This is a genomic window from uncultured Kushneria sp., assembly GCF_947497025.1.
GTDB lineage: Bacteria > Pseudomonadota > Gammaproteobacteria > Pseudomonadales > Halomonadaceae > Kushneria.
Map to the genome: position 1 here is coordinate 1 of NZ_CANMFC010000005.1, position 54,043 is coordinate 54,043.

Annotated in this window: 62 protein-coding genes, 1 pseudogene and 1 CRISPR repeat array (1 of these 64 cut by a window edge); of the genes and pseudogenes, 40 read left to right on the forward strand and 23 right to left on the reverse strand. The window is 61.6% G+C overall.

What is annotated here, in order from left to right; translation table 11 throughout:
- Window positions 1-218: 218 nt before the first annotated feature.
- Window positions 219-989 carry a Crp/Fnr family transcriptional regulator gene (locus tag Q0931_RS10325; RefSeq protein WP_299259948.1) on the forward strand — a complete coding sequence of 257 codons (771 nt, stop codon included), beginning with the start codon at window positions 219-221 and terminating at the stop codon, window positions 987-989.
- A gap of 289 nt (window positions 990-1,278) precedes the next feature.
- On the opposite strand, the gene Q0931_RS10330 is transcribed toward Q0931_RS10325, so the two are convergent.
- The 4 genes from Q0931_RS10330 to Q0931_RS10345 form a co-directional block, all read right to left on the reverse strand.
- Entirely contained in the window at window positions 1,279-2,370 is a 1,092-nt protein-coding gene (locus tag Q0931_RS10330) for a calcium/sodium antiporter (RefSeq protein WP_299259950.1), read from the reverse strand.
- A gap of 239 nt (window positions 2,371-2,609) precedes the next feature.
- Window positions 2,610-3,122 carry a ferritin-like domain-containing protein gene (locus Q0931_RS10335; protein ID WP_299259952.1) on the reverse strand — a complete coding sequence of 171 codons (513 nt, stop codon included), beginning with the start codon at window positions 3,120-3,122 and terminating at the stop codon, window positions 2,610-2,612.
- 95 nt (window positions 3,123-3,217) lie between these two features.
- The gene (locus tag Q0931_RS10340; protein WP_299259954.1) at window positions 3,218-4,042 is read right to left on the reverse strand and encodes a manganese catalase family protein; all 825 of its coding nucleotides are present in this window, start codon (window positions 4,040-4,042) and stop codon (window positions 3,218-3,220) included.
- Between the two features lie 390 nt (window positions 4,043-4,432).
- A complete protein-coding gene (locus Q0931_RS10345; protein WP_299259956.1) occupies window positions 4,433-5,164 on the reverse strand; it encodes a hypothetical protein in 732 nt (243 codons plus the stop codon).
- Window positions 5,165-5,318: 154 nt separating this feature from the next.
- Between Q0931_RS10345 and Q0931_RS10350 the strand changes: the two genes are divergently transcribed.
- The gene (locus Q0931_RS10350; protein WP_299259958.1) at window positions 5,319-7,163 is read left to right on the forward strand and encodes a DUF3413 domain-containing protein; all 1,845 of its coding nucleotides are present in this window, start codon (window positions 5,319-5,321) and stop codon (window positions 7,161-7,163) included.
- A gap of 87 nt (window positions 7,164-7,250) precedes the next feature.
- Here the strand turns inward: Q0931_RS10350 and Q0931_RS10355 are convergent, their stop codons facing one another.
- A complete protein-coding gene (locus tag Q0931_RS10355; protein ID WP_299259960.1) occupies window positions 7,251-7,739 on the reverse strand; it encodes a phosphate-starvation-inducible PsiE family protein in 489 nt (162 codons plus the stop codon).
- A 178-nt stretch (window positions 7,740-7,917) separates the two neighbouring features.
- Here Q0931_RS10355 and Q0931_RS10360 point away from each other — a divergent pair, with 178 nt between their 5' ends.
- The 4 genes from Q0931_RS10360 to Q0931_RS10375 all read left to right on the forward strand — a co-directional run bounded on the left by Q0931_RS10360 (window position 7,918) and on the right by Q0931_RS10375 (window position 10,141).
- Entirely contained in the window at window positions 7,918-8,889 is a 972-nt protein-coding gene (locus Q0931_RS10360; RefSeq protein WP_299259962.1) for a cation diffusion facilitator family transporter, read from the forward strand.
- 182 nt (window positions 8,890-9,071) lie between these two features.
- The gene (locus Q0931_RS10365) at window positions 9,072-9,269 is read left to right on the forward strand and encodes a hypothetical protein (protein WP_299259964.1); all 198 of its coding nucleotides are present in this window, start codon (window positions 9,072-9,074) and stop codon (window positions 9,267-9,269) included.
- 136 nt (window positions 9,270-9,405) lie between these two features.
- Window positions 9,406-9,858, forward strand: coding sequence for a hypothetical protein (locus Q0931_RS10370; RefSeq protein WP_299259966.1), 453 nt, complete (start codon window positions 9,406-9,408; stop codon window positions 9,856-9,858).
- Window positions 9,842-10,141: a hypothetical protein gene (locus tag Q0931_RS10375; protein ID WP_299259968.1), complete on the forward strand. Its 300-nt coding sequence runs from the start codon at window positions 9,842-9,844 to the stop codon at window positions 10,139-10,141. The genes Q0931_RS10370 and Q0931_RS10375 overlap by 17 nt, the downstream gene beginning before the upstream one ends.
- Window positions 10,142-10,225: 84 nt before the next feature.
- On the opposite strand, the gene Q0931_RS10380 is transcribed toward Q0931_RS10375, so the two are convergent.
- Complete coding sequence (locus tag Q0931_RS10380) at window positions 10,226-11,080, reverse strand: oxidoreductase (RefSeq protein ID WP_299259971.1); 855 nt, start codon at window positions 11,078-11,080, stop codon at window positions 10,226-10,228.
- Window positions 11,081-11,426: 346 nt separating this feature from the next.
- Between Q0931_RS10380 and Q0931_RS10385 the strand changes: the two genes are divergently transcribed.
- The 3 genes from Q0931_RS10385 to Q0931_RS10395 all read left to right on the forward strand — a co-directional run bounded on the left by Q0931_RS10385 (window position 11,427) and on the right by Q0931_RS10395 (window position 13,774).
- The gene (locus tag Q0931_RS10385) at window positions 11,427-12,590 is read left to right on the forward strand and encodes a DegT/DnrJ/EryC1/StrS aminotransferase family protein (RefSeq protein ID WP_299259973.1); all 1,164 of its coding nucleotides are present in this window, start codon (window positions 11,427-11,429) and stop codon (window positions 12,588-12,590) included.
- On the forward strand, window positions 12,580-13,539 hold the full coding sequence (locus Q0931_RS10390) for a Gfo/Idh/MocA family oxidoreductase (RefSeq protein WP_299259975.1): 960 nt from the start codon (window positions 12,580-12,582) through the stop codon (window positions 13,537-13,539). The genes Q0931_RS10385 and Q0931_RS10390 overlap by 11 nt, the downstream gene beginning before the upstream one ends.
- Before the next feature lie 103 nt (window positions 13,540-13,642).
- Window positions 13,643-13,774, forward strand: coding sequence for an entericidin A/B family lipoprotein (locus Q0931_RS10395; protein WP_299259977.1), 132 nt, complete (start codon window positions 13,643-13,645; stop codon window positions 13,772-13,774).
- 76 nt (window positions 13,775-13,850) lie between these two features.
- On the opposite strand, the gene Q0931_RS10400 is transcribed toward Q0931_RS10395, so the two are convergent.
- From Q0931_RS10400 to Q0931_RS10410, 3 genes are all read right to left on the reverse strand, one after another.
- On the reverse strand, window positions 13,851-14,579 hold the full coding sequence (locus Q0931_RS10400; RefSeq protein ID WP_299259979.1) for a DUF4396 domain-containing protein: 729 nt from the start codon (window positions 14,577-14,579) through the stop codon (window positions 13,851-13,853).
- Between the two features lie 143 nt (window positions 14,580-14,722).
- Window positions 14,723-15,220, reverse strand: a complete 498-nt coding sequence (locus Q0931_RS10405) for a hypothetical protein (protein WP_299259981.1) — start codon at window positions 15,218-15,220, stop codon at window positions 14,723-14,725.
- Window positions 15,196-15,621, reverse strand: coding sequence for an EamA family transporter (locus Q0931_RS10410; RefSeq protein WP_299259983.1), 426 nt, complete (start codon window positions 15,619-15,621; stop codon window positions 15,196-15,198). The genes Q0931_RS10405 and Q0931_RS10410 overlap by 25 nt, the downstream gene beginning before the upstream one ends.
- A gap of 102 nt (window positions 15,622-15,723) precedes the next feature.
- Between Q0931_RS10410 and Q0931_RS10415 the strand changes: the two genes are divergently transcribed.
- The 8 genes and pseudogenes from Q0931_RS10415 to Q0931_RS10440 all read left to right on the forward strand — a co-directional run bounded on the left by Q0931_RS10415 (window position 15,724) and on the right by Q0931_RS10440 (window position 20,369).
- Window positions 15,724-16,080 carry a metalloregulator ArsR/SmtB family transcription factor gene (locus Q0931_RS10415; protein ID WP_299259985.1) on the forward strand — a complete coding sequence of 119 codons (357 nt, stop codon included), beginning with the start codon at window positions 15,724-15,726 and terminating at the stop codon, window positions 16,078-16,080.
- Window positions 16,077-16,490 (forward strand): arsenate reductase (glutaredoxin), encoded by a 414-nt coding sequence (arsC, locus tag Q0931_RS10420; RefSeq protein ID WP_299259987.1) that lies wholly within the window; start codon window positions 16,077-16,079, stop codon window positions 16,488-16,490. Before Q0931_RS10415 ends, arsC begins: the two co-directional genes overlap by 4 nt.
- Entirely contained in the window at window positions 16,487-17,200 is a 714-nt protein-coding gene (arsH, locus tag Q0931_RS10425; RefSeq protein WP_299259989.1) for an arsenical resistance protein ArsH, read from the forward strand. The genes arsC and arsH overlap by 4 nt, the downstream gene beginning before the upstream one ends.
- Before the next feature lie 26 nt (window positions 17,201-17,226).
- Window positions 17,227-18,540 carry an arsenic transporter gene (locus Q0931_RS10430; protein ID WP_299259991.1) on the forward strand — a complete coding sequence of 438 codons (1,314 nt, stop codon included), beginning with the start codon at window positions 17,227-17,229 and terminating at the stop codon, window positions 18,538-18,540.
- A gap of 247 nt (window positions 18,541-18,787) precedes the next feature.
- Window positions 18,788-18,964: pseudogene (locus tag Q0931_RS16750) on the forward strand (hypothetical protein); the annotation flags it as partial.
- Between the two features lie 56 nt (window positions 18,965-19,020).
- Window positions 19,021-19,415: a CRISPR direct-repeat array (repeat unit 29 nt; unit sequence CCGTTCCCCGCAGGCGCGGGGATGAACCG).
- A complete protein-coding gene (locus Q0931_RS16755; RefSeq protein ID WP_366941608.1) occupies window positions 19,416-19,592 on the forward strand; it encodes a DNA methyltransferase in 177 nt (58 codons plus the stop codon).
- Window positions 19,593-19,699: 107 nt separating this feature from the next.
- On the forward strand, window positions 19,700-19,978 hold the full coding sequence (locus tag Q0931_RS10435; protein WP_299259993.1) for a type II toxin-antitoxin system RelE/ParE family toxin: 279 nt from the start codon (window positions 19,700-19,702) through the stop codon (window positions 19,976-19,978).
- Window positions 19,979-20,081: 103 nt separating this feature from the next.
- On the forward strand, window positions 20,082-20,369 hold the full coding sequence (locus Q0931_RS10440) for a HigA family addiction module antitoxin (RefSeq protein WP_299259995.1): 288 nt from the start codon (window positions 20,082-20,084) through the stop codon (window positions 20,367-20,369).
- Between the two features lie 353 nt (window positions 20,370-20,722).
- On the opposite strand, the gene Q0931_RS10445 is transcribed toward Q0931_RS10440, so the two are convergent.
- Both Q0931_RS10445 and Q0931_RS10450 read right to left on the reverse strand, forming a co-directional pair.
- Window positions 20,723-20,938, reverse strand: a complete 216-nt coding sequence (locus Q0931_RS10445; RefSeq protein ID WP_299259997.1) for a hypothetical protein — start codon at window positions 20,936-20,938, stop codon at window positions 20,723-20,725.
- Between the two features lie 117 nt (window positions 20,939-21,055).
- Window positions 21,056-21,697, reverse strand: coding sequence for a YoaK family protein (locus Q0931_RS10450; protein ID WP_299259998.1), 642 nt, complete (start codon window positions 21,695-21,697; stop codon window positions 21,056-21,058).
- Window positions 21,698-21,883: 186 nt separating this feature from the next.
- Here Q0931_RS10450 and Q0931_RS10455 point away from each other — a divergent pair, with 186 nt between their 5' ends.
- The 8 genes from Q0931_RS10455 (at window position 21,884) to Q0931_RS10490 (ending at window position 28,777) form a co-directional block, all read left to right on the forward strand.
- Window positions 21,884-22,801 carry a CHAD domain-containing protein gene (locus tag Q0931_RS10455; RefSeq protein WP_299260000.1) on the forward strand — a complete coding sequence of 306 codons (918 nt, stop codon included), beginning with the start codon at window positions 21,884-21,886 and terminating at the stop codon, window positions 22,799-22,801.
- A gap of 61 nt (window positions 22,802-22,862) precedes the next feature.
- The gene (locus tag Q0931_RS10460) at window positions 22,863-23,342 is read left to right on the forward strand and encodes an OsmC family protein (protein ID WP_299260002.1); all 480 of its coding nucleotides are present in this window, start codon (window positions 22,863-22,865) and stop codon (window positions 23,340-23,342) included.
- Window positions 23,335-23,832, forward strand: a complete 498-nt coding sequence (locus Q0931_RS10465; protein ID WP_299260004.1) for a GNAT family N-acetyltransferase — start codon at window positions 23,335-23,337, stop codon at window positions 23,830-23,832. The genes Q0931_RS10460 and Q0931_RS10465 overlap by 8 nt, the downstream gene beginning before the upstream one ends.
- A 209-nt stretch (window positions 23,833-24,041) precedes the next feature.
- A complete protein-coding gene (rhtA, locus tag Q0931_RS10470) occupies window positions 24,042-24,923 on the forward strand; it encodes a threonine/homoserine exporter RhtA (protein WP_299260006.1) in 882 nt (293 codons plus the stop codon).
- 38 nt (window positions 24,924-24,961) lie between these two features.
- Entirely contained in the window at window positions 24,962-26,023 is a 1,062-nt protein-coding gene (locus Q0931_RS10475; protein ID WP_299260008.1) for a nitronate monooxygenase, read from the forward strand.
- 115 nt (window positions 26,024-26,138) lie between these two features.
- Window positions 26,139-27,380 (forward strand): FAD/NAD(P)-binding oxidoreductase, encoded by a 1,242-nt coding sequence (locus Q0931_RS10480; RefSeq protein ID WP_299260010.1) that lies wholly within the window; start codon window positions 26,139-26,141, stop codon window positions 27,378-27,380.
- Window positions 27,381-27,460: 80 nt separating this feature from the next.
- Window positions 27,461-28,384, forward strand: a complete 924-nt coding sequence (locus Q0931_RS10485; RefSeq protein WP_299260012.1) for a DUF808 domain-containing protein — start codon at window positions 27,461-27,463, stop codon at window positions 28,382-28,384.
- A gap of 78 nt (window positions 28,385-28,462) precedes the next feature.
- On the forward strand, window positions 28,463-28,777 hold the full coding sequence (locus Q0931_RS10490) for a thioredoxin family protein (RefSeq protein WP_299260014.1): 315 nt from the start codon (window positions 28,463-28,465) through the stop codon (window positions 28,775-28,777).
- A 364-nt stretch (window positions 28,778-29,141) separates the two neighbouring features.
- Here the strand turns inward: Q0931_RS10490 and Q0931_RS10495 are convergent, their stop codons facing one another.
- Entirely contained in the window at window positions 29,142-30,629 is a 1,488-nt protein-coding gene (locus Q0931_RS10495; RefSeq protein ID WP_299260016.1) for a PAS domain S-box protein, read from the reverse strand.
- A 161-nt stretch (window positions 30,630-30,790) separates the two neighbouring features.
- On the opposite strand from Q0931_RS10495, the gene Q0931_RS10500 reads away from it, so the two are divergent.
- Window positions 30,791-31,396, forward strand: coding sequence for a cyclodeaminase/cyclohydrolase family protein (locus Q0931_RS10500; protein ID WP_299260018.1), 606 nt, complete (start codon window positions 30,791-30,793; stop codon window positions 31,394-31,396).
- 20 nt (window positions 31,397-31,416) lie between these two features.
- Here the strand turns inward: Q0931_RS10500 and Q0931_RS10505 are convergent, their stop codons facing one another.
- The 4 genes from Q0931_RS10505 to Q0931_RS10520 all read right to left on the reverse strand — a co-directional run bounded on the left by Q0931_RS10505 (window position 31,417) and on the right by Q0931_RS10520 (window position 35,067).
- Window positions 31,417-32,808, reverse strand: coding sequence for a PepSY domain-containing protein (locus Q0931_RS10505; RefSeq protein WP_299260020.1), 1,392 nt, complete (start codon window positions 32,806-32,808; stop codon window positions 31,417-31,419).
- Window positions 32,809-32,912: 104 nt separating this feature from the next.
- Window positions 32,913-33,353 carry a DUF2946 domain-containing protein gene (locus tag Q0931_RS10510; RefSeq protein ID WP_299260022.1) on the reverse strand — a complete coding sequence of 147 codons (441 nt, stop codon included), beginning with the start codon at window positions 33,351-33,353 and terminating at the stop codon, window positions 32,913-32,915.
- Between the two features lie 186 nt (window positions 33,354-33,539).
- Entirely contained in the window at window positions 33,540-33,848 is a 309-nt protein-coding gene (locus Q0931_RS10515) for a hypothetical protein (RefSeq protein ID WP_299260024.1), read from the reverse strand.
- 130 nt (window positions 33,849-33,978) lie between these two features.
- Window positions 33,979-35,067 (reverse strand): DUF4105 domain-containing protein, encoded by a 1,089-nt coding sequence (locus Q0931_RS10520; RefSeq protein ID WP_299260026.1) that lies wholly within the window; start codon window positions 35,065-35,067, stop codon window positions 33,979-33,981.
- A 127-nt stretch (window positions 35,068-35,194) separates the two neighbouring features.
- Between Q0931_RS10520 and Q0931_RS10525 the strand changes: the two genes are divergently transcribed.
- From Q0931_RS10525 to ccmI, 11 genes are all read left to right on the forward strand, one after another.
- Window positions 35,195-35,665: a DUF2243 domain-containing protein gene (locus Q0931_RS10525; RefSeq protein ID WP_299260028.1), complete on the forward strand. Its 471-nt coding sequence runs from the start codon at window positions 35,195-35,197 to the stop codon at window positions 35,663-35,665.
- Between the two features lie 16 nt (window positions 35,666-35,681).
- Window positions 35,682-36,503 carry a cytochrome c oxidase assembly protein gene (locus Q0931_RS10530; protein ID WP_299260030.1) on the forward strand — a complete coding sequence of 274 codons (822 nt, stop codon included), beginning with the start codon at window positions 35,682-35,684 and terminating at the stop codon, window positions 36,501-36,503.
- Window positions 36,504-36,634: 131 nt separating this feature from the next.
- Entirely contained in the window at window positions 36,635-37,303 is a 669-nt protein-coding gene (gene ccmA, locus Q0931_RS10535) for a cytochrome c biogenesis heme-transporting ATPase CcmA (RefSeq protein WP_299260032.1), read from the forward strand.
- A gap of 19 nt (window positions 37,304-37,322) precedes the next feature.
- Window positions 37,323-38,015 (forward strand): heme exporter protein CcmB, encoded by a 693-nt coding sequence (gene ccmB, locus Q0931_RS10540; RefSeq protein WP_299260501.1) that lies wholly within the window; start codon window positions 37,323-37,325, stop codon window positions 38,013-38,015.
- 41 nt (window positions 38,016-38,056) lie between these two features.
- Window positions 38,057-38,806 carry a heme ABC transporter permease gene (locus Q0931_RS10545; protein ID WP_299260035.1) on the forward strand — a complete coding sequence of 250 codons (750 nt, stop codon included), beginning with the start codon at window positions 38,057-38,059 and terminating at the stop codon, window positions 38,804-38,806.
- Window positions 38,796-39,011 (forward strand): heme exporter protein CcmD, encoded by a 216-nt coding sequence (gene ccmD, locus Q0931_RS10550; RefSeq protein ID WP_299260037.1) that lies wholly within the window; start codon window positions 38,796-38,798, stop codon window positions 39,009-39,011. The genes Q0931_RS10545 and ccmD overlap by 11 nt, the downstream gene beginning before the upstream one ends.
- Window positions 39,008-39,496: a cytochrome c maturation protein CcmE gene (ccmE, locus tag Q0931_RS10555; RefSeq protein WP_299260039.1), complete on the forward strand. Its 489-nt coding sequence runs from the start codon at window positions 39,008-39,010 to the stop codon at window positions 39,494-39,496. The genes ccmD and ccmE overlap by 4 nt, the downstream gene beginning before the upstream one ends.
- Before the next feature lie 12 nt (window positions 39,497-39,508).
- The gene (locus Q0931_RS10560; RefSeq protein ID WP_299260041.1) at window positions 39,509-41,482 is read left to right on the forward strand and encodes a heme lyase CcmF/NrfE family subunit; all 1,974 of its coding nucleotides are present in this window, start codon (window positions 39,509-39,511) and stop codon (window positions 41,480-41,482) included.
- Entirely contained in the window at window positions 41,479-42,006 is a 528-nt protein-coding gene (locus tag Q0931_RS10565) for a DsbE family thiol:disulfide interchange protein (protein ID WP_299260043.1), read from the forward strand. The genes Q0931_RS10560 and Q0931_RS10565 overlap by 4 nt, the downstream gene beginning before the upstream one ends.
- Window positions 41,997-42,500: a cytochrome c-type biogenesis protein gene (locus Q0931_RS10570; RefSeq protein WP_299260045.1), complete on the forward strand. Its 504-nt coding sequence runs from the start codon at window positions 41,997-41,999 to the stop codon at window positions 42,498-42,500. Before Q0931_RS10565 ends, Q0931_RS10570 begins: the two co-directional genes overlap by 10 nt.
- On the forward strand, window positions 42,497-43,417 hold the full coding sequence (gene ccmI, locus Q0931_RS10575) for a c-type cytochrome biogenesis protein CcmI (RefSeq protein WP_299260047.1): 921 nt from the start codon (window positions 42,497-42,499) through the stop codon (window positions 43,415-43,417). The genes Q0931_RS10570 and ccmI overlap by 4 nt, the downstream gene beginning before the upstream one ends.
- Window position 43,418: 1 nt before the next feature.
- Here ccmI and Q0931_RS10580 read toward each other — a convergent pair whose 3' ends face one another.
- From Q0931_RS10580 to Q0931_RS10600, 5 genes are all read right to left on the reverse strand, one after another.
- Window positions 43,419-44,144: a glycosyltransferase gene (locus tag Q0931_RS10580; protein ID WP_299260049.1), complete on the reverse strand. Its 726-nt coding sequence runs from the start codon at window positions 44,142-44,144 to the stop codon at window positions 43,419-43,421.
- Window positions 44,128-44,751 (reverse strand): SAM-dependent methyltransferase, encoded by a 624-nt coding sequence (locus Q0931_RS10585; RefSeq protein ID WP_299260051.1) that lies wholly within the window; start codon window positions 44,749-44,751, stop codon window positions 44,128-44,130. The genes Q0931_RS10580 and Q0931_RS10585 overlap by 17 nt, the downstream gene beginning before the upstream one ends.
- On the reverse strand, window positions 44,748-45,548 hold the full coding sequence (locus Q0931_RS10590) for a PIG-L family deacetylase (protein WP_299260053.1): 801 nt from the start codon (window positions 45,546-45,548) through the stop codon (window positions 44,748-44,750). The genes Q0931_RS10585 and Q0931_RS10590 overlap by 4 nt, the downstream gene beginning before the upstream one ends.
- A complete protein-coding gene (locus Q0931_RS10595) occupies window positions 45,545-46,576 on the reverse strand; it encodes an acyl-CoA dehydrogenase family protein (RefSeq protein ID WP_299260055.1) in 1,032 nt (343 codons plus the stop codon). Before Q0931_RS10595 ends, Q0931_RS10590 begins: the two co-directional genes overlap by 4 nt.
- A gap of 132 nt (window positions 46,577-46,708) precedes the next feature.
- Window positions 46,709-47,467, reverse strand: a complete 759-nt coding sequence (locus Q0931_RS10600; RefSeq protein WP_299260057.1) for a C40 family peptidase — start codon at window positions 47,465-47,467, stop codon at window positions 46,709-46,711.
- Between the two features lie 429 nt (window positions 47,468-47,896).
- Here Q0931_RS10600 and thpD point away from each other — a divergent pair, with 429 nt between their 5' ends.
- The 3 genes from thpD to ilvD all read left to right on the forward strand — a co-directional run bounded on the left by thpD (window position 47,897) and on the right by ilvD (window position 51,691).
- On the forward strand, window positions 47,897-48,826 hold the full coding sequence (gene thpD / locus Q0931_RS10605; protein ID WP_299260059.1) for an ectoine hydroxylase: 930 nt from the start codon (window positions 47,897-47,899) through the stop codon (window positions 48,824-48,826).
- A 182-nt stretch (window positions 48,827-49,008) separates the two neighbouring features.
- Complete coding sequence (locus Q0931_RS10610; RefSeq protein WP_299260061.1) at window positions 49,009-49,671, forward strand: fumarylacetoacetate hydrolase family protein; 663 nt, start codon at window positions 49,009-49,011, stop codon at window positions 49,669-49,671.
- Between the two features lie 274 nt (window positions 49,672-49,945).
- A complete protein-coding gene (gene ilvD / locus Q0931_RS10615; protein ID WP_299260062.1) occupies window positions 49,946-51,691 on the forward strand; it encodes a dihydroxy-acid dehydratase in 1,746 nt (581 codons plus the stop codon).
- 88 nt (window positions 51,692-51,779) lie between these two features.
- On the opposite strand, the gene Q0931_RS10620 is transcribed toward ilvD, so the two are convergent.
- Together Q0931_RS10620 and Q0931_RS10625 are read right to left on the reverse strand one after the other, a co-directional pair.
- Entirely contained in the window at window positions 51,780-53,600 is a 1,821-nt protein-coding gene (locus Q0931_RS10620) for an aminopeptidase P family protein (RefSeq protein ID WP_299260066.1), read from the reverse strand.
- A protein-coding gene (locus Q0931_RS10625) for a peptide MFS transporter (RefSeq protein WP_299260068.1) crosses the window boundary here: on the reverse strand, window positions 53,597-54,043 show its 3' portion. The gene runs 1,092 nt beyond the window's last position; 447 of the gene's 1,539 nt are visible here — the last part of the coding sequence; its start codon lies off the right edge, out of view; its stop codon occupies window positions 53,597-53,599. Before Q0931_RS10625 ends, Q0931_RS10620 begins: the two co-directional genes overlap by 4 nt.

The window sequence follows — 54,043 nt, forward strand, 5'->3', positions numbered from 1 at the left end:
TCGTACCTCCTGTCCATGTGGAGGTCATATCCTGGCCCAGCTCAGGGGGCGAATTCCACACCCAGCGACGAAGAGCCTTTTTGAATGTTCTGCCCTGAAGCTCGGATTTAATTGATTGAGATTGATAATGTAGATGGCCAAATAATGTTTTAACTAATACAACTTTTTTTTATTCCGTGAACATGTTGAGATGGTAGCTCCCCGCCTGGAGTGCTGTAATGATCGGTCCCCTGCTTGAAAAGCTTCAACACTATAAGGATCTGGATAAGCACGAAATCAAAATGCTGCGCGCAGCACCCACTCAGGAAAAACGCCTTGAAAGGGGCAGTTACATCATTGAAGCAGGGGAGAATCCTCCAGCAGTCCATCTGATGATTGAGGGATGGGCATGCCGCTGCAAAATGCTTTCTGATGGCCGCGAACAGATCATGGGATATTTGATCAAGGGAGATCTTTGTGATCTTCATGTCACGCTGCTGTCCCGGATGGATCATTCAATACGCACTATTACTGCAACAACCGTAGGCATGGTGCCCGAGGAAAGCATCAATCGGATCATCGAGGATTTTCCTCGCCTGGCCAGAGCACTGTTCTGGTCTTTGATGGTGGATGAAGCCATTGCCCGACACTGGATACTCAATATTGGGCTGCGTAGTGCTGAAGCGCGTGTCGCACACCTTTTTTGTGAGCTGCTTGTACGCTTTCAGGTCGCCGGTCTCATACAGGATCATACGCTGGAAATGCCGCTGACTCAGGCCAATCTTGGGGAGGCACTCAGCCTGACGCCAGTCCATGTTAACCGGGTCTTGCAGCGGCTGCGTCAAAAGGGGCTTATCAGGTTAACGCGCAAGGAATTAACCATACTTGATCCTGAAGGCTTAAAAAATGTGGCCGAGTTCGATGCCGTTTATCTACATCTTGATAAAAATTTGGCGAACGATAAAGGCGAGTTGATTAATAAAAAAGAAAAGCGAATCCTTTCGCTCTGAATCAGTATTATCGTCCTTGACCGGGGCAATTCCCTTTACCCGAAAGCATTACTATCTTCCCTGATTGAGCATCCAGTGTGCTGCTTTCCTGTAGCGATCTATATAATTTAAATTAATTAACTCTAATAGATTTGTTTTTATTTTGTTACTACCTGGTTAAGGATTGTGGCGCTATACATCCTGGGGCGATGATCACGATGCCATTACGATTAGCGGCATGAGCCGACAGAAAACAGCGCCTCAGGGGCGCCGTCTTTGGTGTTGGATATCCTTTCATGCTCGATAATGGTCAGGTGCGCTGGGCTCGCAAGGCCCTGACACCCAGTACTATCAGGGTGACCGCGGTCAGGGGCAGGGCATAGAACAACATGGCATGGCCCAGCAGGGTGGCGCTGTCCTGTCGGGTTGAGTAAAGCACCAGATAGGCGGTGTAGGCGATGTAGTAGGCAAAAAACAATAGCCCTTCCCAGCGATCGATCCGATAACCGGTAAAGAAAATGGGCAGGCAGGCGATCGATACGGCCACCATGACCGGGAAATCAAACACCAGCGCATTGGCCGAGACGACAATCGACTGTGGCGATACCAGTGAGGCCAGCCCCAGTACACACAGCAGATTAAACAACCCGCTGCCCACCACGTTGCCCACGGCAATATCGCGTTCGCCGCGTACGGCGGCCAGAATCGAGGTGGCAAGCTCCGGCAGGGAGGTCCCGATGGCCACCACGGTCAGCCCGATCACCAGGTCGGAAAGCCCCAGGGCGCGCGCCAGTGTCGTGGCGCCTTCTACCAGAAAGTGGGAGCCGCCTACCAGCAGCGCCAGCCCCGCCAGAACCATCACCAGGTTAAGCATCCAGGCGTTGCCGCGTGCTGCTGGTGTGGCTTCAGCAGGGGATTCGGCGCTCTGCTGCGCGCGGTCCTCACTGCTCTCGTGCATGCTGCTTTTCACCATGAACACCGTGTAGGTGATGATGGCTGCAAACAAAATGGCGCCATCAAGACGGCTGAGCGTGCCATTGGCGGCCAGTCCCCAGGTCAGTAGGCCGGCGGCGATCAACAGCGGGACATCCAGACGAATCAGTTGACGTGAAACAATCAGCGGCGCGATCAGGGCTGTCAGACCCAGAATCAGCAGCACGTTGGCAATGTTGCTGCCGATCACGTTGCCGATCGCCAGATCCCCCTTGCTGCTGAAGGCCGACTGTACGCTGACGGCCGTTTCCGGCGCGCTGGTACCAAAGGCCACCACGGTCAGCCCGATCACCAGCGGCGATATGCCAAAAAGAGCGGCAAGCTTCGACGCGCCCCGCACCAGTATTTCGGCTCCCCCCACCAGCAGGGCCAGACCTGCTGCCAGATACACAAAGGTCATCAATGTCATAACAGGGCATCTCTTTTCAAGGTGACGTCAAAACGTGGTCGTTGGCTGTCTTTCGATGCTGATCAAAAGAGTAGTCACCGCCGATACAGATTGCCTTGATGGCGAGCTGAAGCCTGCCTCAAACAGCGCCGTTGGGGGGGGAGTAAAAAGAGCGTGTCGGGGAGGGGGAGTGCGCAAATGATTGAGGCCCACACCGTGGTGCGGGCCTCGAAAGTGGCGGTAAAACGTTGGCAGGATAATCAGCGTTTGGCGGTGGTGTCGTCTTCTTCGGAGCGCTTCAAAAAGGTCTGTGTGATGGTCGGGAGATGATCCTCGAGCCATTTGGCCATGTCTTCTTCCTGCTTGAGAATGCGCTCACAGGCTGATTTGACTTCAGGCTCACCAAGATAGTCTGCTGCACCGATCAGCGCTCGATAGTTGGCAATTTCGAAGTGTTCGAAGGCGTAGCTGGCAGCCCCGCCCTTGACGACTTCATCACTGGTAAACATGCCGCCCATGCCCTGTGCCATGGCCGTCATTTTGCCGCCCATATCCTTGAAACTCGAGGTACTGCCGTGCAGGCGAGTGATGCACTCTTCCAGAAGCTCGGCCTGGCCGCGGGTTTCTTCAATATGCTGCTCGATGCGGGCCTTGAGCTCGGGATAGTGTTCCAGCCGTTTGGCCTGCGCCTCGAGCATGGTTTCGGCCTGCTGTTCCATGGCATGTGCATCACGCAGCCAGTCCATGAGATGAGATTTGGCATCGGTAGTCATGATCAATGTCCTTTTGATGGCAAAACGATGTCATACAGAAAATCTGAAAGGGCCTGCCTGTACCGGCCAGGCCCCTTGTCCTGCGAGCCGGTACCCTAGAGCTGTTCCTTCTGTGCGCCTGAGCCCGGTTTGGCCTTGCCCAGACTCGGTACCTGCCCCAGCGGTTCGGGCTGCTGCTTGAAACTGAAGTTGCTGCGGCCATCCAGCGACGGGCCTTCGCTCCAGCGTCCCTGCGGGGCTTCCTTGTCGAGCAGGGTATTGAGGAAGTAGTAGGAGTGCTCGGTAGCCTCATGCTCTTCCGGCGTGCTGTTGGGTATCGGCAGGCTGGCCTGCAGGCCACCCATGTCCTCGATAACCGCCAGCCACTGTTGCTGGTGATAGGTGTCACGGGCAATGAGAAACGACAGGAAGTCCTTCATGCCCTTGTCATCGGTCCAGTTATACAGCCGTGATGCCAGCACGCGCCCGCTGGCCTCTGCCGCCACGTTGGCCTGCATGTCCGCGGCAATGTTGCCGGTGGCATAGATGTGGCTCATGTCAAAGGGGACGCCGTTGGCGTTGACCGGCATGGCAGAGAGCCCGGAGGAGAGCAGGTGGCGCGGATTGGCGCCGCCCAGAATCGCGTTGATAACGGGATCCCTGGCGGATTCTTCCTGATAGGAGACGGGGGCGCCTTCCAGGTTGAGGGCTACGGCATGACCCAGCATCTCGATGTGGGCAAGTTCCTCTGTGGCCGTGGACATCAGAAGATCACGAATGCGGTCATCGCCCCGAGCGCCCATGGCCTGGAAGAAATACTGCATGGCGACACGAATTTCGCCTTCAACGCCACCGATGGCCTGCTGCAGCAGCATGGCAAACTGCGGATCGGGCTTGTCGACACGAACGGGATACTGAAGTTTTGACGAGTGATGAAACATGGAAGCCTCCCTGCATGAATGTTTACAGCACAATGATGAGTTGGCATGACAACCAATATTCGATGGCCATGGCGTTCATGGCTGGATCATTTCAGGCATCACGAACATGGAGGGTGTCATGCGAACTGCTGCATCAAGCGTGGGCAGGAAGACAGGGAACAGCAATATTTATAAGGTGTTTTAATATAGGGAAATGTGTCGTTTTGCAGAAGATTAACGGATATCAAGGCCCGTTTCGGGAAATAGGCTACGCGATGTCGTTGGCAGGCAGGGCAGGGGTCATTTTCAGGAGCAGGTGATGGCGCGCACACTGCCTGACCAATATTGCCCCGTGATGTGTGACGGCAACGCCAGGGGGCAGAGCCTGCCGGCACAACGCTTCTGCCGGAGTTACAGGGTTTCGATGTTGATGTCCTGTCGCCATTGATCAAGCGCTCGGCGCTGGCGCCAGGAATAGAGTTGATGGGTATTGTTGCTTTCCGGTACCACCAGCATCCGGCCGCTGTCATCACGGACAAGGTTGAATCGACGCCGGGCCCCGATCGGGCGTTTTTCCGTTGCCTGAATGATAATCAGATTAATCTCGACAGCCTTGAGCACCTCGTCGCTGCCTCTAACGGCGTAATCACTGTCGAGCTTCAGCCCATGCTGCTCCGCTGCATGAGCAATGATGTGATCAAGGTTGCTTGCCTTCATGTATTGCATCGAGTTGAGTGGCCCCATGCGAGTGACCAGCTCGCCTTCTTCTTCACCACCCCCCTTGTTGGTGTCGCCTTTTTCGGTCGTGTCCTCCTCGGAGGATGACGGCTGCTGGCGGGTATCTTCATCCGTCAGCTCGGTGATATCACTGGTCAGCGTCTGCTGATCGGTTTCAAGACGGGCAATGATGGACTCCACAAAAACGACGCCATGACCCATGTTGCTGATCAGACAAGGGCTGTCGAGCCGTCGGGCCTTGCCATGCTTGATCAGAATGGAAGGGCGGCGCAGTGCACGAGCGTCGCTGACAGCTACCTGCATGGCGATGCCCCATATCAGCACGTGGCCGATACTGGCCAGACCGCCGACCACGATCGCATTGTCGGTAATCCACGCCCACAGTGGGTGTAACTGGCTGAGCATGCCGCCCTCTCTCGATAGGCATGAAAGATGTTTGAAGGGTTATGGTAGCAGAGCGCGTGAAGCAGCCCTTCATTGAACTGCCTGATGCATCACTTTCGGTCATATCCTGTAAACTACGCCGCCACGTTATCAATGGTTTCAGGTGGTCATCGAAATGGATGTTGTCTCTTCCCGAATGCGCGGGACACTGGCGCTGGCGCTTTGTCAGCTGCCGCTTGTCTGGCTGATCGCCCTTCGTTATCTCCCTTTCATGGAAGTGCCGCACGATGGCTGGGGCATTCTCTATCTGGTGCTGACCTGGATCGGGCACTTCGGACTGCTGGTGCTGCTGGGCTGGGTGCTGTTGCTGATACCGGCACTGGTGCTGCCATCGCGCCTTCTCTGGCCGCTGGCAGCGCTGGTGGCCGCGTTTGGTGCCAGCGCGCTGCTGGTGGACACGGTGGTCTACGCCCAGTATCGCTTCCATGTGAACTACTTCATGGTGTCACTGTTTTTAAACGATAAAAACGGCGAAATCTTCAGCTTTTCCATCGAGACCTGGTTGATTGTCGCCGGTGTGGCCCTGGCGCTGCTGCTGGCGCAGGGATGGCTGGCCCGCAGGCTGATCATGACCGGTGGTCAGCGTCGTCTGCCGGTCGGAAAGATATCGGGTGTTCTGCTGCTGGCACTGGTGGCCAGTCATCTTTTACATATCGTGGCAGATGCCCGCTACATGCGTAGTGTCACCCAGCAGACCGGCGTCTATCCGCTGCTGTTTCCGGCCACGGCCAAGGATTTCATGGCCGATCACGGCTGGCTGGACCCGCGGGCCGCTCGCAGTGAGCGGGCCGATGTGAATGTGAAGGCGGCTGATGAGCTGGAGTGGCCGCTCAACCCGCTCCAGTGCAGTCCGCAGTCCTCTCCCAACATCATGCTGGTCATGATCGACTCCTGGCGCAGCGACGAGTTTGATGCGCGGACCACGCCCAATATTCATGCCGCGCTTGAGCAGAGCGGGCGGCGCTATACCCAGCACTACAGCGGCGGCAACAGTACGCGCACCGGGGTCATGAGCCTGTTTTATGGTCTGGTCGGCAACTACTACCACTATATCAACAACACCCAGACCCCACCGCTGCTGGTTACTGAAATGCAGCGCCAGGACTATGCGCTGGGGATATTTGCGGCAGCGAGCCTGGATAGCGTGGGGTTTGATCGCACCGTATTTTCCTCGGTATCGCCGCTGCGCACAGGGACACCCGGCGAGACCCCGCACGGGCGTGATGCCCGCATGACCGACGACTGGCTGTCGTGGCTCGATCAGCATGAGCGCGTCGAGGGTGACAGGCCCTGGTTTGGCATGCTGTTTTACGATGCCCCGCACGGTTACAGCGTTCCCGAAGATGCGGCCATGCCTTTCCAGCCGTCAGCCAGTGAGATGAACTATCTCGAGCTTGGGCCGGATACCGATCCCACGCCGCTGTCCAACCTGCATCGCAATTCGGTCCACTATGATGATCAGTTGATCGGGCGGGTCATTGATGACCTCAAGGCGCGCGGGGAGTGGGATAATACCGTGCTGATCGTCACTGCCGATCATGGCCAGTCGTTCAATGATTTCCACAAGAACTACTGGGGGCACAACAGTAATTTCGCCGCGCCTCAGACCCATGTGCCGATGATCCTGCACGGCCCCGGTGTGCCCCCCGGTGTGGAAGACGGCATGACCAGCCATCTGGATGTGGCGCCCATGCTGATGCGTCATGCGCTGGGCTGTACCAATCCCCTGTCGGACTATGCCCAGGGCGGCGATCTGCTTGATGAGCAGCTTGATCATCCCTGGGTCATTGCCAGCAGCTATCTGGATTACGGCGTCATCGAACCCGACCGGATTACCGTGGTCGATGGCACCGGCAAATGGAAAATCCTTGATCGCCAGCTTGATCCGATCGAAAACGCCGACTTTTCTCCGGCGGTATTCGAGGCACTGCAGCAGTTTCGTCAGTTCTACGAAAAGTAGATCGGATGGCACAAGCGTGAGGGAGGTGCCTCGGGCCCGGCATGGCGCCAGGGCCCGAGGCCTTGTAATGGATAATGATGACGGCGTTTACTGCTCTTCGACCTGATCGTCGCGCTCGCCGGATTGGGTGGGCGCCACATTGCGATTGTGACCCGAGGGAAACCGGTGAGAGCCGTAACGGACCACCAGAATCGACAGGGCCAGCAGCAAAATCGAGCCGGCAATATAGATGATGCCCATGTCCGGGCGATGATGATGCTGAATGTCGCCGATCATCATGCGCGTCAGCGCGGTGATGGCCACATAGATCAGAAAGCGCACCGGCATGTGGTTGGTCCTGAAATAGATGCCGACCATCGCGCCCAGTTCCAGGTAGATAAACAGCAGCAGCACATCATCAATGCCCGTCTGGCCATCGGCAATCATCTCGAGAAAGGCGCCCAGGGCGGCCCAGGCAATCACGCCGCCGATGGCAAACAGCGCCATGAAGTGGAAGGTGCTCACCAGAAAGTTGCCCAGACGGTCAGCCTGTTGATGCAGCCGCGTACCCGGGGGCTCGTTTGTCTTTGTTGGCATGATCATGTCCTGAAAAAAGAGAAAAGTTGAAGGTGCAGAAATGTCATGACGGCCGAGCGGGCTGGTAGACCCGTGGACAGCGATGCGACGCTCATCGGTACATGAGTGTGCCATCCTGACACCATCATGATGATTTTCATCATGTCCTGACGCACGGCACAAGTAACGGAGAAGATTCATGACGCAGGAGCAGGCGCATCGCGATCATCACGGACACGGTCACCACCATGGGCCCTGCCATCATCACGGTACGGACAACGAGCGGCGTCTGCTGTGGGCCATGGTGCTGACCGGCGGCTTCATGGTGGCCGAAGTGGCCGGTGGGCTTGTGACGGGGTCACTGGCGCTGCTGGCGGATGCCGGCCATATGCTGACCGACAGTGCCTCGCTGGCGCTGGCCTGGGTCGCCGCCCGGCTGACGCATCGCCCGGCCAATGCCCGCAAGACCTATGGCTATCATCGTGTGCAGGTGCTGGCCGCTTTCGTAAACGGCCTGGCGCTGCTGGTGATCGTGGCCTGGATCCTGTTTGAAGCCGTGCGCCGGCTGTGGGCGCCGACCGAGGTGGCCGGTACCGGCATGCTGGCTGTCGCCATTGCAGGACTTGTGGTCAATCTCGGCGTGTTCTGGCTCCTGCATAGCGGGGATCGAGGCAACATCAACATTCGCGGCGCGCTGTTGCACGTGCTGGGCGATCTGCTGGGTTCAGTGGCCGCCATTGCCGCCGCGGTGGTGATCATGGTGACCGGCTGGATGCCGATCGATCCGCTGCTCTCACTGCTGGCAGCGGCGCTGATCGCCCGCAGTGCCTGGAAGATTACCACGCAATCGGCACATATCCTGCTTGAAGGCGCCCCGGCCCATATCGACAGCGAGCAGCTGATAGAGGATATCCCGCATGCGCTTTCCGATATTGAAAGCGTCCATCATGTCCATATCTGGTCACTGACCCCGGAGCGAGTGATGGTGACCCTGCATGCCGTGATCCATGATGGTGTGGATCAGGATCAATCCATTCTGGCCATCAGGGCGTATCTCAAAAAGCGCTTTGACGCCGATCACGTCACGGTACAGATCGAGCGGCAGGCGTACTGCCTCGAGCAGACAGACATTGACCATGAAGCAGACCATGGACACGCCCATCTTTCATGATGGCGTTGCTGCGCCACGTCGACAGTCGGACCTCCTGGATAATCCAGGTGATGGAGACACACGGGCAACTGCTTTTGAATATGCACCACCTTCGCGCTTCAGGCAGAGCGCTCAAGGTCTTTTGACGACATGGCGGCCCGAAGCCGCTTTTTTGCATATCATCATGAAAGGAACGAGATACCGTGTCTAACAATGCCCAGAGCGCCAAATGGGACAAGATTGCCGGGCAGCTCAAGGAAAAATGGGGGGTGGTTGCCAACGACCTGTCGTCCTATGAAAAGGGCGAGGTGCAACGCATCGCCGGTCTGCTCAAGGAGCAAAAGGGGCTGAACGAGGAAGAATCACAGCGTGAAGCCGAGCGCATCATGCGTAATTCCTGATCAGGCTGTAAGGTGTGTCACACCGTGTGGCGCCCCTGATCCCACAAGTGCAGGAAGCCCGGCCATTCGCCGGGCTTCTTGCGTTGATGGTCGACAAGAGCGCAGATTACAGCATGGCCTGACAGGGAGTGACCCAATGAGTGAGATCGATACCATGAGTATGTCGAAAGCCTCGCGGCCGGCGCCGGTGACTCTGGTGTGGATCGTGCTGGGCGTGGCGTGGGGCGCCTTTTTGCTGCCACAGGCCGGCTCCGGGCTTTTGATCGGCTGGCCACTCAACCTGGTCGCCTTTTGTCTGGCCATCCTGATCATGGTGCGCGGCCGCACGGTAGCCGGCATTGTGGCCATGGTGGCGTCCGTGGTGGTGTCGCCGCTGATCTATCTGCTGGGGCTTTTATTGCTGCTGCTGACCACGGCCTTTCATGATGTTGATATCGACATTCAGGAGTCGGGCCCGGTGCGCGAATACCACGCGCCGCCGCCGCGAATCGAGCAGAGCCCATCGCTGCAGGTAACGGTGCGCTCACCCGGGGGACATTATCCTGAGCTGTCAGACATCAGCGCGGCAATTGATGGTCACCAAACCTGACGCAGGTCATGGAAGAGCAGATAAAGACTGGCTATGCTCTTTCTTTTCATGGAAGAAAAAAGACGTTATGAACATGATCAGGGTGGTGTTTTTTCAAAATGATGCGCCAATCAATCACTCCTTCTGCAATAGCGAAGGGGTCATGAAAATGCCGGCTGTCCCTCGCATTGGGGAAGACATGATGTTTGATGGCAAGCCGGTCAAGATCATCAACGCGACCTGGATGCTGGGAGAGCGGGATTACGATGTCCGTGCTGACCTGGTGCCCATACCTGTTGAGTGACAGCTCCAGTGGTTCGAAATCCTGTCAAAAAAGGCGCCATTCAAATGGCGCCTTTTTTATCAGCTCATTCACCGTTGGTCGGGGTCATTTTTCTTCGGCGAGATAGTCGGTATTGACGCTGATCTCCCGCCACTGCTCGATCTCTTCCAGCGTCTGGCGCAGATGCGCACTCACCTGATCCACCCCCCAGGCGCCGAGCACCAGATGCTGCGGCGGATTGGCATGTTCATAAATCTCGATCATGGCGCGCGCGGCGCGTATCGGGTCGCCGGGCTGCTGGCCGCTGCCCTGAGCGGTGCCCGCCATGCGCACACCCACGGTCTCGCTATAGTCATCAAGCTCGGTGGTGGTCTGCTGCAGTGAGCGCCCGGCCCAGTCGGTGCGAAAGGGCCCGGGAGCAACGCTGGTGACCTTCAGTCCCAGCGGCGCAACCTCGGCGGCCAGCGCTGTCGAGAATCCCTCGACAGCGTGCTTGGTGGCCGCATAGTAGCCCGAGCCCGGGAAGCCGATAAAGCCCGCCACCGAGCTGATGTTGATGATGTGACCCCGTCGACGCGCGCGCATGCCGGGCAGCACCAGGCGGGTCATTTCGAAGAGCCCGAACACATTGGCATCAAACTGGGCACGCACCCGGGCGTCGTCTGCCTCCTCGACGGAGGACTGATAGCCGTAGCCGGCGTTATTGACCAGCACATCGATCCGGCCGAAGTGCTGTTCGGCGCTTTTGACCACCTCACGCAGCTGCTCGCTTTTGGTGACATCCAGCCCGAGCGCCAGCACGCGATCCTCCGCGCCCTCGGCCAGATCGGCCACCCGTGCGCTGTCCCGCGCGGTAACGACTGCCTTCCAGCCTCGCTCGATGACCAGACGGGCCAGCTCGCGTCCAAACCCGGTCGAGCAGCCGGTAATCAGCCAGACGGGATCCTTGACTGCACTCATGTCTCTCTCCTTTGCGCCGGTGAAAAGCCTGTTGGATGGACAGGCCACCATCCATGTTTCTGTGGTCACTATAGGACAGTCGCGCGGTGTGCCTGATGGAAACAGACCATACGGGACATGGCAGCGTGCCTCGGAGCAGGGGGCAACACAGTGGCTTAACAGCAATCGATAAAAAACAACCCTTTACTACAGGGCATTCGGATTAATGCCTGTGACGGCAACGTAATGAATCAACAGGGTTGTCGGATCGATACAAAATTAGAACAATAGTCTTAACCTGATTAAGTCGTGATGAGTTACAAAAGGCGGTCATACAACGACGCCATTACCAGAGTGAGCGCCTTTCATGTCCAGCGCATCCTTCATGGATCCAGCAGCACAATATCGCCGCATCGAACACCGGCTCAGGTCCGAAATGGAGGAGGTGCTGTTGTCAGGAACCTTCATCAACGGACCGAAGGTGGAAGCGCTCGAGCAGCAGCTGGCCGAGCGTGCCGGCGTGGCACAGTGCGTAAGCTGTGCCAGCGGCAGCGATGCGCTGGTACTGGCCCTGCGGGTTCTGGACATTGGCGCCGGTGACCGGGTGCTGTGTCCGGCCTATACCTTTGCCGCCACGGTCGAAGCCATCGTTCGGGTCGGGGCGCAGCCGGTGTTGATTGATATCGAGCCGGGCTCCTTCAACATTGACCCGAGTGCGCTCGAGGCCTGGCTTGAGCATCATGCGACATCACCAGGCGCGCAGGGTGTCAGAGCCGTGATGGCTGTCGATCTGTTCGGGCGTCCGGCGGATTACGCCGCGCTTGATCGCATCGCTGCGCGTTTTGGTCTTTATCTGGTGGCCGATGCTGCCCAGAGTTTTGGCGGTGACTATCTCGGTCGTCCGGTCGGATCACTGGCCGATATCACGATCACCTCCTTTTATCCGTCCAAACCGCTGGGCTGCTACGGCGACGGTGGCGCCCTGTTCGTACGTGATCCTGCCATTGCCGAGCGACTTCGCTCGCTGCGCAATCACGGCATCAGCCCCGATCACGCCCGTCATGAAGAGATTGGTATGTGCTCGCGGCTGGATGCCCTGCAGGCCGGCGTGCTGCTGGCGCGGCTGACCGTTTTCGATGAGGAGCTCACCCGGCGTGAGGAGATTGCCCGGGCCTACCAGGAAGGGCTCGGGGCGCTGCTTGCCACCCCTGACGTGCCCACAGGCTGTCGCTCGGCCTGGGCGCAGTACACGGTGCGTCTGCCGGACGCCCCGGAGGAAGACAACGCAACACTTGAGGCGCGTCGCGATGCGCTCGTGGCCGCGATTCGCGAGCAGGGCGTTCCGGTGCGCTGCTATTACTCCCCGGCGCTGCATCGCCATCCGGCCTGTCAGTCGATGGTGCATGACGGCCTGATCCAAACCGACCGGGTCGCCGCTGCCGCCTTCAGTCTGCCGCTGCATCCCTATCTCGAAACCCATCATGTCGAGCAGGTCTGTCAGGCCGTCAGGCAAGCCTGTCATGAACACTAGGGCTTCGGAGGTGCTTCGCGTGGCCGTGGCCGGTGCCGGCCGCATGGGCGCCAGGCACATACGTACCTTCAACGCGCTGGCAGGGGTGGAGGTCAGCGTGATCTTTGATCCTCGTTCGGCCAGTGACTGTGGCCTGTCAGAGGCCATGCAGCGCCGCTGTACCCAGAGTTACCGAACCTTTCTCGAGCAGGCACGCCGGGCGGACATGGCCGTAGTGGCCGGCCCCACGGCCACGCACTTTGGCGTCACCCGGGACCTCATCGGTTGTGGCCTGTCGTGTCTGGTGGAAAAGCCCCTGACCGTACGACCCCGGGAGTGCCTCCTGCTGAGCCGTCTGGCCCGGGCACACGGTACCGGGCTCTTTTGTGCCCACATCGAGCGCTTTAATTCGGCGCTGCAGGCCACCGCCGGGCTTCTGCGGGATCACCCCTGGGAGACGGTGAACATCACCCGGCACAACCCGTGCAGTGCGCGGCTTGCCGGGGATTCCATCGTGACGGATCTGATGATTCATGATCTGGATATCGTGCAGCACGTCATGGGGCTTAAGCCCGAGGCTTTGCTGGATGTCGAAAGCGGCCCCGGCCGATCGGCAGGAGAGGGCGCCGATCATGTGGCGGTGTGCCTGCAGACCGATGCCGGTTATCCGGTGACCCTGAGTACCGGGCGGTTGCCGAGAAACCGTCAGCGCACCATTCATGCCCGAGGCGCACAGGGTAGTCTGCATGTAGATTTGCTCAATGGCGGTCATGACGTTCAGTTCGTAACGCAAGGCCTTCCGTCGGCATTCATCGCCAACACCACAGGCGACGCCCTGACCCGTCAGGCACAGGCGATGGTGCACAGTGTCATGGATGGGCAATCGCATGGCCTTGCCAGCGCCGAGGAGTCCTGGCAGACCCTGTCACTTTGCCAGCTCATCGAGCAGCGGCTGCGGCTCGCCTCATGAACGCCTCTTCGCCTGCATCAGGGGTGTGGCTGCCCGTGAAGGGATGGTGCTAAAGTCATGAAGACGTGCCGCTGAACGGCCGGTCACACGGGAAGGTAATCTCATGAAGCGCATGACGTTTTTGATGGTGATGATGTTGTTGTCTGCCGCGGTACTCGGCGGCTGTAATACCATGCACGGGGCAGGCGAAGACATCTCTGACGGCGGGCAGGCTATCCAGAACGCCGCTGACTGAGGCTTTCCGGGGCTTCGGCATGACAGGGCCCGCAGCCATCCGGCTGCGGGCCCTGTTGCGTTTTCTTTCGGTGTGCCTACATGGCGTGCTTGATGCCCTTGTTGACCAGCCACCAGTTGGCGGGATAAGAGGTCAAAAAACCGACCAGCATGGCGATCTGCATCATGAACCAGAATTCGGGCGTCGCGGCATCCATCCGACCGTCCAGAAACAGCGGCGTGGCGATCAGCATCCAGAAGTACATGCCGAACTGAAAGGCGATCAGCGACAGCGTATCGGCCTTGATGGCATCGATCAGCGCGCGCCGTGGCGAACCCCCGCCCATCTCGCGAATGGGCAGATACTGAAACAGGACGCCGAAGGCGTAGGCCGCCACAAAGGCCAGCAGAAAATGGCCGGCCATGTGCGAGCCGAAAAGGGTAAATCCGAGTACCGTGGCCAGCGGGGTCGCGACGATATCCCCCAGCGTACACCCGCCGCCGCAATGGGTGGCAGAGACAAACACGCCCTGCCATTTGGGCTTGTCACCGTGATGGTGATGACGGCCCTGATGCTCGTGACCGCCGTGTTGATGAGACTCTGAAGTCCCATGGCCCTTGTGGCTGTCATGGTCCGCATGGGCAGGGGCCGCTCGCCCCATCTTCTGATAGACCCACCAGCCCAGCACCGGCATATAGAGCCCGGTGATCGGCCAGGTCACGTTCATGATGGCCATATGCTGTGGCCGACGACGCACATCCAGGGCGATCAGCGCACAGGTGGCGATCCCCAGCAGCAAAAATATCCACGACCAGAAGGTCGGCATTGGCACGCTCCCTGTTGCCTTCAGTTTTAATTCACCGGATGACACAAGGGTTTAGTGCAATCGGAGCGATCGGGCAAACCGTGGGGCGGGCCACAGATGCTGTTTGAACCTGCTCCAGCGGGGAAGAGATTCAGAGCAGGTCGTTAACCACGATTCATCTGTCGCTGCGCTCGCAGAATGTCTGCGGTATAGAGAGCAAGGCCGGCCCAGATGCAGGCAAACGTCACCAGGTTCGCCTGATTGAAGGGCTCATTGAAAAGAAACACGCCGGTGAGCAGGTGCAGGGTGGGGGTCAGATACTGGATCAGCCCCAGCGTGCCGAGCTTGAGCCGCCGGGCGCCCATGGTGAACAGCACCAGCGGTAGCACCGTAATAACGCCGCAGCCCATCAACAGCGCATCGGTGCGCAGGTTATCCAGCAGAAAGACCGCCTGCTGCTGAGTGTACAGCGCCCCCAGCCACAGCAGGGCAAACGGCAGCAGCAGCATGGTTTCGATATAAAGCCCGGTAATGCTGTCAACCGCGATGCGCTTTCGAATCAATCCGTAAACGCCGAAGCTGCCGGCAAGGATCAGCGACACCCAGGGCACCCGCCCAAACCCCACCACCATGATCATCACGCCGGCCGCGGCCAGAAGCACTGCGGCAATCTGTAATGGGCGCAGCCGCTCGCGAAAAAAACCAGCCCCAGTACCACATTGAGCAGCGGGTTGATGTAGTAGCCCAGACTCGCCTGCAGCACGTGATGGCTCGACACCGCCCAGATAAACACGCCCCAGTTGGTACTGATCAGCAGCGCCGAAGCCAGGAGCGCGAGCAGCAGATGAGGCTGGCGCAATACGGCCATCACCCGTTCATGGCGACGGCTGATCAGCACAAACAGTGTGAGCAGAACGGCCGCCCATACCATGCGCTGGGTCAGGATCTCCCAGGGAGAGACATTTGGACCGATCAGATGAAAGTAGATCGGCATCACGCCCCACATCGAAAAGCAGCCCAGCGCTGCCAGAAGCCCTGCGGTGTGTTCACGCTTGTCCGTCATTGCCCGGCCCTTCAGAGAAAGGTCAGCATCATACGCCCGATGGCAGGTCGCGGCGACGCGTAATGCTTGACTTGCTCATAACATGTCCATATATTTGGACATATGGACAATACATCTGCTATCGATATTTTTTCTGCGCTGGCTCAGAGCACTCGTCTGGACGCCTTCCGCCTGCTGGTACAGCACGAGCCCGAAGGGCTTGCGGCCGGTGAGCTGTCACGCCTTCTAAATGTGCCGCATAACACGCTGTCGGCGCATCTTGGCGTGCTGTCGCGTGCCGGCCTTGTGGTCTCGCAGCGTCAGAGCCGCTCGATCATCTACCGCGCCAGCCTTGACCAAATGCAGGCCACACTGGCCTTTCTGGTTCGTGACTGCTGCGCCGGGCATCCCGAGCTCTGTGCGCCGCTGCTTGAAGCCCTTCAACCCGCCTGCTGTTCCATCGAGGAGGAGACGCCATGACCCCCGTGATCTATCACAACCCCGACTGCGGTACCTCGCGTAATACGCTTGACATGATGCGCCAGTCCGGCGAGACGCCGGAAGTGATCGAGTACCTCAAAACACCGCCCACGCGGGAGCGGCTGGTCGAACTGCTGGCGGCGATGAACATGACGCCTCGCGAGCTGCTGCGAAAAAAAGGCACCCCCTTTGATGAACTGGGCCTTGATGATCCGGCGCTGAGTGATGAGCAGTTGATCGATGCCATGATGGCGCATCCGATCCTGATCAACCGCCCGATCGTGGTCACCGATCGCGGTACGCGGCTGTGCCGGCCCTCCGAGCAGGTACTGGCCCTGCTGGACAACCCGTTGACCGAATTCACCAGGGAAGATGGCGAGGTCGTCAGACCGGGAGCGCCGGACGCATGAGTGACACGTTGCCCCATATCGACATGGATCAGCTTCAGCCCATCGATGTCGAGGCGTTGATCCATCCTGACGATCCGCGCCACGCGCCGCGTATTCTGGTGCTGTATGGCTCATTACGTGAACGCGCCTATTCCCGACTGGTGGCCGAAGAGGCCGGTCGGCTTCTGCAATGGTTTGGCTGTGAGGTCAAAACCTTCAACCCTTCCGGACTGCCGCTGCCCGATGATGCCGAGTCGGATCACCCGAAGGTTGCCGAGCTGCGCGAGCTGGCGCAGTGGTCGGAGGGCATGGTGTGGGTGAGCCCCGAGCGCCATGGGGCGATGACCGGCATCATGAAAACCCAGATTGACTGGATTCCGCTCTCGCTGGGCGGCGTCCGCCCGACCCAGGGCAAGACGCTGGCGGTAATGGAGGTTTCCGGCGGCAGCCAGAGCTTCAATGCGGTCAATCAGATGCGCATTCTGGGGCGCTGGATGCGCATGCTGACCATCCCCAATCAGTCGTCGGTGCCAAAGGCCTTCAACGAGTTTGACGACGAGGGGCGCATGCACGCCTCCCCGCTTTACAACCGTATCGTCGATGTCTGCGAGGAGCTGGTGAAGTTCACCTGGCTGACGCGCGGCCGGGCTGGCTATTTTGCCGATCGCTACTCCGAACGGGTCGAAAGCGCCGAAGAAGTGTCGAAACGGGTCAATCAACGCACCCACTGAGCGTGAATCAATAGGCGAGAGGCAATATGCTGGCACTGACCATTTTCGTGATCACCCTGGTGCTGGTGATCTGGCAGCCGCGCGGGCTGGGCATCGGCTGGAGTGCACTGGGCGGCGCTGCAGTGGCGCTGGCCACCGGGGTCGTCAACTGGGGCGATGTGGGTACCGTCTGGGGCATCGTCTGGGACGCGACCTTTACGTTCGTGGCGCTGATCATCATCTCGCTGATTCTGGATGAAGCGGGCTTCTTCAACTGGGCAGCGCTGCATATTGCCCGCTGGGGCAACGGGCGTGGCCCGGTGCTTTTCATGCTGATCGTGATGCTGGGGGCGGTGATTGCGGCCCTTTTTGCCAACGACGGCGCCGCGCTGTTGCTGACGCCAATCGTGCTGGCGATTCTGGTGCGTCTTGAGTTCAGCGCCAGCGCGGCGCTGGCCTTTATCATCGCCACCGGCTTTGTGGCCGATACCACCAGCCTGCCGCTGGTGACCTCGAATCTGGTCAATATCGTCACCGCCAACTATTTCGATATCGGTTTTGGCGAATACGCTCTGGTGATGGTGCCGGTCAATCTGGTGTCGCTGGCGGCCACGCTGCTGGTGCTCTGGCTCTATTTTCGTCGTGAAATTCCGCGGGACTACGATCGCAGCCGGCTGGAGGCGCCCGCCAGTGCCATCGTGGACCCCTGCGTCTTTCGCGCCGCCTTCCCGGTGCTGGCCGTGCTTTTGATCGCCCTGTTTGTGACGGCGCGCTGGCAGGTGCCCTTTGCCTTCATCATGGGGACGGCAGCCCTGGTGCTGATGGCGATTGCCGGACGCTGGGGCGTGCGCGGCAAGCCGGTGGTATCACTGAACAGGGTGATCAAAAACGCCCCCTGGCAGATCGTGCTGTTCTCGGTCGGCATGTATCTGGTGGTCTATGGACTGGGCCGTGCCGGGCTGACCGATGACGCCGCCGGCGTGCTGAACTGGCTTGCCGCACAGGGTACGTTTATTGCCACACTGGGTACCGGGATGGGACTTGCGGTACTGGCCTCGGTCGTCAATAACATGCCCTCGACCCTGATCGGGGCGCTGGCCATCGATCAGGCGCAGGTACCGGTGCTGACGCAGCAGCTGATGGCCTATGCCAGCGTCATCGGCAACGACCTGGGTCCCAAGTTCACCCCGATCGGCAGCCTGGCCACGCTGTTGTGGCTGCATGTGCTGGCCGGCAAGGGTCACCGTATTGGCTGGGGGCAGTACATGAAGGTGGGGCTTGTGATCACGCCGCCGGTGCTGCTGATCACGCTGATCGCGCTGGCGGTGTGGGGGCCGTTGGCCATTCGGTTGGGTGGCTAGTGCCCGGTCAGGCCGGAAGGGTTCGGGGCGCTGGTTAACAGGGCTTATATCAGGCAGGGCTCAAGAAGTGGGCGTGGTATGCCGATGCTGCCCTGACTGATGCCCGGGCTGCAGACATTATCTGCGCCCGCTCCACTGCCAGCGGCAGGAGTTTTCCATGTTTCGATATACCCCTTCTTCCCGTCAGGCCCCGCTGGTGGGTGCCATCCATCGCGCCATGGCCGTCATTGAATTCGATCCGAAAGGCATGGTTCTGCGGGCCAATTCAGCCTTTTTCGAGGCCACCGGCTACCGCGCTGAAGCACTGATTGGTCAGCATCACAGTGTGCTCTGCCCGCAGGGTTATGTGGCAAGCGACGAGTATGCGACCTTCTGGTCCCGGTTGCGCGAAGGCGAGTTCATCAGCGGTCGCTGCAAGCGCCTGCGTGAAGATGGCGCGCCGCTATGGCTGGAGGCCACCTACAGTCCGATCCGTAACCGCCGTTCCCCGCAGGCGCGGGGATGAACCGCAGCCCGAACCCCACTTTTAGATTCTGTCCCACCGTTCCCCGCAGGCGCGGGGATGAAGCGCGTGCCCAACCACGGCGGCATATATCTCGGCGCCGTTCCCCGCAGGCGCGGGGATGAACCGCAGGCTCCCAATGGTAGGACGCCGGGCAGGTCCCGTTCCCCGCAGGCGCGGGGATGAACCGTCGTGGCCGTCGAGGTCGTCATGCGCGGGCGCCCGTTCCCCGCAGGCGCGGGGATCAACCGCGACTATCAGCAGTTTCTGACCGCGCCGGTTCCCGCTCCCCGCAGGCGCGGGGATCAACCGGTTGATGGCGTGAACTACGCGCCGGAGGTCTACCGTTCCCCGCAGGCGCGGGGATCAACCGATCGCCCGACCCGGTGGCCAGATCCTCGATCCGTTCGCCGGTAGCGGCACTACGCTGGTCGCGGCAGAGCTTGAGGGTTATGGCTCGACCGGTATCGAGCTGTCTGACCACTATCACAATATCGCCCAGGCACGACTGGATGAGATCCGGCAGCCAGATCTGTCCACGGCGTCATGAACGACACCTACCGCTGCGGCGGTGGGCTTTTTTTATTGCTCGTCTTGTATCGTGTGTCGCTACACGATACAATAAGCGCATGCCAATAACGCAGTGGGCGACAATGGATGATTAAGGGGTTTGCACACGATGGTCTGGAAGGTCTTTATCGGACCGGGACGACAAAGGGGGTACAGCAGGATCACGTTAAAAAATTGAGGCGCATACTGACAACACTGGATGAAGCCTCAAAGCCATCGGACATGGGGTTACCAGGGTATAACCTGCACCCACTTGAACCAAAGAAGGATGGCATCTGGTCAGTGAAGGTAAACGGTAACTGGCGAGTGACGTTCAGGTTTGAGGGCGATGACGTGGTGCTGGTCGATTACCGCGATTATCACTGAAAGGCACTCTCCGAGGGGCGGCGCGAGGCGCTCCTCGAAGAAGGCCGGATATAACGCAGAACATAGAACGCAAAACGACGAACACGAACAGGACACGGCAAATATGAGCATGTTTAACCCAGCGCATCCGGGGGAGATCCTGAAAGAGGATGTATTCGCCGCGCTTGGCATGAGCGTGACCGAAGCAGCCAGCAAGCTAAAAGTATCTCGCGTCACCCTGTCACGGGTGCTGCATGAGCACGCGAGCATTTCACCGGATATGGCCGTGCGCCTCGAGCGCGCCGGCATTAGCACCGCCCGCTTCTGGATGGCCCTGCAGAGCAAGTATGATCTTTGGCAGGCAGAGCATCGAGATCAGCCCGCTGTCGAGCGCCTGGTCGCTCCGGCGTGATCACCGGGCCGAACTCCTATTTTTTTTGATAGGGGGTTCGGAAAATCGAATGTCCCTCATTTGAGGGATAGAAAGGCAAAAGCCCCTACCGTCTCGCGGCGGCAGGGGCTTTTTTACGTTTGTACATTTTTACGCATGTACATTTGTCAGCGCAGAGGGCCGTCAGGCATCTGTGGAGGTTTTGCCCTGTCCCGTTCCCCGCAGGCGCGGGGATCAACCGCGGTTATCGGCAGCGGTGCCGTGGTACAGCATCCGTTCCCCGCGCCCGCGGGGCCAGGCCGTGGATACTCGTCAGCGGTCGATCGAACCAAAAAACGCCCGGCCAGAGCCGGGCGCGCCTTGTGAAGAGGTCATCACATCTTTTGGTCGGCGTGGATCTCCTCCGGGCCTGGATTGTCGGTTGCCGAACGGTTTAGCGTTTCGCAGTGGCTTTTGGCCTCTTGCTCGGAGGCGTAAATACCTTCCTGATCGAGGGTGTCTTCATCAAAGACGATAAAGCTTTGCTCGGTCTCGGCCGCCGAAGTGGCATCCAGTGCGTCCTGCGAGGCAGGTTTACAGGCATAGGTCATGTCAGTGCCCTCCATGGGGGAACCTTCTGACTCTAGTGCTGCGCGGTCCATGCTGCCGGTGCGCAATAGTCTTGTCTCCCGGTGCCGACAAATGAGCGAACATCGTTCGGCCGGGCATCAGGTCAAATGTCTGGCCCGATGGCGCCCCACCAGCGCATTCCACGCCGTGAATACCGCGCCCAGCGCCAGCATGGCGGCAATCGCCAGCAGGGCGTGTCGGCCCAGATGATGATTGAGGGGAATGGCCAGTGCGGCGCCGGCGACCAGCGCGCTCCAGCGCACCAGCCCATCCAGTCCGGCCCTGAAATTGCCTTCGGCAAAGGCGCGCCCGGTTCTGACCAGCATGCCGGTTAAAAAGGTCACCCCCGATTCGTTGCCGCTGACCTGGTTGAGCATGCCCATCGCGGCGGCAATCAGAAGCACCGTGATGAAGGGATAGTCATCCCCCTGGGCAAAGGGCATCGAGGCGCTCATTAAAAGGGCCGTGAGCAGCAAAATGACGGTGGGTCGCCAGCGTTTGGCGCGTATCCCGATCCATGCCCCCAGGGCCGTGGCAGTGAAAAAGGCCGCAATGACCGCGGCCAGCGGCGTAATGCCGGCCCAGTTCCCTTCCCCGATATGGCGCCCGATATGGGAGCTGTTGCCGGTCATGTAGACCGCCAGCAGGTCCCGGCTGTGCAGATAGATCAGCGCATCCGTGGCGCCGGCCACCATGAACAGCAGGGCAAATGCCGGGAAAGGAATTTTCTTGTCGAGCATGGGGGCCCCTGAAAACGATCATGACGGCCGTGAGTGTAGTGCTTTCGCAAGTGAGTGTGCCGGCATTGATTCGACCTTCGTCATGCACCAGCCATGTCGTCTGCACCAGGGTCATAATGAACAGGGTGTGGAGCACGGCGAGCAGTACACTGCTCTCATGGTCTGTCACGTTTGGTGGAGGGGGTCATGCCTTATCGCCTTGAGATGTCTGAAAGTAGCCGGAAGGGACTCGCGCGCATTGCTGCCGAGCAGATCGGTCGGGCGCGCCGCGATCTTGCCCGTCGCGATACGGTGGAGGGTATTCACAAGCTGCGCCAGCGCTGTAAGCGCGTTCGGGCCATTTTGCGACTGGCACGGCCGGCGCTGGGCGGGCACTACGCCCGGGAAAACGGGCGCTTTCGAGATATCGCCCGCGCCGTGGGCGGCCCGCGCGATGAACAGATCCTGATCGATACCTTTGATGCGCTGCTGGCGGCCCAGGGAAAAAGTGTTGATCGACGCCAGTTCACGCCGACGCGCCAGCAGCTGCTCAAGCGACACCGTCAGGCGCTGGAGACGAGCGCCATGCCGGACATGGCCTGGCTTGAGGCCGAGCTTGAAAGGGCCCGTCACGCGCTTGAAGACTGGACGCCTGCCATCGACCGCTTCAGGTCGCTGCGCGAGGGGATGGTCGAGACCAATCGCCGGGCACGTCAGGCGATGAAAAGGGCCGAGCATGCCAGCGATGAGGCGGCCTTTCACGAGTGGCGCAAACAGGTGAAATACCATCGCCACCACTGTGAACTGCTCTCCGGTGTCTGGAAGGTCCCGATGGAGGCGCGCGCCCGGGAGGCCCACCGGCTGGCGGACTTGCTGGGTGAAGAGCATGACCTGGCCATGCTGGCCCAGGTGCTCCGTGAGCCCGATGTGGCGGTGCAGGACCAGGACAAAACACGCCTTGTGCTGGAGATGATTGGCGAACGTCGGCTGAGGCTTCAGCGCGAGGCGCTGCTGCTGGGCGGGCGGCTGTTTGCTGAAAGGCCCGGGGCGCTGGGCAAGCGGATCAAACGCTACCGAAACGTGGCACGTCGGGAAGCCCGAAAGGCAGCGCCTGCGGTCTCCTGATCGACGCCACTGGCTAAAATGGCGATGATAAGCCCTCACTCATGAGTGCGGAGCCGACGACATGGCGGGGCAGCAACATCACTATCAGGTCAGGGTGCAGTGGCAGGGCAGTCGTGAGACAGGCACGACCGGCTATCGTGATTACGGGCGCGAGCATCAGCTAAGCGTTGCCGGCAAGGCCTCCATTGATGGCTCTGCTGATCCTGCCTTTCTGGGCAACAGGGATCGCTGGAATCCAGAGGAGCTGCTGGTCGGCTCGCTGTCAGCCTGTCACAAGCTCTGGTATCTGCATCTGTGCGCCGAGGCGGGCGTGGTCGTGCTGGCCTACGACGATCACGCCGAAGGCGAGATGGATGCCGCGCTGGGGCGCTTCACCCGAGTGACCCTGTGCCCGCACATCATCTTGAGCGCTGACAGCAGCGAGCAGCGTGCGCGCGAGTTGCACGAAAAAGCCCACGAGAAATGCTTCATTGCCGCCTCGGTCAATTTCAGGATCGAATGTCAGCCGGTATTTGTCCGTGAGGGCGCCTGTCATGGCTGAGCAGACCATCTGGTATCTCGAGATGCGCGACCCCGATGCCCATCGCGCCCGGGCACTGCCGGAGACGCTCAGCGTGGTCGAGTGCGAGATCCCGCAGTTTGCGCTGAACCGCTTTTTGTATGAGCTGGTCGGGGCGCAGTGGCAGTGGAGCGAAATGCTCGAGGGGGACCAGCACAAGTGGCGGGCGATGATCGAAAGTGACGCCCATCGCACCTTCGTGGCGTATTACCGCGGTGCGATTGCCGGCTACTTCGAGCTGTACCGTCCGGATGGCGTCAACGTCGAGATTCTCTATTTTGGACTGGTGGCGGCGTTTATCGGTCGGGGCCTTGGCGCCGGGCTTTTAAGTCATGCCATCGATCAGGCCTGGCACTGGTCGGGCACCGAGCGGGTGTGGCTGCATACCTGCTCGCTGGATCACCCGGCGGCGCTGGAAAACTATCAAAAGCGCGGTTTCGAAATCTATCACGAAGAGATCGCGCCCTATTAAGCGCCATTGGCGCCGCAGACTGCTCGCAGCGAGATAATGCCTAGGCGTTGCTGGTCACGACACCGGCATGACCCGGGATGACGGCCTCGAACGCCCGGCAGTTTTTCTCCCCAATCCCTGCGACAGGGCGGTTATCATGGGTGGTGCGGCCGATGCCTTCAACGCTTGCCGCACTCTGCCTTTCAATCACCGTTTCGGGATAAATGTCGATGTCGTTTGTGCGCGCCCCTGTCGTTCAACGCCTGCTGCCGGTCGCCCTGCTGCTGGTGGCCATGAGCTCGATCCAGAGCGGCGCATCCATTGCCCAGCAGCTCTTTCCCCTGGTGGGTGCCTCTGGTGCTACCTCCATTCGCTTGCTGTTGGCCGCCATTTTAATGCTGGTTATCTTTCGGCCGTGGCGCCAGCCGTTAACGCGCAGCGCCTGGAAGGCGATCACTGTTTACGGTGTGGCGATGGGGATGATGAACTTTCTGCTCTATCAGGCGCTGGTCACCGTGCCGCTGGGCATTGCGGTGGCGCTTGAGTTCACCGGGCCATTGGCGGTGGCGGTGTTTACCTCGCGAAGGCGGCGCGATCTGGCCTGGATTGCGCTGGCCATCGTAGGGCTTGCGATCCTTTTATGGCCGGACAAGAGCCTCGAGCAAGACATCGACCTCCGGGGCGCGCTCTGTGCGCTGGGGGCGGGGGTGTGCTGGGCGCTCTATATTCTTTTCGGGAGTCGGGCCGGTAGCGGTAATGGCACCCAGAGTGCGGCGCTGGGCATTACCATTGCTGCGATCGTCATGGCGCCAATCGGTCTGATCGAGGCCGGTCCTGCGATCTTTTCATCGGCGGTGCTGCCCGTGGGACTGGTGATCGCGGTGCTCTCCACGGCGCTGCCCTATACGCTTGAGATGTTCTCCCTGGCGCGCATGCCCACCCACATGTTCGGCACGCTGATGAGCCTGGAGCCGGCCATCGGCGCGCTGTCGGGGCTGATCTTTCTGGGCCAGCAGCTCACGGTGCTTCAGTGGCTGGCCATCGGGACCATCATCACGGCCTCGATGGGCACGACGCTGACCTCGCGTTCGGCGGCGCCCGTTCAGGACTGACAGAATCTCGCCATCACCAACAGGACACCGGGAGGCCCATGACGGCAGTGCTACCCGTTCGTATTCCGCTGATCCAGGCGCCCATGGCCGGCGTCTCCACCCCCGAGCTGGCGGCAGTCGTCAGCAATGCCGGGGCGCTCGGCTCGATCGCCATCGGGGCTGCCTCTGTCGATACCGCCCGAGCCATGATCGAGCGTACCCGATCGCTGACGGGCAAACCCTTTAATGTCAATGTCTTCTGCCATCGCACGCCGTGTATCGATACCGAGCGCGAGGCGCACTGGCGCGATCATCTGGCGCCGCTGTTTGCCCGTTTTGATGCCGACCCGCCCGAGCAGTTGGAGACAATCTACAAAAGCTTCAATGATGATGCGGCGATGCAGGCGCTGTTGTGCGAATTGCGCCCGGCGGCCGTGAGCTTTCATTTTGGTCTGCCACCAGAGTCGGTCATTCGGGCGCTCAAGTGCCAGGGCATTACGCTGCTCGCCACGGCGACCACGCTGGCCGAGGGCCGGGCCATCGAAGCAGCCGGCATCGATGTGATCGTGGCGCAGGGCAGCGAGGCTGGCGGTCATCGTGGCGTGTTCGAGCCCGAGCGCGGAGATGCCATGCTGGGCGTACTGCCACTGGTGCGAATGCTGGTGCAGCACACGGCTCTCCCCGTGATCGCGGCCGGCGGGATCATGGATGGCGCAGGTATCGATGCAATGCGGGCAGCCGGCGCCCACGGTGTGCAGCTGGGGACGGCCTTTATCGGCTGCCCGGAGTCCTCGGCCACCGAGACCCATCGCGCCTGGCTGGGCGGGGCACATTCCTTCGAGACGGTGGTGACCTCGGTCATCTCCGGACGTCCGGCGCGAGCGCTGGTCAACGGCCATACCCGCGAGATTACATCGCTCGATGTTCCCGACTATCCGCGGGCCTACCTGGCGGGCAAGGCATTGACTGCTGCTGCCTCAAAAGCGGGTGAGCAGGATTTTGCCGTGTGCTGGGCGGGGCAGGGAGCCGCGCTGTCACGTGCGCTGCCAGCGGATGAGTTTATGGCGCGGCTTGTTGATGAAAGCCAATGGCTTGCCAGTTTATTCAAAATCATTGAATAAACAATCACTCATGAAAGAATGTCGTTACGACGAAGATTGATGCCACGGTCGTCATCCATGGGGTTGACGATCCTGCTGCGTCGATCCCCCGCATTCGACAGCGCAAGGAGTGATCATGACAGGCCAGCCCACGCGGGTTCGAGACATACACCACGACGTGGTCGTGATCGGTGCCGGCACCGCCGGTATTGCCATTGCCCAGGGGCTTCGCCGGCGCGATGCACGCCTTGATATCGCCCTCATCGACCCGGCATCGGAGCACTATTATCAGCCGGGCTGGACGCTGGTCGGCGGCGGGGTGTTCGATGCCGACCAGACAAGGCGGGCGATGACGGCGGTTCTGCCAGAGGGGGTGGTGCATTACGCCTGCTCGGCTGCCGGCATCGACCCTGATCGGGGCGTTGTGCGGCTGGAGGATGGCCGCACCCTGAACTATCGCGCGCTGGTGGTGGTGCCGGGTCTTGAGCTTCACTGGGACGCCATCGACGGTCTTGCCGGGACGCTGGGAAAGTGCGGCGTCACCTCCAACTACCGCTTTGATCTGGCGCCCTATACCTGGTCGCTGGTCAAGGGGCTGCGTCAGGGTCGAGCGCTTTTCACTCAGCCGGCCATGCCCATTAAATGTGCCGGTGCCCCGCAAAAGGCGATGTACCTGGCCTGCGATCACTGGCGGCGCAGCGGCGTGCTGGACAACATCAACGTCTCCTTTCACAACGCCGGTGGCGCACTGTTTGGCGTACCGGCCTATATCCCGGCCCTGATGGAGCAGGTCGAGCGCTACAACATCGAACTTGAATTTCATCAGCAGCTGATGGCCGTGGATGGTCCCGGGCGGCAGGCGCACTTCGTGATCCACGACGCCGATGGCTGTCAGCGTGAGCACGTCGAATCCTTTGACATGCTCCATGTGGTGCCGCCACAGCGCGCGCCGGCGCTGATCCGTGACAGCCGACTGGCCAACGATGTCGGCTGGCTGGACCTGCACCCCCATACCCTGCAACACCAGCACCACCCCGCCGTGTTCGGGGTCGGCGACGTCAGCGCCACGCCCAATGCCAAGACCGCGGCGGCCGTGCGGGTTCAGGCGCCGATCGTGGCCGATAATGTTGTGGCGTATCTACAGGGAGAGGCGCTTTCAGCGCGCTATCAGGGCTACGGGGCCTGTCCGCTGACGGTCTCGCGGGGGCAGGTGGTACTGGCCGAGTTCGGCTATGGCGGCGAGCTCATGCCGACCCTGCCGAGCTGGCTCAACGATGGCCAACGGGCCACGGGGCTTGCCTGGCAGCTCAAGGCACATCTCATGCCGATCATCTACTGGGAAATGATGTTGAAAGGACGTGAATGGATGGTGTCATGACGCGCGCCATAACCTTTTGATCAGGTTGGGCGGGCGCGCATGCTTTAAGCTTGTGGCAATTGTTCCAATGAGGAAGTGCCGTGGCTGCTGGTAGCCTGTTGACCCTGCTTGATGATATTGCCGCCTTGATGGATGACGTGTCTGTCATGACCAAGGTGGCCGCCAAAAAAACCACGGGTGTGCTGGGAGATGATCTGGCGCTTAATGCCCAGCAAGTCACCGGCGTGCGAGCCGATCGTGAGTTGCCGATTGTCTGGGCCGTCTGCAAGGGCTCACTGCGCAACAAGCTGATGCTGGTGCCGGCGGCGCTTTTGATCAGCGCCTTTGCCTCCTGGCTGGTGACGCCGCTATTGATGCTGGGTGGCGCCTACCTGAGCTATGAAGGGGTGGAAAAGCTGGCACACGCCTGGCACAAGTGGCGACACCCGCAGGCTGCAAAAAAGGATACCAAAACCGCCGAGCGCTCCCCCGAGGAGCATAAGGCCTTTGAGCAAAAACGTATCAAGGGCGCGGTGCGTACCGATTTCATCCTGTCAGCGGAGATCATCGCCATCACGCTGGGGACCGTGGCCAATGAGGCCTTCATGCAGCAGGTGGTGGTGCTGTCGATTATCGCCCTGGCCATGACGCTGGGCGTTTACGGTCTGGTGGCGGCGATCGTCAAGCTGGATGATCTAGGGCTTTATCTCAGCCGTCGCAGCGCCTCGATCGCGCAGGGGCTGGGGCGCGGTATCCTGACCGCGGCACCGTGGCTGATGAAGTTTTTGTCGGTGGCGGGAACGGCTGCCATGTTCATGGTGGGTGGCGGTATCCTGACCCACGGCATACCGGTGCTGCATCACGCCATCGAGGCGTTGACGCTGGCCGAAGGTGATATCCCCGGCGTCGGTGTCATTTTGCAGCCGATCACGCCCACGCTGATTAACATGCTGGTAGGGCTGGTACTGGGCAGCGTGATTCTGGGCGCGGTGACGCTGATAAAAAAAGTGCGCGGCGCCCACTGACATCGTCTCTGCTGAAACCATATTCACTGCATCAGGCCCCGATGAATGCGGGGCTGTCACCGGAGCGGGAGACAACACATGACCATGCCCGATAGCGTTGTACCGGAACGTGAGGAACTTGATGGCAGTCAGGGGCCGGTAGTGGTGGAGTTTGGGACGCCCTGGTGTAGCTACTGCGAGGCAGCGCAGCCCTTGATCAGCGAGGTCATTGGTCAGGCCGCCGGGGTGTGGCATGTCCGCGTCGAAGACGGCAAGGGCAAGCGGCTGGGACGGTCATGGCAGGTCAGGCTCTGGCCGACGTTGATCTTTTTAAAGGATGGTCAGGAGCGGGCACGCTGCGTGCGCCCCGAGACGCGTCAGGCGCTGGAAGCCGCGCTTGAGCGCATCCTGTAAGACAGGAAAAGGGGGTAAGGCAGACAATATGTGGCGTACAGGTACAGGGTGACCCGGCAATGTCATCATTGACAGCCATGACGTCCTGCCATGGCGCTCATCCCTGAGTCTTGCCGGGTCGACGCGGTCTGCTTCCCTGCCACGTCCTGTCTCCCTCTGGCGGACACCTTCAGGTTACCCGGTCAGGTGCCGAGCGTGAGGAATATGATTCCCTTCATCAGCCAGGTCCTTCTGTCCGGGTGCCTTCCTGGCACCACCTCAAGCCACAGTCAATATATCGGCTTCGCCACACACCCAATAGATGCAGATGTACCAACGCTCTTGGTGCATTTGAATTACTGGTCTTGCGCTACCTGAAAAGGGGTCATGATGTCTTTTTCGGGTCCGTTGCAACATCCAGGCCCTGCTGGCGCGCGACGATAATGGCTTCGCTGCGGCTGTGGACATCCAGCTTTCGATATAGCGAGGCGATATAATTACGCACCGTGCTGTGGGCCAGCGATAGCTCGATGGCAATGCGCTTGTCGGACAGCCCCTGACACAACAGCACCAGCACGTCGCGCTCACGCGCACTGAGATTGATGACAGATGGCGCCGTGACCGGTGTGGCGCTATTGGTATGTCGTACGCTGGCAAGCTTTTCGACCAGCGTGCGGGTAAACCACGAGGCGTCCTGCATGACGGTGTCGATGGCGGCAAAGAGCTCTGCTTCAGTGCGTTTGCGCTGGGTAATGTCGACCAGCGTCAGCAGGACCCGGTCATGGTCATCGATGCTCACCATGGTCGCCGAAACCAGCCAGGTCAGGCACTCGCCGCCGGGAAAGGTCATGTTGCTTTCAAGGCCACTGATGGTATCGCCGGCATCCAGTGCCGACAGGATGCGGCGGCGAACGGCAGCCGGCAGGGGTGCATACTGCGTCAGCGGCCCGGTCGCCGGTACGCTGGCGTCATGCCCCAGTGCGCTGTTGAAGGCGTCATTGACCTCGAGCAGCGAGAGCGTGTGATGATCCGCTAGTGCGGTGGGCACCGGAGACATGTGAAACAGCGTTGAAAACTGCGCCTCGCTACGGCGCAGCGCGCTCTGGGCGCGTCGGGTCGGCTCGAGGTCGGTGAAGGTCAATAGCATGCAGGCCTCATGACCAACCTCAATGGGCTGACCGGCCACCACTACACACTTGCTCTCACCCGTCGCCCGCGGATGCAAAACGGCTTCCATCTGCGCGATCGTCAGCCCTTCATCAAGGCGGCGAAGTGCCTGTTCACGCTGATCGGCGCCGGCAAAGACGTCCAGCTCCTGAATGGTGCGTCCAAGCACCTCCTGCTCGCTCAGATCGGTCATGTCCAGAAAGCCCTGATTGACGCGAATGAAGCGCTGGTCACGCAGCCGACAGATCAGGGCCGGGGCCGGATTGATGTTGAATGATTTCTCGAAGCGCTCCTCGGCGCTCACCAGTTCAGTGATGTCCTCGATCAGCAGGGCCGCCAGCCGGGCACCATCGCCGTCGAAAAAAACGCACCCCCGGGTGCTGTGCACACGCGTGATCTCCTCGGGCCCCGGCAGCATGATTTCCACGCTGATCTCGTTGAAGGGGGTACCCGCTAGCAGCGCGGTCACCAGGGCCTCATTGTGTTCATCAGGCGATCGAAAACGCGGCCGAAAGCGCCGTCGGTAATCGGCGATGTCAGGGCCCAGCGCCTCAATGCGGGAAACGTCATGCATGGCAAGTGCGGCCTGATTGGCCCAGCGCAGTGTGCCATCGCTGTCCAGCAGAATGACGCCTTCGCGCATCTTCTCTATCAGCTGATAAAGCGGTGAGAAGGGGGTGTCAATGGCAATGGAGTTATCAGACATGGTCGGTCCTGCGTAGACGTGCCCGAAAGATACGGGCCGCCATGATGCTATGCGGCCGCGCGCATGAAAAGTGCCTGTTAAGGCCTGTGGGCACTATGCTGTGTCTGATCAAGCGTTTGACATATGCCAGTACCATGCCAGAGACCGGGAATTTATAAACCATGACCGATAGCGCAACAACACTCTGGCAGCACCGACTGTGCGATTTTCGTGACGCCGTGGCTCGAAAACCGATGCCTGGCTGTGGCGCCACGGCCGTGGTCAGCGCCGATCTGGGTCTGGCGCTTGTGCTGAAGGGGCTGTATCTGAGCCAGCAGCATGACGCCAGCGTCTCGCGTCAGGCGCTGATTGATGAAGGAGAGGCGCTCAAGCAGCGTCTGGCGCCGCTGGCCCAGGAGGATATGGATGCTTTCGAGGCGTTCATGGCCGCCGTTGGTCGCGATGAGGACGACGAGGGCCGTGCTGATGCCATTCATGCCGCTGCCGACATTGCCGTCGAGGTGCCCCTGAGAACGGCGCAGCTGTGCGATGCGGCGCTGGCACTGACCCACCAGGCCGGGGCGAACATCGAGCAGCAGTTCTCAAGCGATGCCGTCGCCGGTGCCCGGCTGATTCATGCCGCGCTGCATGGCGTGCTGCTCAACGTTGACGCCAATGCCGGTCAGCTTGGCAGTGACGCCGCTCGCGATCGAGCAAGACACGCCCGCGACGATCTGGCGCAGCGCGCCGATGCGCTGCTGGAGATTCTCACGAACGCCCCGGCCTGAGCTCTGATCAGTTCATCTCATCAGCTCATGGCCTGGGCGCTTTTTCGACGCTGGGTCAGCGCCACCGCGCCGTCGATCAGAATCAGCACGACCAGGCTGCCGCCCAGTACCGGCAGTGCCAGCCCCAGCAGAACTGCGAGGATCACCACGGCCAGCGCTGCCGGTCGCGGTGCCTGCAGCAGCGTTTGAATCAGCGTGACGGTTGTCATGGCGTCGCTGGCACGGGTGGGACGACGGCGCCACCACATGGCATATCCCAGTACCAGCATGACCACCAGTGCACTGGCAAAAACGACCAGCACCAGTTGATTGATCACCCCGAACAGTACGCCCATGTGTAGATCCACCCCCCAGCGGGTCAGTTTCGCGGCCAGCGGAAACGTCTCGAACCGGGTGCGATCAATCACGGCCAGAGTGGTCGGGTCAATGGCGGCCTCATCCACCTCGGTGGGCCATTCGCGGCCGATCTCGCGTACCTTCCAGGCGTTGCCCGGCCCGGCCGCGGGGACAATTTCAATCTTGCCGGCCTCGAGCCCTTCTTCGCGTGCGGCTGTCAGCACCCGATCGTAGAGTCCCGGATCAAAGGCATGATCCTTCATGGCCATGTTGTGACCCGAATGGGCGGCGTGTTCGGCGTGTGGGCCCGGCTCGGCGGGGGTGACGCCATCCAGGCTCGTTGAGACCGTCGGTGTCTGCCAGCCGAACATGTGCCGCAGCTCGCCGATGTTGCCCCCGGCGTATTTCGACCAGGTCAGTCCCGTGGCAGAGAAAAACACGAAGCCGATCAGGGCCCACGGCCCGAGACGGGTATGCCAGCGGCTGGCACGCTGGCCGGCATCTGCCTGGCCGCTGCGCCGTCGCTTGAACCAGAGGGCCAGCCCGCCCAGCGCCACGATCCAGAGCCAGGAGGCCGCCAGCTCGCTGTAGACGCGCCCCGGCTCGCCCAGCAGCAGGCTGCGGTGAAACTTGTCGATGGTGATGCGAAAGGCCGAGATGCCGCTGGTGCCATAGACCGGCAGGGCGCCGCGCACCTCGTTGGTGGCTGGATCGACAAAAATCGCCAGATGCTCCCACTGACCCACGCTCGGGTCCGAGAACATGACCCGGGTCGTCTCGCCCGGAGAAGGCGCCGGGCGTACGGCCATGGGTGCCTCGTCGCGCCCCAGCGCCTGCTGTGCCGCCCGAATCTGGTCGGCCAGTGGCAGCGGCGTGCCGCTGTCGCTTCCGGTATAAAACTGCTCGTGGTAGAGGGCCTGCTCGATCTGCGGGGTCAGGGCATAGACGATGCCGCTGAGGGCGACGAGCAAAAGAAATGGACCGACCAGCAGGCCGATATAAAAATGCAGTCGGGCAATGAAGGCCCAGCCCCACGGTTTGCGACCAGATGGCGCTGTGGCGGTATGATCTGTCATGAAGGCACCTGTCATGGCCATGGGTATTTATGGCATGGCGTATTCTCGATCGGCCTTTTCTGGCTGGAGGGCCGATAACAGCAGGAACGTGAACGAATGACCGTTCAGCCAGGCAGGGGCGGGGCGCGCGACAGGGCGTTGGGGAAATGAGGGTGACAGGCATGGCCCTGCAGTCGAGCGGGAACAGGCATTGCATCCGGTCCGGCACGGCCGGGCGGCAGCGTCAGGGCGGCCTCGATCATCAGGGGCGTATGGGCCAACAGCGAGCAGTAGCCGCACTTGGCAAGATCCATATGGCCGATGGGATGGGGCTCGTCAGACGCTTTACTGTGAACGCTTGCGAGGGCCTGATGCGTTTCAGGCGTTTGCAGCCGGGTCATGATGTGACCGGCATGCATGCTGGAGGTCTGCTCCTGCCAGCGGGAAGCAGGGGAGGCGCGCTCATGGGCCAGCGCCAGTGTCTGCGACAGCACCGGGGCCAGAAAGATGACCAGCATGGTGGCCAGGGCCAGCCAGGCCGGGAGAGAGCAGCGCAGACGAGTCATGAGTGGGCGAAGGCAGCGCCAGGCAGTGGGAGGTTCAAGGCCCGTGACCTTACCGCAAACCGATGCTCGAGAACATCCCGGCAGGTCGGCCGAGCCTGGGTGGCACTGAAGTCGCGATCGATGCGGAAGGTCGGGCCGCATCGGTCCCGGCATCCATGACCCCGGCTAGGGCCGGGGCAAGGTGTCCTATTCGGCCTGAGAGGTGGCGCTGGCTGTCAGCGAGGCGCTGGCGCTCGGTGCCTCATCGTCATTGACCGCTCTGAGCGCCACGGGGGTATGAAGTACCACGGCGCCGGGTTGAACATCGAATGGCTCATTGGCCGCACCAACGATCAGGCGACGACGCTCAAAGGCCAGGTCGCTGCGACGGCCCAGATAGGTCTCGCAGTCCCGGCAGTGCACGGGATCTTCGACCGGGCGCATATGCCCGGATCTCACAATAATGCGTCGGCTGCCACAGTGAAAACAGCGGACATTGAGCTCTGTGGGCCTCATGAAACACCTCTGTAATTTATTTATTCATGTTATGTGATAACGCCCGTGCGCCCTAGCATGAAATTGCCTTTTCATACTTCAAGCTCAGGCCTCTGAACCATCCATTTCATGTCTTTAATGATCGAGGCGGTCATGACCCTGATCTGTATGGCGCGTTCACACCCATGAGATGCCCGTCGGGCGCCGGCACACCCGTGCGAATCATGTCGGAGAAGCCGGAAAATGCATGCCCCCCGTTATCGGCCGCCCTGGCCCGTGAGTTGATATGGCCGCGCGTCTTTAATTCGGAAAGTGGTCGGGAGGTATCAAGAGCTTTTAGATCATATAGATAGCCGGGCAGATAGCCCGACAGCAGCAGGCGGTAGTCGGTGGGCAGCCCCGGAATGATCCTTTTGACCATGTCAAACACCAGCGTGGTGCAGTTGCTGGTCAACGTGTTGTAAAAGGCGGGCGTGTCGCGCAGGTCATCGGCCTTGTCGAGATAGGCCAGAAACAGGGCGCGAGCGGCGTCCTCTGGCAGGGCCACGCGATAGAGATAGACGTCTTCGTCACGGACGTTGGAGCGGGTGCGGATAATGTCGTGTTCATCGGCGGCGATCAGGGCCATCTCGAACTGTTTGAAAAAGCCGCCGATGGCAGAAAAGGCCTCGCCGCGTTGACGGCGAATCTCGACCGAAAACACCAGCTGCCGCCCGTCATCAAAGCCGAAGCTGACCAGCGTGTGGGCAATCGCCGGCCCCATCCAGTAGGAGACAATCAGATCCGTGGAGGTCAGTTCGGACAGGCGGTAGGTGCGTGTCTCCCAGCGCTCGGTGTAGCGCTCCGGCGTCTGCCAGTCAAAATTGCGCACGTTGTCGATCGTGACCTGATCCCCGTCGATGACAGCATGCGGCAGGCGCGCCACGTCATCGGCCCAGTCACGATCGCCCCGGGGCGTAATGCTCTGCCACCAGGTCAGCAGGGCCGTCAGTGCCAGAAGCCATGCCACCAGAACGATTCGGCGTCGCGCGATGAGCACGTGCAGTGTCACCAGTACCGCACCGAGTCCGAGAAGGCCCCAGCCCACCATGACCGTCACGACCACGGCAGCAGGGCCGGGCAGCTGATACCACAGCGCCAGCGCGCCCCACAGGGTGGCCGACACGATCAGCAGCGCGGCGACGAGACGCCATGTCCAGCGCAGGACAGGGCGCCACCAGCGCTTTAACAGGGAGGGCATGGACAGGCTCCGATCATGGTATTCAGAAAAATTTTTGCGCCGGGCAGGAGGTCGGATCCGCCGTCATGCGCCAGGCTTGAGGCAAAGATACCGCATTGCCTGAATCAGAGCCTGCCAGGAGAGCGCCATGGCCGTACAGCCCCCCGTTACACCGGATATTCGCCGCACCATGATTGCCGCCGTATTGCTCGGCATCGGCTTCATGGCCGCCATCGACGAGATCATCTTTCACCAGATACTGGCCTGGCACCACTTCATCGATACCGGCTCCTCGGCGCTGGCGCTGGCCTCCGATGGCATCCTGCACACCATGGAGCTGGTGCTCTTTATCGTGGGCGCCTTCATGATGATTGAACTGCACGGGCGTGCCGCCCAGGCCCCCGGCTACCGTGGGCCCGGGTTTCTGCTGGGCATGGGCGGCTTCCAGACCTTTGACGGGATTGTGGATCACAAGATTTTAGGGCTCCACCAGGTGCGCTATGTCGAGCATGTCTGGCTCTACGATATTGCCTGGATCGGCGCGGGGCTTGTGGTGCTGGCCATTGGCTGGAAGCTTTTACAGCGTGCCCGGCGGGGGCAGGCCACCAGTCAGCACTGATTAGACAGGCACCGCCGTGACCGCCCACTCGACCCTGCACGCGCCCATGGCCATGGGCGTGACTTCTGCCGCTGCATGGCTGCTGATCGCTTGTCTCTGGCTTGTCTATATCGCGGGCGTGTGGCGAACGCGGCGACAAAAGCCCTGGCCTCGCTGGCGCATGCTGCTGTTCACGCTAGGCTGCGCCACGCTTGTCGCCGCTTTCATGCCCTCGCTGATGCACGCCGCGCACCAGGACGTGCGCTGGCACATGGTGCAGCATCTATTGCTGGGCATGTTCGCCCCGCTCGGCCTGGTGTTTGCCGCCCCCATGACGCTTTTATTGCGCAATCTGCCGCCCGGTGGCGCTCGGCGGCTGGTGCGTTTTCTGGGCACCTGGCCAGTGCGTGTGCTGACCCACCCTGTCACGGCCCTGATCTTCGATATCGGCGGCATGTATCTGCTCTACATGACGCCGCTATATGCACAAAGCCTGACCACGCCCTGGCTTGCCAACGTTTTGCATCTGCATTTCGTGCTCTCGGGCACCCTCTTTACCTGGGCGATCGCCGGCCCCGACCCGGCGCCGCATCGCCCGGGCTGGCGTATGCGCATGGGGGTGTTAATTGTTGCCATGGCGGCGCACGCCACGCTTGGAAAACTTTTATATGCGTTCGGTTTTCCGCGCGGTACCGGCGCTGGCCTTGAGGAACTGCAGCAAGCGGCGATGTGGATGTACTACTGGGGCGATCTGGCCGAGGCGGCGCTGGTGGTCGCATTGATGCTGGCCTGGCTGCGCCGCCGTCAACGCATGGCACGCCATCTCAACGCTGCCTCACTTGATACGCATACGGGATGAGCGGCGCGGTTGCGACTCGATGATTGAGGCAAAATGGCGTAGACTGCGCCACAAATTCCTTACCCCTCCATGAGCCGTGCGCCAGCCTGACACTGCGCGCATGGTCGTGACGATACCGTGCGGGCCCCGTCTTGCAACTCGAAACCCGAAAGCTTGGCTGCGAGCGCGATGAGCGCTGGCTTTTCAGCGATCTTGACTGGCAGATCGGTGCGGGCGAGTTATGGCGGATCGAGGGCCCCAACGGGTCGGGCAAGACCACGCTGTTGCGCATTCTTTCCGGGCAAATGGCCGATTACACCGGCACCCTTTTATGGCAGGGCGAACCGCTTTCCCGCTGTCGCGAAACCTTTATGGCCTCGATGCTCTATATCGGACACCGCCCCGGTATCAAAAGGGCGCTTACGGCGCTTGAAAACCTCGACTGGTATCAGGCCATGAGTGCGGTGAAGGAGGGCGGCGCCCGGGCACGTCGCGACGCCTGCTTTCAGGCGCTCGAGGCGGTGGGGCTGGCAGGCTTTGAAGAGACGCCGGTGGAGAGCCTCTCCGCCGGTCAGCAGCGTCGTGTGGCGCTGGCAAGGCTGGCGCTGGGCCATCAGTGGCTGTGGATTCTCGATGAGCCCTTTACCGCGATCGACCACGACGGCGTGCGCCAGCTGGAAGCCTGGATGACGGCACACTGCCGGGCCGGTGGCAGCGTGGTGGTGACCTCGCATCATGACAGCGGGGAACTTTCGCCCGCGTCAGGGGTTCTCAGAAATCTTCGCTTCGATGGCCTGGGAGGCGTGCACGTTGACCGCTGAGCGCACCGCGACCGATCGTATCGCCGGGCCTCTGCCCGGGCTCTGGCAGGGGTTTTCGGCCACACTGTCGCGCGACTGCCGACTGCGCTTTCGCCGGCGCAGCGAGCTGGCCAATCCGCTGATCTTTTTTGCGCTGATCGTCACCCTCTTTCCGCTGGGGCTGGCACCTGACAGCACGCTGCTCTCCAGCATCGCCCCCGGGCTTTTGTGGGTCGCGGCGCTTTTATCGGTGCTGTTATCCCTCGATGGTCTTTTTCGCGATGACTTTGATGACGGCACGCTCGAGCAGCTTCTGCTCGCCCCGCAACCGACCGGCATACTGGTGCTGGCCAGGATCGTGGCGCACTGGCTGACCACCGGCCTGCCGCTGGCGCTGATCTCGCCGCTGCTGGCGGTCATGCTGTCGCTGCCCGGTCACAGCATGGACGTTCTGATGCTGACGCTGCTTCTGGGCTCGGCCACGCTGAGCCTGATCGGCGCCATTGGGGCGGCGCTGACCGTAGGGCTCCGTCGCGGTGGCGTGCTGCTGTCGCTGCTGATCCTGCCGCTGTATACGCCGGTGCTGATCTTTGGCGCCGGCACGGTGCGTCTAGCCATTGAAGGGGCGCCGGTTGCGCCGTGGCTTGCGCTGATGGGCGCCATGCTCGCCCTGTCCCTGCTGGCCGCGCCCTGGGCGGCGGCCGCTGCCCTGAAACTCTCTCTTGATGGCTGATCCCGCCCCGGCACCGACTTGAACAACGTTGATCGATAATCATGTGGCCCATTATTCATAAACTCGGCTCTCCCAAATGGTTCTACACCATGAGCGGGCGCTGGCTACCGTTTCTCTGGGGGAGCGGTACGATCCTGGTCGTTTTGGGTAGTCTCTGGGGGCTGGCCTTCGCACCGCCCGACTACCAGCAGGGCGACAGCTTTCGCATTCTCTATGTGCACGTGCCGGCCGCCATTCTGGCCCAGTCGTGCTTTGCGCTGATGGCGATGTGCAGCCTGATCTTTCTGGTCTGGCGCATCAAGCTGGCAGACATGGTGGCCGGGGCCGCAGCGCCCTTTGGTGCGGCCATGACCTTTGGCGCGCTGTTTTCCGGCGCGGTCTGGGGCGTGCCGACCTGGGGCACCTGGTGGGTATGGGATGCGCGGCTGACCTCGATGCTGCTGATGTTGTTTCTCTATCTGGGCATCATGGCCCTGCGCGGGGCGTTTGCCAGCCGCGATGGCGGCGCCCGGGCGGCCGCCATTCTCACCCTGGTGGGTGTGATCAACCTGCCGATCATCAAGTATTCGGTGGTGTGGTGGAACACGCTGCATCAGGGCGCCACCTTCAGTCTGACCGAAAAGCCGGCCATGCCGGCGAGCATGTGGCTGCCGCTTCTGCTCATGGTGATCGGGTTTTATCTGCTGTTTGCCGCCGTCACGGTGGCCCGCACGCGCAACGAGATCATCAGACGCCAGCCCACCGCCCGCTGGGTGCGTGCGCTGGTGCAGGGAGGGCGCCATGGCCTTTGAATCGCTGGCCGATTTCTGGGCCATGAATGGCTACGCCGTCTATGTCTGGCCGGCCTTTGGGGTGGTGCTGGGCAGCCTGGTGGCGTTTGCTCTCTACAGCGTGCTGGAACAGCGTCGGCTGCTGCGCCACGTGGCAGCGCTCGAGCGGCGTGAAAGGCAGCGCCCCACGGCTCGCCCCGCGACGGATGATGGAGAGACGACATGAATCCGCGTCGTCGACAGCGTTTGATCATCATCGTGGTGTTGGTGGCACTGGCAGGTATTGCCATTGGCCTGACGCTCTATTCGCTGCGGGCCAACATGAACCTGTTCTACTCCCCGACCCGGATCAGTGCCGGCGAAGCGTCGGTCGGGCGGTCGCTGCGTGCCGGCGGCGTGGTGCGCGATGACAGCGTTCAGCGTGATCAACAAACGCTGGATGTAACCTTTACCGTGACCGATTTCGAAGAAGACGTGCCGGTGCATTATCGCGGCATCCTGCCGGATCTGTTCCGGGAAGGGCAGGGCGTGGTCATTGTCGGCACGCTCGACGAGCGCGGCTGGATCGAGGCCAGCGAGGTGCTGGCCAAGCACGATGAAAACTATATGCCGCCGGAAGTCGACGGGGCGCTCAAGGCCGCCGAGGCCCGTCGGGCCACTCCTTCCGATACCGCCGCGGTGGCGGAGCGCCGCACCTCCGGGACGCCCTGAAACGAGAACGTCATGCTGATTCAGATTCTCCCCGAAATCGGGCTCTACGCCATGATGCTGGCGCTCGCCATGGCGCTGGTGCAGGCCGTCGTGCCGCTGGCCGGCAGCCTGGCCCGTCGTCCGCTGTGGATGAGCTACGCAGCCCCCATGGCCTGGGGGCAGGCGCTGTTTTTGCTGACGGCCTTTGTCTGTCTGGCGCTGGGCTTTTTGTTCAATGATTTCAGCGTGGCCTATATCGCCAGCAACGCCAACTCGCAGCTGCCCTGGTATTACCGACTCAGTGCGGTCTGGGGCGGGCATGAAGGGTCGGTGCTGCTGTGGTCGATGATGATGGCCTTCTGGGGGCTGGCGGTCAGCGTCTTTTCGCGCAATCTGCCGCGCGACATGCTGGCCCGCGTGCTCGCGGTGCTGGGCATGATCAACGCAGGCTTTCTGATCTTTATTCTGGCCACTTCGAGCCCGTTCGAGCGCATTTTGCCGGTGCCGCCGTCGGACGGTGCCGATCTCAACCCGCTGTTGCAGGACCCGGGACTGATCGTGCATCCGCCGATGCTCTACATGGGCTATGTCGGCTTTTCGGTCGCCTTTGCCTTTGCCCTTGCCGCGTTGATGGGCGGGCGCCTGGATGCGGCCTGGACGCGCTGGGCGCGCCCCTGGACCAATCTGGCCTGGGCGTTTTTGAGCGTGGGCATCGCGCTGGGCAGCTGGTGGGCCTACTACGAGCTGGGCTGGGGCGGCTGGTGGTTCTGGGACCCGGTCGAAAACGCCTCACTGATGCCCTGGCTTGCCGGTACGGCGCTGATGCATTCACTGGCAGTGACCGAAAAGCGCGGCGGCTTCAAGAGCTGGACGGTGCTGCTGGCGATCGTCACCTTCTCGCTGTCGCTTTTGGGGACCTTTCTGGTGCGCTCGGGCGTGCTGACCTCGGTCCACGCCTTTGCCAACGATCCCTCCCGCGGCACCTTCATTCTGATTCTGCTGGGGCTGACCGTGGGCGCCTCGCTGACGCTGTATGCCTTTCGGGCGCCCCGGGTCAAAAGCCCCCTCGGCTTTGGCTGGTGCTCCCGCGATGCGATGCTGTTGTTCAATAACATCCTGCTGCTGGTGATGATGGTGACCGTGCTGCTGGGCACGCTCTATCCGTTGATTCTCGACAGTCTGGATCTGGGAAAGATTTCGGTCGGCCCGCCTTATTTCAACACCCTGATCGTGCCGCTGACGGTGGCACTGGGGCTTTTCATGGGCGCAGGTCCGGTGACGCGCTGGAAGCAGATGGCGCCTCGCGAGCTGATCAAACGGCTGTGGCTGAGTGCGATGGTTGCGTTGATGGTGGCGCTGACGATGCCCTGGCTTTATGACGGTGCCTGGTCGCTGTCGGTCACTCTGGGGCTTCTGGTGGCGGCCTGGATCGTGGTGCCGCTGGTGCGCGAGCCGCTGGTGCTGATCCGCCGTTTTGGTCTGCGCGGGCCGGGCAAGCTCTCGCGCAGCCACTACGGCATGGTACTGGGCCATATCGGCATGGCGATGACGATTGTCGGCGTGACCATGGTGTCGAACTACGATCACGCCGATAACGTGCGCATGCGCCCGGGGCATTCGGTCGAGGTCGGCGGCTATCGCTTTACCATGACGCAGCTCAACGAGGTCCATGGCCCCAACTATCTTGCTGATCGCGCCACCGTACGAGTGACGCAGGGCGATCGGCTGATGGCGATGCTGCATCCGGAAAAGCGCTTTTTTGATACCCAGCGTCAGGCCATGACCGAAACCGCGCTGGACCACGGGCTGACCCGCGACCTGTACGTGGCCATGGGCGAGCCGCTGGATGATGGCGAGTCGTGGGCAATGCGCATTCAGGTCAAACCCTTCGTGCGATGGCTGTGGCTGGGCGCCCTTTTGATGGCCGCCGGCGGCATTCTGGCGGTCTGTGACAGGCGCTACCGTCACCGCAGCCGAACCCGACAAATGATGGAGGCCCGGCCATGAAAAAACGCTACTGGCTGTTCGTGCCGCTGTTGATTTTTGTGGTGCTGGCGGTGCTGCTCTGGCAGGGCCTCGGGCGCGACCCGTCTCATCGCGAGTCGGCGCTGCTGGAAAAGCCCTTTCCGGCCTTTTCGCTGACCACACTGGAAGACGGTGAGCGCACCGTGGACGCCTCGTGGCTGAAAGGGCAGGTCACGCTGGTCAACGTCTGGGGTGAATGGTGCCCGACCTGCAAGCGCGAGATGCCGCAGCTGCTGGCGCTAAAGGACCGCGGCGTGCATCTGATCGGCGTGGATTACAAGGACACCCGCGACAGGGGGCGCGCCTTTTTAAACGAGTTCGGCAACCCCTTTGCGCTCAACGTCTTTGACCCGGAAGGCTCGCTCGGTTTTGACCTCGGCGTTTATGGCGCGCCCGAGTCCTTTATCGTCGACGCTCAGGGCAACATTCGCTATCACCACACGGGCTATATCACCCCCGAGGACGTCGATGGCGTGATCCTGCCGGAGCTTCAGCGATGGCAGTGATCCCGAAGGCACTGATGGCGTTGCTGGCAGCGGCCATGCTGGTGCTGCTGGCAGGCACGGCAGGCGCCGATGATCTGCATCACTTTGATGATCCGGCCCTGCAGGCGCGTTATGACGATCTGACCGCCTCGCTGCGCTGCCCCAAGTGTCAGAACCAGGCAATCGGGGATTCCGGCTCCCCCATTGCCGGCGATATGCGCGCCTACGTGGCGCGTGCGCTCAGACGCGGCGACAGTGATGAGGCCATTCGTCAGGCCATGGTCGATCGCTTCGGCGATTACGTGCTGTATCGCCCGCGTTTTGAGTGGCGCACCCTCGCCCTTTGGGCCGGCCCTGGCGTAGTCGTGCTGCTGGGCATGGCGGGTATTGGCGCGCTGATCCGGTCGCGCCGCGGCGAGCGCGTTGAAGCGCTCGATGATGAAGAGCGACAGCGGCTCGACACGCTGCTGTCGCGCCATCAGGCGTCTGACGATCAGACCAGGAGTCATCAATGACGACGTTATGGGTGGGCCTGGCCCTGCTGTTGAGTGTGGCCATCATGTTTTTGCTGCTGCCGCTGTGGCGCAGTCGGGGCCTGCGTGCGGCGCAATCGACACTGGAGGCGCGCGGTGATGATGCCCGTGACAACGTCAGCGTCTTTCGTGATCGGCTGGCAGGTCTTGATGAGGAGCTTGCTCGCGGGGAGATCGATCAGGCGCGTTATGACACGCGGCGGCTGGAGCTTGAGCGCGATCTGCTCGCCGATACCGAAGGGCAGGCGCCGCAGGTGCTAAAATCGGCCTACAGTGGGTGGTGGCTGACCGCCGTCGTGGTGGTGGCCGTCGGTTTTGGCTCGCTGTATGCCTATCACCGCGAGGGCAGCGCAGATGATCTCGAGCTGTATCAGGCCCGTCAGCAGGTTGAACAAAACGGCGGTGAGCCGCAGCAGTTCATCGCACGCTTTGAGCAGGAGGCCCGTCGCCAGCCGGATAACCCCAATGTCTGGGCGTCACTTTATCCGCTGTATCGCGACAGCCAGCAGTACAACCGGGCCGATCACGCTCTGGTGCGTCTGATTGAGCTCAAGGGCCGGACGCCGGCACTGGTCTCGGAGCTGGCCCAGATTCGCTTTGTCGAAAATGATCGACAGATGAACGATGAGATTCAGGCGCTGGCCGACGAGGTGCTGGCCGATGATCCCCGTCAGCCCACGGTGCACGGGCTGCTGGGCTTTGCCGATTTCAGTGACGGGAACTATCAGGGGGCCATCGATCACTGGCGTATCGCGATTGCCGGCAGCGACAGTGATGATAGCCAGCAGGCGCTGCGACAGGCGATGGCGGCGGCCAGGGCGCGCATGGGGCCTACGGCTGAAGGCGCACCGGTCGAGCAGGACAGCGAGGCGCGCAACGAGCAGGACAGCCGTCCTTGAGTCATGACGCCAGCCCCTGGCCGGCGTCTGCGCCAAAGGAGGGCGACTCCTTGCAGGAGCACTCCAGTGCGTGCAGCAGGGCCCCCAGCCCTTCCGGGGCGCGGGCCTGACATCGGGCACTGGTGATGACGCGAAGCTCGCTGGCCCAGGTGATGCTGCCGTGTGTGGCCATGTGCCGCTCGATCAGGTCCACATCTTCATGACAGCGCAGCGGGCGAAACCCGCCCAGCCCTTGATAGGCTGCCATGCTGATGCCCAGATTGGCACCGTGGATATGCTGTCGGCTGACGTTCTGGTGCTGATGCGCCAGGTAGCGCGCGCGCAGGGCCGGTGACAGACTCTGCCACTGGTTCAGATGGACGCCGCCGCATACGGCGTCGGTGCCAAATCCATGCTGGGCGCTCAGCCAGTGCTCGGGGACGCAGGTATCGGCATCGGTAAAGGCCAGCCAATCCACCTTCCCGGGCAGGGCCAGTACGCCGGCATGGCGGGCCATGCCCACATTGGCGGCAGTCACGTTGAGCGCCGTCACGCCGTACTCCCTGACAATGGCCGCCGAGCGGTCCCGGCAGCTGTCCAGTACCACTACCAGTGTCACCTCATGGCCCAGATGTCGGGCATGGGAAGCCGCGCGTGCCAGTGCCTGCAGACAGTCCGGCAGATACTGTTCTTCATTGTGTGCCGGCACTACCACGCCGATGTGCGCCATATCATTTCCTGTCGTCATTGCCGGATTCCTGACGAGAGGCCACGGGAGAGGGTGTGCGCTGCCAGAGATTGATCAGGGTGTCGCTGTCTTCATAATGTCCGTGGGCCAACCAGCCCAGGCGCCTGCCGAGATAGTCATGAACGCGCTGGGCATCCAGCTCGCTGCCATCGATGGGATGGCGCCAGTGACAGGCCAGCAGTTCGCCGTCCTCGCTCAATGAGGCCTCGATGCGCTCACACAGCGTCTCCAGCGCCTCGGGTTTCACGTAGTAGCCCATTTCGCTGATCACGATCAGATCAAAACTGCCCGGTGGCCACTGTTCGGGGATGGCACCGTGGGTAATGTCCACATGGGGCTGGCCCTTGAGCGCCTCGCGTGCGCGCACCAGGGCGCTGTCGCTGACATCCTGTATCCACAGGGCATCACAGCGTGTGGCCAGCTCGGCGCTGAGCACGCCAATCGAACAGCCGGGCTCGAATGCACGGCGATAGCGCTGACGGGTCAGCATGGACAGGGTCAGCGCGCGCTTTCGCTTTTCATACCAGCGGGTGTGGTAATGCCACGGATCGGCATGTGCGGCATGTAACTGCTCAAAGGCCCGGGCGTCCAGACGGGTCATGGTCATCGTCTCCGCTCGTTCGTGGCCGTTTCATGGGGCGCGGGGATCAAAAACACTTCATAAGGGCGCGTCAGACGCCTGAGCACGTAGTCCGGCAGGATAGGGGCCTGTCCGGTGGCCGGGTCGACCGTCAGCTGACTCTCATGGGCCTGAATGGCGTCCTGCTTGCACGCCAGCATATCGGCCTCCAGCGGCAGGCGTCGGGCCTGGGCCCAGGGCACGCGAGGATCACCGGGCGCGGCCCAGTGCCAGGTCCAGATCGGGATTTCGATCAGTCGGGCGCCACTGATTGCACAGGCCCGCGCACAGGCCCGCCCGGTCGCTTCGTGATCGGGGTGGCCATCGCCACGCCAGGTGGTCAGCACCACATGATCCACCGTGAGCTGTGCGGCCAGATGATCGGCAAGCGCGGCTTCATGGTGCGCCACGGCCGTATCCGGCAGGCCCAGTCGTTCCACGGTGGTCTGCTGTTCACAGCCCAGTCGCCGGAGCGCTTCCAGACTTTCCAGCGGACGCTGCTGCGCCAGGCGTTCGGCGCTCCAGTGAGTCGAGCCCGCATGACTTGCCGTGCCATCGGTCACGGCGATCAGCTGCAGGGTGTGGCCGGCCGCGGCAAGCTTGAGCATGAGCCCGGCAAAGCCCAGCGTTTCATCATCGGGGTGGGGCGCCACGATCACGGCATGCTGATGCGGGGCGACCAGCGCGTCATGGGTGATGGTCGCCATCGCCTCAAGTCCACCCCAGGCCTGCCAGTCGGCTTCCAGCGTGCCTTCCCCTTCAATCCGACGATCATCATCGCTCATGGCTGCCACCCGCTTTCGGTTTCGGTGCAGAGCCGGCCCAGCGCGGCAAGATCGCGCTCGGCGTGGCTCTGACGCAGATAAACCGGCAGGTCGGCCATCATGCGGGCAAAACGGCGATCGCGACAGAAGGGCGCAGCCCCCAGCGCGCGACCGCAGTGCGTGATGATCTGATTGACACTGTGTTCAACCAGCGCGCGGGTGCGCAGGGTCAGCCTCTGGCTGTTCTCGCTGGGGGCGGCATCAATGGTGGCAGCGGCGTCGCGAAGCCCGGCAAGGCCGGCATGCAGCGCGGCATCGACATGGCCCAGCTGCGCCATCAGGAGGGCGTCGTCCTGTCGATTTGAGGCCTTCGCCTGCAGTGCTCGTGCCAGCGCGTGCGCGCCGCCCAGCCAGCAGGCCGCGATGCCGGCACCGCCCTGCCAGAAGCCGGGGCGGTCCAGATAGGCATTGGCCGGGCCGATCAGCTTGGCATGGGCATGGTCAAGATCGACGTCAACGCTGGCGGTGGCCTGCATGCCGACGGCCTGCCAGCCCCGGTCGGTAACGCTCACGCCCGGCTGATCCATGGCCACGGCGGCCAGACGCTGCTGATCATCCTGCCAGACGGTCATCAGGGCATGGGTCACAATGGGGGCACCCGAACACCAGGCCTTGGTGCCGGTAAGGGTGACCTGCGCTGCATTGGCACTATCGACATGGCCATCATCGACATGAACCCGGGCCTGGGGCGGCTCGGCGGCCCACATGGCCCAGCGGGCCTCATCAGGGGCATCGGGCGTGACGCCAAGCTCTGCCATGATGGCCAGCGCGTCGGTGTGGCCTTCATAGAGCTTGATCAGCGCCAGATCACAACCGGCCACGCGATACAGCGCACGCCAGCGTGTGAGCGTGTCGTTTGATCCGGGGCGGGCAAGCGGACCCAGCGCGATCAGCTGATCCAGTGGCAGAATCAGGGCATCGATATGCTCGGCAGGCGTGTCATGGCCCGCCAGCATATCGTTCAGACGCCGGAGGAAAGGGTCACCCATGAAAACTCCTTGTTATGCCTGTCAGGGGCTATCCGTGCCGTTAAAAAATGACAGGGTCGCGCATCAGCATAGTCAGGAATGATTCGGGGGAGATTGCTCGAGGTTAATAATTTGCAGTTGGATACAAAAGGATCAGCGTGAGGCGAGCTGGCGCACGGTGTCACCGGTCAAAAGGCGCCTTGCGCCCAGATAGTGGCGCTGCCAGTAGTTGCCCGAAAGCGAGCTGACGCGAATGTTTTCTCCGGTGCGCGGGGCCTGAACGAACTTGCCATCGCCCAGGTAGACGCCGACATGATCAGCGGCGCTGGCCGCCTTGATGCGGAAAAAGACCAGATCGCCGCGCTTGAGCGAGTCCAGGGCGACCGGAGTGGACCCTGACCAGTGATACATGCCGTTGGCGGTGCGCGGCAGATCCCCGGAAAGCAGGTCACGAAAGGCGTAATAGATCAGACCGCTGCAGTCAAAGCCTGCCTGGGGTGTGGTGCCGCCCCAGAGGTAGGGTCGCCCGACCTGATCCATGACGGTGTCCATGGCGCGCGCCATGGCTACCTCGCCGGGACGGTCGATCTCTTCGTTGAAGGCATACTTCTTGTAGTTGAAGTTATCCACACCCGCCGCGATGGCTCGTGTCGATCCGTTTGGGACAATCGAGCGACCCTGAGCGGCGGCCTTTTTGAGCTGGGTCTCGGAAAGCCCCAGTTGACGGGCACGCGCCTGCTCGCGTTTGCGTTTGGCACGCAGTTCGCTGGCCGTGCCATGCTCTGGCTGCAGCAGCTGTCGGGCCTGCGCCTGCTCAATGGCGCCGGGCAGGCCGGGGCTCAGCAGCAGGATCAGCAGCAGTCCCAGCGCCCCCTGGCGGGCCGCCCGGCGTGAAAGGTCTGGATGTGGCATTTGGGTGCTCATCAGGTCGGTATCGTGTCAGGCATGAGCCGGCGCCCCGGTGGGCGACAGTCTGACAAATCACGGCAGGAACATTGATAACATCCAGACAGGGCCTGAGAACATGATCAATGCGCGCATTCTACGGTTGAACGCTCCGTGCCTCGAGAGTAATCACCCGGGTTCTCGAGGGTAATAACCTGAGTTATAGAATACAGGGGAGCGTCATGTTCACGTGAGGGCCTCACGCGTGTCCTGCTCAAACAGGATGCGATTGCCCGTGAGTTCCCGAAAGGGTCAGGCGATGGTCATGATCTGTCGACGTCCCGAGACCGAAAGCATGTCTCCACAGGCGCCGCCGGCGCCGGATACCCGTAGCGCCCCCTGAGGGGGTGACGTCAGGCAGGATGCCGTCGTCTTTTTGTTGATCAAGGAGGACACATGTCAGCTGTACACGCCCAGCGTCACAATACGCTGATGGAAGACCCGTACCCTACGCGTCTGGCGACGCCGTCCGAGCGCACCTGGCTGCCGCGTCAGGAAGATATCCTGCGTGGGCCACAAGAGGGGCCGCTGACGAGCGAGCAGCGCGAGGAATTTCGCCGCAAGGGCTTTGTCTTTATCCCGAACTTTCTCGATGAGGCCGAGCTTGCCGAGTACCAGCGCGAGCTGAATGCCCTGCTTGAACGCGATGATTACCGCGACCAGGACTTCACCATCACCGAGCCGAGCAGCAACGAGATCCGCTCGATCTTTGCCATGCACTTTCTGTCAGAAAAATTCGGGCAGCTGGCGCAGTCTCCGAAGCTGGTCAAAAGCGTTGAGCAGTTGATCGGCGAGGATGTCTACGTGATGCAGGGGCGCATCAACTACAAGCCGGGTTTTGAAGGCAAGGGCTTTGACTGGCACTCCGATTTCGAGACCTGGCACGCCGAGGATGGCATGCCGCGCATGAATGCCGTGAGCGCCTCGATCGTGCTCACCGACAACCACGAGTTCAACGGCCCCCTGATGCTGATCCCGGGCTCGCATGAAAAGTTCGTGCCCTGTATTGGCGAGACGCCGGAAGACAACTACAAAAGTTCGCTGAAAAAACAGGAAGCGGGCGTGCCCGGGCGCGAGGCGCTGGCCGAACTGGTGGCCGAGCACGGCATCGAGGCGCCCAAGGGGCGTGCCGGCGGGCTGTTGCTGTTTGACTGCAATACGCTCCATGGCTCCAATGCCAACATGTCGCCGGACGCTCGCAGCAATATCTTTTTTGTCTTCAATCGGCGTGACAACGCACTCGATGTACCGTTTGCGGCCAAAAAGCATCGTCCCGATTTCCTGGCCCACACGCCGGACGGCCGCTGGCGTGACCTGACTCTTTAAGCCCTTTCAAGGCAGGCCGTATCGAGGGCACGGGCACATGGCGTGCCCTCGTGATCCACGGAAAACAAGCGGCAGGGCGCCATCGCGCTTTGCCGCTTTTTCATGGGTGTGGTTTTGTTATGGCTGTAATAAGGCGTAAGTTGCATCAATCATCATGCATGGATCTTCAAAAGGAACAGGCCATGGCCTTCCAGCCCGGTTTCACCGATGGACGCACGTTTGCCGAGCCTCTGGGCAAGATTGTCTGCGTGGGGCGTAACTACGCCGCCCATGCCAGAGAGCTTGATAACGAGGTGCCCACTACACCGCTCTTGTTTATCAAACCGGCCTCCAGCGCCACGCCCATGAGCGAGCGCATCCGGGTGCCGCGGCATCTGGGCGGGGTACATTTTGAAACCGAGGTGGCCCTTTTGATCGGCCGCCGGCTATGCCGCGCGCGCCCTGAAGAGGTGCTGGCGGCGATTGCCGGCGTGGGGCTGGCGCTGGATCTGACCCTGCGCGATGTCCAGTCAAGACTCAAGGACAAGGGGCACCCGTGGGAGCGGGCCAAGGGCTTTGATGGCGCCTGCCCGATCAGCGAGTTCGTGCCCTTTGATGCACAGGGCATGAATCTTGATGACCTGCGCTTTAGCCTGACCATCGACGGCGAGCGTCGCCAGACCGGGCATACCGCCCTGATGCTGTTCAAGGCGGTCGAACTGATCAAGGAGATGTCGCACTCGTTTACGCTTGAGCCCGGGGATGTGATTCTGACCGGCACGCCGGAAGGGGTCGGGGCACTGCCCGAGGGCGCACGGCTGAACCTGTCTCTGGATGAGTATTTCGAGATCACGGCGCGCAGCTGATTTCATGCTGAAGCAGGCTGGGCGTATACTCGATACCCTGTGCCGGGCCTGACACCCGGCCGCGCTATCCGCGCAGTGCGTGTGGCCCGCTTTCGAAGATCCGAAAGCCCTGCGGCGACACGCTTCTGTCGATGTTCAGACCTGCCCTGCACGGGCGGCATCGCCGCCGTATGGGAACTGCCATCGACAGCGCTTTCGTTGGTTCCGGGCATTGCGCCTCCATGGAATGGACCGGAACCTGTTCGTATTCATTACCATCAAAAGTGATCAGATCATGAGCCAGGAAGACCGGCCGGATAGCCCCTCTACCGCACCGCTTGCCAATGACCGGAGTCATACCCGTCGCCATTCCTCCCCGGTCGTGGACGGCCCGGGCAAGGCGGCCAGCCGCGCCATGCTGCGCGCTGTGGGCTTCAGCGATGAGGATTTTACCAAACCCCAGGTCGGGATCGCGTCGACCTGGAGTCGCGTCACCCCGTGTAACAGCCACATCAACGTGCTGGCGGACGCCGCCAGTGACGGCGCCGATGAGGCCGGCGGCAAGGGCGTGGTGTTCAACACCATCACCGTCAGTGATGGCATCGCCAACGGCACCGAGGGCATGAAGTACTCGATGATCTCGCGCGAGGTCATTGCCGATTCGATCGAGACCGTGGCCGGCTGTGAAGGCTTTGACGGCGTGGTGGCCATCGGCGGCTGCGACAAGAACATGCCCGGCTGCATGATGGGGCTGGCCCGTCTGGACCGCCCCGGTATCTTCGTTTACGGCGGCACCATCCTGCCGGGCGAAGGGCACACCGATATCGTCTCGGTGTTCGAGGCCATGGGCGCCCACTCCCAGGGCAACATGGATCTTATCGACGTCAAGCGCATCGAGGAAACCGCCATTCCAGGGCCGGGTTCCTGCGGCGGCATGTATACCGCCAATACCATGGCCTCTGCCATTGAAGCGCTCGGCATGAGTCTGCCGAACTCCTCGGCACAAAATGCCGTGTCGCAGAACAAGCAGAACGACAGCCGCGCTGCGGGCGCTGCCGTGCTCAAGCTGCTGGAACTCGACATCAAGCCTTCCGACATCATGACCCGCAAGGCGTTTGAAAACGCTGTGACCGTGGTCATTAGTCTTGGCGGTTCCACCAACGCCGTGCTGCACCTGATCGCGATAGCCAACACCATTGGCGTCGAGCTCAATCTGGATGACTTCACCGAGATCGGCAAGCGTGTGCCGGTAGTGGCAGACCTGCGCCCCAGCGGTCATTACATGATGAGCGAGCTGGTCGCCATTGGTGGCATTCAGCCGCTGATGAAGACCCTGCTCGATGCCGGACTGCTGCACGGCGACTGCCTGACCGTCACCGGCAACACGCTGGCCGAAAACCTGGCCGATGTGGCGCCCTATCCGGAAGGTCAGAACATCATCAAGCCGCTGGATAACCCCGTGAAGGCTTCCAGCCACCTGCGCGTGCTCTACGGCAACCTGGCCCCGGAAGGTTCGGTGGCCAAGATCACCGGCAAGGAAGGCACTCGCTTTACCGGCAAGGCTCGCGTATTCAACTCTGAAGAGGAAGCGCAGGCACGCATCAACGACCTGACCGTGGTGGCTGGTGACGTGCTGGTGATTCGCTACGAAGGTCCCCGCGGCGGTCCGGGCATGCGGGAAATGCTCACCCCGACGTCGGCCATCATGGGCCGCGGGCTGGGGGACAAGGTGGCATTGATCACCGACGGGCGCTTCTCCGGCGGCAGCCACGGCTTCGTGGTGGGTCACATCACGCCGGAAGCCTTCAACGGCGGGCCGATCGCGCTGGTCGAAGACGGCGATCAAATCACCATCGATGCCGAAAACGACGTCATGACCCTGCACATCGATGAGGCAGAGATGGCGCGTCGCCGCAGTGCCTGGCAGCGCCCGAAGCCGCGCTACACCCGCGGGGCGATGGCCAAGTACGCCCGTACGGTCAGCTCGGCCTCGCTGGGCGCCATTACCGACCTGCCGGACGCCACCGACGATCTGACCTGATCCTCGGTCTGTCCCTGCACGCAAACGCCCCGGCCATGGCCGGGGCGTTTTTTATTGCCTTTCTCCTGGTTTTCTCCTGAGCGCTCGCTCAGCGTGTTAAAGGCCGTGTTTTCTCCAGAAGCCAGTTCCGGGTTTCCTCATCCACTTCTGGCGACAGCCGCTCGAACACCGTGCGGTGATAGTCATCCAGCCAGGCGATCTCGTCATCGCGTAGCAGCGAGCGCTCGATCAGGCGGGTATCGATGGGGCACAGCGTCAGCGTCTCGAACTCGAGGAAGGCGTCGTCACTGAGGGTCTCAACCTCCGTCACGAGACGATTGACGACCAGGTTTTCGATGCGAATGCCCCACTGATCCGGGCGATAGAGCCCCGGTTCGATCGAGGTGATCATGCCTTCCCGCATGGCGGTCTGGGGTGTGGGCTGCGCCCCGCGGGAGATGACCTGTGGGCCTTCGTGTACGTTGAGGAAATAACCCACGCCGTGGCCGGTGCCGTGGCCGTAGTCCAGGCCCGCTTCCCACAGGGGCGCGCGGGCGATGGCGTCCAGCCGGGGCGCTTCGATGCCTTCCGGAAAGCGGGTCCGCGACAGCACCATCATGCCCTTGAGCACACGGGTGTAGTCGGCCTTCTGAGCCGATGTCGGCTCACCCACCGGAATCACCCGGGTAATGTCGGTGGTGCCGTCCAGATACTGGGCGCCGGAGTCGATCAGCAAAAGTCCCTGACCCTCGATGACGGAATGGGCCGCCTCGGTGGCGCGGTAGTGCGGCAGGGCACCGTTGGCGTTGAAGCCGGCAATGGTGGGAAAGCTGCGCGAGACGAAGTGTTTCTCCCGCACCCGTTCGGCGGTGAGACGCGCATCGATGGTCAGCTCGGTGATCGATTCCCCACGTTCCAGCGTCTCGTCAAGCCAGCAGAGAAACCGGCACAGGGCCGCACCATCGCGGGCCATGGCCGCGCGGACATGATCGATCTCGGCGTCGCTCTTGCAGGCCTTGGCAAGCGTTGTTGGCTGAAAGGCCTCGACGAGCGTGACCTGCCCGGGCAGGGCCTCCACCAGCGACAGCGTCACCCGCGCCGGGTCGATCAGAAGCCGTGTGCCCTTGGGCAGGCGCGTCAGCGACTCGCGGGCTTCGGCATAGTCATGCAAAAACACGCCATCATCGGCCAGCGCCTCGCAAAGCGCCGCTGGCACCTTGTCCTGATCAATGAAAAGACGGACATGGTGAGCATCCACCAGCGCGTGGGCCAGAAACACCGGGTTGTAGTCCACATCGCTGCCGCGCAGATTGAAAAGCCAGGCGATGTCGTCGAGCGTCGAGATCAGGTGCGCGTCGGCGCCGGCGTCATTCATGGCCTGGCGCAGCTGTCCCAGGCGATCAAGGCGGGTCTGGCCGGCAAAGGCGTCGTCATGGGCCATCACCGCCGCCTGCGGCAGGGCCGGTCGATCGGACCAGATCTCCTCGAGCAGATCCCGGTCACTTTTGATCGTGACGCCATCTCCCAGCCGTGCGCTGAAGGCGCGATGGGCGGCCAGCGGCAGGACGGCGCCATCGAAGCCCAGGGTGGCGGGCCCCTGGTGATGGACGTCAAACCAGTCGATCGGAGCGAGAATCTGCTGGCCCTGGGCCACCTTCATCATCTCGATGCCACTGCCGGAAAGCTCCCTGGCGGCCTGCACCCAATAACGGCTGTCGACCCAGAGCCCGGCAAAATCACGGGTGACCAGCAGCGTGCCGACCGATCCGGTAAAACCGGTCAGCCACTCGCGTCCCTGCCAGTGGCCGGGCAGGTATTCCGACAGATGCGGGTCGGACGAGGGGACCAGCCACGCATCGACGCCGTGTGCCGTCATGGATCGACGCAGGGCCTCGATGCGTTGTGAAGGCGTATCGACAGAAGTGGTCATTGCGGTATCTCCGAAGTGCCTGATTCAGCGGCGCGGCCATGGGCCAGCAGTCGGCGGATGGGCCTGATCAATATCATGAGTATGACCGCCCCGATCAGCAGCGCCAGCGCGCAGCGTCCGAAAAGTTCGGGCAGCTGTGCCACCTGCTCGGCGCTGACGTGACCACCGATCAGCCCGGCGACCAGATTGCCCAGTGCCGTGGCGGCAAACCAGATGCCCATGATCTGCCCGCGAATGGGCGTTGGCGCCAGCTCCGTCATGGTGGAAAGCCCTACCGGACTCAGGCAGAGCTCTCCCAGGGTCAACAGCAAAAGGCTGGCCACGATCCACAGCGGTGAGACCTGAGCGGCGCCGCCGACGACCTGCCAGGCGGCCATCATCATCAGGCCAAAGCCTGCGGCGGCAAGGACGAGGCCGGCGCTGAACTTGGTCACGCTTGACGG

Excerpts from the sequence above, each read along its gene's own strand:
- Q0931_RS10325 (WP_299259948.1), top strand. The coding sequence starts at position 219 with ATGATCGGTCCCCTGCTTGAAAAGCTTCAACACTATAAGGATCTGGAT.
- Q0931_RS10330 (WP_299259950.1), bottom strand. The coding sequence starts at position 2,370 with ATGACATTGATGACCTTTGTGTATCTGGCAGCAGGTCTGGCCCTGCTG.
- Q0931_RS10335 (WP_299259952.1), bottom strand. The coding sequence starts at position 3,122 with ATGACTACCGATGCCAAATCTCATCTCATGGACTGGCTGCGTGATGCA.
- Q0931_RS10340 (WP_299259954.1), bottom strand. The coding sequence starts at position 4,042 with ATGTTTCATCACTCGTCAAAACTTCAGTATCCCGTTCGTGTCGACAAG.
- Q0931_RS10345 (WP_299259956.1), bottom strand. The coding sequence starts at position 5,164 with ATGCTCAGCCAGTTACACCCACTGTGGGCGTGGATTACCGACAATGCG.
- Q0931_RS10350 (WP_299259958.1), top strand. The coding sequence starts at position 5,319 with ATGGATGTTGTCTCTTCCCGAATGCGCGGGACACTGGCGCTGGCGCTT.
- Q0931_RS10355 (WP_299259960.1), bottom strand. The coding sequence starts at position 7,739 with ATGCCAACAAAGACAAACGAGCCCCCGGGTACGCGGCTGCATCAACAG.
- Q0931_RS10360 (WP_299259962.1), top strand. The coding sequence starts at position 7,918 with ATGACGCAGGAGCAGGCGCATCGCGATCATCACGGACACGGTCACCAC.
- Q0931_RS10370 (WP_299259966.1), top strand. The coding sequence starts at position 9,406 with ATGAGTGAGATCGATACCATGAGTATGTCGAAAGCCTCGCGGCCGGCG.
- Q0931_RS10375 (WP_299259968.1), top strand. The coding sequence starts at position 9,842 with ATGGTCACCAAACCTGACGCAGGTCATGGAAGAGCAGATAAAGACTGG.
- Q0931_RS10380 (WP_299259971.1), bottom strand. The coding sequence starts at position 11,080 with ATGAGTGCAGTCAAGGATCCCGTCTGGCTGATTACCGGCTGCTCGACC.
- Q0931_RS10385 (WP_299259973.1), top strand. The coding sequence starts at position 11,427 with ATGTCCAGCGCATCCTTCATGGATCCAGCAGCACAATATCGCCGCATC.
- Q0931_RS10390 (WP_299259975.1), top strand. The coding sequence starts at position 12,580 with ATGAACACTAGGGCTTCGGAGGTGCTTCGCGTGGCCGTGGCCGGTGCC.
- Q0931_RS10395 (WP_299259977.1), top strand. The coding sequence starts at position 13,643 with ATGAAGCGCATGACGTTTTTGATGGTGATGATGTTGTTGTCTGCCGCG.
- Q0931_RS10400 (WP_299259979.1), bottom strand. The coding sequence starts at position 14,579 with ATGCCGACCTTCTGGTCGTGGATATTTTTGCTGCTGGGGATCGCCACC.
- Q0931_RS10410 (WP_299259983.1), bottom strand. The coding sequence starts at position 15,621 with ATGACGGACAAGCGTGAACACACCGCAGGGCTTCTGGCAGCGCTGGGC.
- Q0931_RS10415 (WP_299259985.1), top strand. The coding sequence starts at position 15,724 with ATGGACAATACATCTGCTATCGATATTTTTTCTGCGCTGGCTCAGAGC.
- arsC (WP_299259987.1), top strand. The coding sequence starts at position 16,077 with ATGACCCCCGTGATCTATCACAACCCCGACTGCGGTACCTCGCGTAAT.
- arsH (WP_299259989.1), top strand. The coding sequence starts at position 16,487 with ATGAGTGACACGTTGCCCCATATCGACATGGATCAGCTTCAGCCCATC.
- Q0931_RS10430 (WP_299259991.1), top strand. The coding sequence starts at position 17,227 with ATGCTGGCACTGACCATTTTCGTGATCACCCTGGTGCTGGTGATCTGG.
- Q0931_RS10435 (WP_299259993.1), top strand. The coding sequence starts at position 19,700 with ATGATTAAGGGGTTTGCACACGATGGTCTGGAAGGTCTTTATCGGACC.
- Q0931_RS10440 (WP_299259995.1), top strand. The coding sequence starts at position 20,082 with ATGAGCATGTTTAACCCAGCGCATCCGGGGGAGATCCTGAAAGAGGAT.
- Q0931_RS10445 (WP_299259997.1), bottom strand. The coding sequence starts at position 20,938 with ATGACCTATGCCTGTAAACCTGCCTCGCAGGACGCACTGGATGCCACT.
- Q0931_RS10450 (WP_299259998.1), bottom strand. The coding sequence starts at position 21,697 with ATGCTCGACAAGAAAATTCCTTTCCCGGCATTTGCCCTGCTGTTCATG.
- Q0931_RS10455 (WP_299260000.1), top strand. The coding sequence starts at position 21,884 with ATGCCTTATCGCCTTGAGATGTCTGAAAGTAGCCGGAAGGGACTCGCG.
- Q0931_RS10460 (WP_299260002.1), top strand. The coding sequence starts at position 22,863 with ATGGCGGGGCAGCAACATCACTATCAGGTCAGGGTGCAGTGGCAGGGC.
- Q0931_RS10465 (WP_299260004.1), top strand. The coding sequence starts at position 23,335 with ATGGCTGAGCAGACCATCTGGTATCTCGAGATGCGCGACCCCGATGCC.
- rhtA (WP_299260006.1), top strand. The coding sequence starts at position 24,042 with ATGTCGTTTGTGCGCGCCCCTGTCGTTCAACGCCTGCTGCCGGTCGCC.
- Q0931_RS10475 (WP_299260008.1), top strand. The coding sequence starts at position 24,962 with ATGACGGCAGTGCTACCCGTTCGTATTCCGCTGATCCAGGCGCCCATG.
- Q0931_RS10480 (WP_299260010.1), top strand. The coding sequence starts at position 26,139 with ATGACAGGCCAGCCCACGCGGGTTCGAGACATACACCACGACGTGGTC.
- Q0931_RS10490 (WP_299260014.1), top strand. The coding sequence starts at position 28,463 with ATGACCATGCCCGATAGCGTTGTACCGGAACGTGAGGAACTTGATGGC.
- Q0931_RS10495 (WP_299260016.1), bottom strand. The coding sequence starts at position 30,629 with ATGTCTGATAACTCCATTGCCATTGACACCCCCTTCTCACCGCTTTAT.
- Q0931_RS10500 (WP_299260018.1), top strand. The coding sequence starts at position 30,791 with ATGACCGATAGCGCAACAACACTCTGGCAGCACCGACTGTGCGATTTT.
- Q0931_RS10505 (WP_299260020.1), bottom strand. The coding sequence starts at position 32,808 with ATGACAGATCATACCGCCACAGCGCCATCTGGTCGCAAACCGTGGGGC.
- Q0931_RS10510 (WP_299260022.1), bottom strand. The coding sequence starts at position 33,353 with ATGACTCGTCTGCGCTGCTCTCTCCCGGCCTGGCTGGCCCTGGCCACC.
- Q0931_RS10515 (WP_299260024.1), bottom strand. The coding sequence starts at position 33,848 with ATGAGGCCCACAGAGCTCAATGTCCGCTGTTTTCACTGTGGCAGCCGA.
- Q0931_RS10520 (WP_299260026.1), bottom strand. The coding sequence starts at position 35,067 with ATGCCCTCCCTGTTAAAGCGCTGGTGGCGCCCTGTCCTGCGCTGGACA.
- Q0931_RS10525 (WP_299260028.1), top strand. The coding sequence starts at position 35,195 with ATGGCCGTACAGCCCCCCGTTACACCGGATATTCGCCGCACCATGATT.
- Q0931_RS10545 (WP_299260035.1), top strand. The coding sequence starts at position 38,057 with ATGTGGCCCATTATTCATAAACTCGGCTCTCCCAAATGGTTCTACACC.
- ccmD (WP_299260037.1), top strand. The coding sequence starts at position 38,796 with ATGGCCTTTGAATCGCTGGCCGATTTCTGGGCCATGAATGGCTACGCC.
- ccmE (WP_299260039.1), top strand. The coding sequence starts at position 39,008 with ATGAATCCGCGTCGTCGACAGCGTTTGATCATCATCGTGGTGTTGGTG.
- Q0931_RS10560 (WP_299260041.1), top strand. The coding sequence starts at position 39,509 with ATGCTGATTCAGATTCTCCCCGAAATCGGGCTCTACGCCATGATGCTG.
- Q0931_RS10565 (WP_299260043.1), top strand. The coding sequence starts at position 41,479 with ATGAAAAAACGCTACTGGCTGTTCGTGCCGCTGTTGATTTTTGTGGTG.
- Q0931_RS10570 (WP_299260045.1), top strand. The coding sequence starts at position 41,997 with ATGGCAGTGATCCCGAAGGCACTGATGGCGTTGCTGGCAGCGGCCATG.
- ccmI (WP_299260047.1), top strand. The coding sequence starts at position 42,497 with ATGACGACGTTATGGGTGGGCCTGGCCCTGCTGTTGAGTGTGGCCATC.
- Q0931_RS10580 (WP_299260049.1), bottom strand. The coding sequence starts at position 44,144 with ATGACGACAGGAAATGATATGGCGCACATCGGCGTGGTAGTGCCGGCA.
- Q0931_RS10585 (WP_299260051.1), bottom strand. The coding sequence starts at position 44,751 with ATGACCATGACCCGTCTGGACGCCCGGGCCTTTGAGCAGTTACATGCC.
- Q0931_RS10590 (WP_299260053.1), bottom strand. The coding sequence starts at position 45,548 with ATGAGCGATGATGATCGTCGGATTGAAGGGGAAGGCACGCTGGAAGCC.
- Q0931_RS10595 (WP_299260055.1), bottom strand. The coding sequence starts at position 46,576 with ATGGGTGACCCTTTCCTCCGGCGTCTGAACGATATGCTGGCGGGCCAT.
- Q0931_RS10600 (WP_299260057.1), bottom strand. The coding sequence starts at position 47,467 with ATGCCACATCCAGACCTTTCACGCCGGGCGGCCCGCCAGGGGGCGCTG.
- thpD (WP_299260059.1), top strand. The coding sequence starts at position 47,897 with ATGTCAGCTGTACACGCCCAGCGTCACAATACGCTGATGGAAGACCCG.
- Q0931_RS10610 (WP_299260061.1), top strand. The coding sequence starts at position 49,009 with ATGGCCTTCCAGCCCGGTTTCACCGATGGACGCACGTTTGCCGAGCCT.
- ilvD (WP_299260062.1), top strand. The coding sequence starts at position 49,946 with ATGAGCCAGGAAGACCGGCCGGATAGCCCCTCTACCGCACCGCTTGCC.
- Q0931_RS10620 (WP_299260066.1), bottom strand. The coding sequence starts at position 53,600 with ATGACCACTTCTGTCGATACGCCTTCACAACGCATCGAGGCCCTGCGT.